65 protein-coding genes (2 of these 65 running past the window's edge) are annotated in these 53,526 nt (G+C 63.3%); 37 read left to right on the top strand and 28 right to left on the bottom strand.

Annotated features, from left to right (window positions below; translation table 11 throughout):
* The 3 genes from ACZK45_RS10790 to ACZK45_RS10780 form a co-directional block, all read left to right on the top strand.
* Positions 1-358 carry the 3' portion of a TetR/AcrR family transcriptional regulator gene (locus ACZK45_RS10790; protein ID WP_478445846.1) on the top strand. 212 nt of this gene lie to the left of the window's left edge, so 358 of the gene's 570 nt are visible here — the last part of the coding sequence; its start codon lies beyond the left edge, outside the window; its stop codon occupies positions 356-358.
* A gap of 61 nt (positions 359-419) precedes the next feature.
* Positions 420-896 carry a nuclear transport factor 2 family protein gene (locus tag ACZK45_RS10785; protein WP_478445845.1) on the top strand — a complete coding sequence of 159 codons (477 nt, stop codon included), beginning with the start codon at positions 420-422 and terminating at the stop codon, positions 894-896.
* Positions 897-1,168: 272 nt separating this feature from the next.
* Complete coding sequence (locus ACZK45_RS10780; RefSeq protein WP_125893217.1) at positions 1,169-2,089, top strand: MBL fold metallo-hydrolase; 921 nt, start codon at positions 1,169-1,171, stop codon at positions 2,087-2,089.
* 116 nt (positions 2,090-2,205) lie between these two features.
* Here the strand turns inward: ACZK45_RS10780 and ACZK45_RS10775 are convergent, their stop codons facing one another.
* The 3 genes from ACZK45_RS10775 to ACZK45_RS10765 form a co-directional block, all read right to left on the bottom strand.
* Entirely contained in the window at positions 2,206-3,087 is an 882-nt protein-coding gene (locus tag ACZK45_RS10775) for an RNA polymerase sigma-70 factor (protein ID WP_125893219.1), read from the bottom strand.
* 75 nt (positions 3,088-3,162) lie between these two features.
* Positions 3,163-3,567 carry a cupin domain-containing protein gene (locus ACZK45_RS10770; RefSeq protein WP_125893221.1) on the bottom strand — a complete coding sequence of 135 codons (405 nt, stop codon included), beginning with the start codon at positions 3,565-3,567 and terminating at the stop codon, positions 3,163-3,165.
* Between the two features lie 55 nt (positions 3,568-3,622).
* Entirely contained in the window at positions 3,623-4,102 is a 480-nt protein-coding gene (locus ACZK45_RS10765) for a carboxymuconolactone decarboxylase family protein (RefSeq protein ID WP_125893223.1), read from the bottom strand.
* Between the two features lie 89 nt (positions 4,103-4,191).
* Here ACZK45_RS10765 and ACZK45_RS10760 point away from each other — a divergent pair, with 89 nt between their 5' ends.
* The 6 genes from ACZK45_RS10760 (at position 4,192) to ACZK45_RS10735 (ending at position 7,844) form a co-directional block, all read left to right on the top strand.
* Entirely contained in the window at positions 4,192-4,500 is a 309-nt protein-coding gene (locus ACZK45_RS10760) for a sigma factor-like helix-turn-helix DNA-binding protein (RefSeq protein WP_071228235.1), read from the top strand.
* Entirely contained in the window at positions 4,497-5,528 is a 1,032-nt protein-coding gene (locus tag ACZK45_RS10755; protein WP_478445844.1) for a LysR family transcriptional regulator, read from the top strand. Before ACZK45_RS10760 ends, ACZK45_RS10755 begins: the two co-directional genes overlap by 4 nt.
* A 128-nt stretch (positions 5,529-5,656) precedes the next feature.
* Complete coding sequence (locus ACZK45_RS10750) at positions 5,657-6,424, top strand: SDR family oxidoreductase (RefSeq protein WP_478445843.1); 768 nt, start codon at positions 5,657-5,659, stop codon at positions 6,422-6,424.
* 21 nt (positions 6,425-6,445) lie between these two features.
* Positions 6,446-7,000 (top strand): Ohr family peroxiredoxin, encoded by a 555-nt coding sequence (locus ACZK45_RS10745; RefSeq protein ID WP_125893229.1) that lies wholly within the window; start codon positions 6,446-6,448, stop codon positions 6,998-7,000.
* On the top strand, positions 6,985-7,281 hold the full coding sequence (locus ACZK45_RS10740; protein ID WP_180837066.1) for a hypothetical protein: 297 nt from the start codon (positions 6,985-6,987) through the stop codon (positions 7,279-7,281). Before ACZK45_RS10745 ends, ACZK45_RS10740 begins: the two co-directional genes overlap by 16 nt.
* A gap of 113 nt (positions 7,282-7,394) precedes the next feature.
* Positions 7,395-7,844, top strand: coding sequence for a BLUF domain-containing protein (locus tag ACZK45_RS10735; protein ID WP_478445842.1), 450 nt, complete (start codon positions 7,395-7,397; stop codon positions 7,842-7,844).
* A 44-nt stretch (positions 7,845-7,888) separates the two neighbouring features.
* Here the strand turns inward: ACZK45_RS10735 and ACZK45_RS10730 are convergent, their stop codons facing one another.
* Positions 7,889-8,242 (bottom strand): response regulator, encoded by a 354-nt coding sequence (locus ACZK45_RS10730; RefSeq protein ID WP_087922597.1) that lies wholly within the window; start codon positions 8,240-8,242, stop codon positions 7,889-7,891.
* A 3-nt stretch (positions 8,243-8,245) separates the two neighbouring features.
* Positions 8,246-9,379, bottom strand: coding sequence for a two-component system sensor histidine kinase NtrB (locus ACZK45_RS10725; RefSeq protein ID WP_478445841.1), 1,134 nt, complete (start codon positions 9,377-9,379; stop codon positions 8,246-8,248).
* Positions 9,380-9,528: 149 nt separating this feature from the next.
* Between ACZK45_RS10725 and ACZK45_RS10720 the strand changes: the two genes are divergently transcribed.
* From ACZK45_RS10720 to ACZK45_RS10690, 7 genes are all read left to right on the top strand, one after another.
* Positions 9,529-9,873 carry a hypothetical protein gene (locus ACZK45_RS10720; protein ID WP_260467280.1) on the top strand — a complete coding sequence of 115 codons (345 nt, stop codon included), beginning with the start codon at positions 9,529-9,531 and terminating at the stop codon, positions 9,871-9,873.
* Between the two features lie 171 nt (positions 9,874-10,044).
* Positions 10,045-10,692 (top strand): aldehyde dehydrogenase iron-sulfur subunit PaoA, encoded by a 648-nt coding sequence (gene paoA / locus ACZK45_RS10715; RefSeq protein ID WP_125893236.1) that lies wholly within the window; start codon positions 10,045-10,047, stop codon positions 10,690-10,692.
* Positions 10,689-11,639 (top strand): FAD binding domain-containing protein, encoded by a 951-nt coding sequence (locus tag ACZK45_RS10710; protein WP_478445840.1) that lies wholly within the window; start codon positions 10,689-10,691, stop codon positions 11,637-11,639. Before paoA ends, ACZK45_RS10710 begins: the two co-directional genes overlap by 4 nt.
* On the top strand, positions 11,639-13,843 hold the full coding sequence (paoC, locus tag ACZK45_RS10705; protein ID WP_478445839.1) for an aldehyde oxidoreductase molybdenum-binding subunit PaoC: 2,205 nt from the start codon (positions 11,639-11,641) through the stop codon (positions 13,841-13,843). The genes ACZK45_RS10710 and paoC overlap by 1 nt, the downstream gene beginning before the upstream one ends.
* A gap of 9 nt (positions 13,844-13,852) precedes the next feature.
* On the top strand, positions 13,853-14,914 hold the full coding sequence (locus tag ACZK45_RS10700; RefSeq protein ID WP_478445838.1) for an XdhC family protein: 1,062 nt from the start codon (positions 13,853-13,855) through the stop codon (positions 14,912-14,914).
* Complete coding sequence (locus ACZK45_RS10695) at positions 14,890-15,513, top strand: nucleotidyltransferase family protein (protein ID WP_478445837.1); 624 nt, start codon at positions 14,890-14,892, stop codon at positions 15,511-15,513. Before ACZK45_RS10700 ends, ACZK45_RS10695 begins: the two co-directional genes overlap by 25 nt.
* 321 nt (positions 15,514-15,834) lie before the next feature.
* Entirely contained in the window at positions 15,835-16,566 is a 732-nt protein-coding gene (locus ACZK45_RS10690; RefSeq protein WP_478445836.1) for a hypothetical protein, read from the top strand.
* On the opposite strand, the gene ACZK45_RS10685 is transcribed toward ACZK45_RS10690, so the two are convergent.
* The 3 genes from ACZK45_RS10685 to ACZK45_RS10675 form a co-directional block, all read right to left on the bottom strand.
* Complete coding sequence (locus ACZK45_RS10685) at positions 16,503-17,054, bottom strand: hypothetical protein (protein WP_239669947.1); 552 nt, start codon at positions 17,052-17,054, stop codon at positions 16,503-16,505. The genes ACZK45_RS10690 and ACZK45_RS10685 overlap by 64 nt on opposite strands.
* Before the next feature lie 3 nt (positions 17,055-17,057).
* On the bottom strand, positions 17,058-17,414 hold the full coding sequence (locus tag ACZK45_RS10680; RefSeq protein ID WP_125893249.1) for a hypothetical protein: 357 nt from the start codon (positions 17,412-17,414) through the stop codon (positions 17,058-17,060).
* Positions 17,415-17,869: 455 nt separating this feature from the next.
* Positions 17,870-18,625 carry a tetratricopeptide repeat protein gene (locus ACZK45_RS10675; protein WP_478445835.1) on the bottom strand — a complete coding sequence of 252 codons (756 nt, stop codon included), beginning with the start codon at positions 18,623-18,625 and terminating at the stop codon, positions 17,870-17,872.
* Between the two features lie 624 nt (positions 18,626-19,249).
* On the opposite strand from ACZK45_RS10675, the gene ACZK45_RS10670 reads away from it, so the two are divergent.
* Positions 19,250-19,999 (top strand): AlbA family DNA-binding domain-containing protein, encoded by a 750-nt coding sequence (locus ACZK45_RS10670; protein ID WP_478445834.1) that lies wholly within the window; start codon positions 19,250-19,252, stop codon positions 19,997-19,999.
* Positions 20,000-20,047: 48 nt separating this feature from the next.
* Here ACZK45_RS10670 and ACZK45_RS10665 read toward each other — a convergent pair whose 3' ends face one another.
* On the bottom strand, positions 20,048-20,311 hold the full coding sequence (locus tag ACZK45_RS10665) for a Pycsar system effector family protein (protein WP_478445833.1): 264 nt from the start codon (positions 20,309-20,311) through the stop codon (positions 20,048-20,050).
* A gap of 78 nt (positions 20,312-20,389) precedes the next feature.
* Here ACZK45_RS10665 and ACZK45_RS10660 point away from each other — a divergent pair, with 78 nt between their 5' ends.
* Positions 20,390-20,911 carry a hypothetical protein gene (locus tag ACZK45_RS10660; RefSeq protein ID WP_478445832.1) on the top strand — a complete coding sequence of 174 codons (522 nt, stop codon included), beginning with the start codon at positions 20,390-20,392 and terminating at the stop codon, positions 20,909-20,911.
* Positions 20,908-21,324, top strand: a complete 417-nt coding sequence (locus tag ACZK45_RS10655; protein WP_478445831.1) for a hypothetical protein — start codon at positions 20,908-20,910, stop codon at positions 21,322-21,324. The genes ACZK45_RS10660 and ACZK45_RS10655 overlap by 4 nt, the downstream gene beginning before the upstream one ends.
* A 631-nt stretch (positions 21,325-21,955) precedes the next feature.
* On the opposite strand, the gene ACZK45_RS10650 is transcribed toward ACZK45_RS10655, so the two are convergent.
* The 6 genes from ACZK45_RS10650 to ACZK45_RS10625 form a co-directional block, all read right to left on the bottom strand.
* Positions 21,956-22,531 (bottom strand): TIR domain-containing protein, encoded by a 576-nt coding sequence (locus tag ACZK45_RS10650; RefSeq protein WP_478445882.1) that lies wholly within the window; start codon positions 22,529-22,531, stop codon positions 21,956-21,958.
* A 128-nt stretch (positions 22,532-22,659) separates the two neighbouring features.
* On the bottom strand, positions 22,660-23,142 hold the full coding sequence (locus ACZK45_RS10645) for a TIR domain-containing protein (RefSeq protein WP_478445830.1): 483 nt from the start codon (positions 23,140-23,142) through the stop codon (positions 22,660-22,662).
* A gap of 9 nt (positions 23,143-23,151) precedes the next feature.
* A complete protein-coding gene (locus ACZK45_RS10640; RefSeq protein WP_080398544.1) occupies positions 23,152-23,760 on the bottom strand; it encodes an SLOG domain-containing protein in 609 nt (202 codons plus the stop codon).
* Positions 23,757-24,665: a toll/interleukin-1 receptor domain-containing protein gene (locus ACZK45_RS10635; protein WP_478445829.1), complete on the bottom strand. Its 909-nt coding sequence runs from the start codon at positions 24,663-24,665 to the stop codon at positions 23,757-23,759. Before ACZK45_RS10635 ends, ACZK45_RS10640 begins: the two co-directional genes overlap by 4 nt.
* A 233-nt stretch (positions 24,666-24,898) precedes the next feature.
* Entirely contained in the window at positions 24,899-25,405 is a 507-nt protein-coding gene (locus tag ACZK45_RS10630; RefSeq protein WP_478445828.1) for a toll/interleukin-1 receptor domain-containing protein, read from the bottom strand.
* A 38-nt stretch (positions 25,406-25,443) separates the two neighbouring features.
* On the bottom strand, positions 25,444-26,910 hold the full coding sequence (locus ACZK45_RS10625) for an SIR2 family protein (RefSeq protein ID WP_478445827.1): 1,467 nt from the start codon (positions 26,908-26,910) through the stop codon (positions 25,444-25,446).
* 1,227 nt (positions 26,911-28,137) lie between these two features.
* Between ACZK45_RS10625 and ACZK45_RS10620 the strand changes: the two genes are divergently transcribed.
* Complete coding sequence (locus ACZK45_RS10620; RefSeq protein WP_478445826.1) at positions 28,138-28,899, top strand: hypothetical protein; 762 nt, start codon at positions 28,138-28,140, stop codon at positions 28,897-28,899.
* A gap of 200 nt (positions 28,900-29,099) precedes the next feature.
* Here ACZK45_RS10620 and ACZK45_RS10615 read toward each other — a convergent pair whose 3' ends face one another.
* From ACZK45_RS10615 to ACZK45_RS10605, 3 genes are all read right to left on the bottom strand, one after another.
* On the bottom strand, positions 29,100-29,429 hold the full coding sequence (locus ACZK45_RS10615; protein WP_478445825.1) for a YegP family protein: 330 nt from the start codon (positions 29,427-29,429) through the stop codon (positions 29,100-29,102).
* Between the two features lie 574 nt (positions 29,430-30,003).
* Positions 30,004-30,405, bottom strand: coding sequence for a DUF3693 domain-containing protein (locus tag ACZK45_RS10610; RefSeq protein ID WP_478445824.1), 402 nt, complete (start codon positions 30,403-30,405; stop codon positions 30,004-30,006).
* Between the two features lie 130 nt (positions 30,406-30,535).
* Positions 30,536-31,189 (bottom strand): hypothetical protein, encoded by a 654-nt coding sequence (locus ACZK45_RS10605; RefSeq protein ID WP_478445823.1) that lies wholly within the window; start codon positions 31,187-31,189, stop codon positions 30,536-30,538.
* An 83-nt stretch (positions 31,190-31,272) separates the two neighbouring features.
* On the opposite strand from ACZK45_RS10605, the gene ACZK45_RS10600 reads away from it, so the two are divergent.
* From ACZK45_RS10600 to ACZK45_RS10555, 10 genes are all read left to right on the top strand, one after another.
* Positions 31,273-31,551, top strand: coding sequence for a hypothetical protein (locus ACZK45_RS10600; RefSeq protein WP_478445822.1), 279 nt, complete (start codon positions 31,273-31,275; stop codon positions 31,549-31,551).
* The gene (locus tag ACZK45_RS10595) at positions 31,548-31,724 is read left to right on the top strand and encodes a hypothetical protein (protein ID WP_478445821.1); all 177 of its coding nucleotides are present in this window, start codon (positions 31,548-31,550) and stop codon (positions 31,722-31,724) included. Before ACZK45_RS10600 ends, ACZK45_RS10595 begins: the two co-directional genes overlap by 4 nt.
* Positions 31,714-32,820 (top strand): replication initiation factor domain-containing protein, encoded by a 1,107-nt coding sequence (locus ACZK45_RS10590; protein ID WP_478445820.1) that lies wholly within the window; start codon positions 31,714-31,716, stop codon positions 32,818-32,820. Before ACZK45_RS10595 ends, ACZK45_RS10590 begins: the two co-directional genes overlap by 11 nt.
* A gap of 6 nt (positions 32,821-32,826) precedes the next feature.
* Entirely contained in the window at positions 32,827-33,129 is a 303-nt protein-coding gene (locus ACZK45_RS10585; RefSeq protein WP_478445819.1) for a single-stranded DNA-binding protein, read from the top strand.
* Positions 33,130-33,132: 3 nt separating this feature from the next.
* A complete protein-coding gene (locus tag ACZK45_RS10580) occupies positions 33,133-33,384 on the top strand; it encodes a hypothetical protein (protein ID WP_478445818.1) in 252 nt (83 codons plus the stop codon).
* 35 nt (positions 33,385-33,419) lie between these two features.
* Entirely contained in the window at positions 33,420-33,560 is a 141-nt protein-coding gene (locus tag ACZK45_RS10575; protein ID WP_049422023.1) for a hypothetical protein, read from the top strand.
* A 59-nt stretch (positions 33,561-33,619) separates the two neighbouring features.
* Entirely contained in the window at positions 33,620-33,769 is a 150-nt protein-coding gene (locus ACZK45_RS10570) for a hypothetical protein (RefSeq protein WP_478445817.1), read from the top strand.
* A gap of 280 nt (positions 33,770-34,049) precedes the next feature.
* Positions 34,050-34,880 (top strand): hypothetical protein, encoded by an 831-nt coding sequence (locus ACZK45_RS10565; protein ID WP_478445816.1) that lies wholly within the window; start codon positions 34,050-34,052, stop codon positions 34,878-34,880.
* Positions 34,877-35,224, top strand: coding sequence for a minor coat protein (locus ACZK45_RS10560; protein ID WP_049422024.1), 348 nt, complete (start codon positions 34,877-34,879; stop codon positions 35,222-35,224). The genes ACZK45_RS10565 and ACZK45_RS10560 overlap by 4 nt, the downstream gene beginning before the upstream one ends.
* A 1-nt stretch (position 35,225) precedes the next feature.
* Positions 35,226-36,545, top strand: a complete 1,320-nt coding sequence (locus ACZK45_RS10555; RefSeq protein WP_478445815.1) for a zonular occludens toxin family protein — start codon at positions 35,226-35,228, stop codon at positions 36,543-36,545.
* A 517-nt stretch (positions 36,546-37,062) separates the two neighbouring features.
* Here ACZK45_RS10555 and ACZK45_RS10550 read toward each other — a convergent pair.
* Both ACZK45_RS10550 and ACZK45_RS10545 read right to left on the bottom strand, forming a co-directional pair.
* Positions 37,063-37,434, bottom strand: coding sequence for a DUF3653 domain-containing protein (locus ACZK45_RS10550; protein WP_478445814.1), 372 nt, complete (start codon positions 37,432-37,434; stop codon positions 37,063-37,065).
* Positions 37,435-37,645: 211 nt separating this feature from the next.
* On the bottom strand, positions 37,646-38,107 hold the full coding sequence (locus tag ACZK45_RS10545; RefSeq protein WP_478445813.1) for a DUF6265 family protein: 462 nt from the start codon (positions 38,105-38,107) through the stop codon (positions 37,646-37,648).
* Positions 38,108-38,122: 15 nt separating this feature from the next.
* Between ACZK45_RS10545 and ACZK45_RS10540 the strand changes: the two genes are divergently transcribed.
* Positions 38,123-39,046, top strand: coding sequence for a helix-turn-helix domain-containing protein (locus tag ACZK45_RS10540; protein ID WP_253143128.1), 924 nt, complete (start codon positions 38,123-38,125; stop codon positions 39,044-39,046).
* Between the two features lie 40 nt (positions 39,047-39,086).
* On the opposite strand, the gene ACZK45_RS10535 is transcribed toward ACZK45_RS10540, so the two are convergent.
* The 3 genes from ACZK45_RS10535 to ACZK45_RS10525 all read right to left on the bottom strand — a co-directional run bounded on the left by ACZK45_RS10535 (position 39,087) and on the right by ACZK45_RS10525 (position 41,533).
* Entirely contained in the window at positions 39,087-40,034 is a 948-nt protein-coding gene (locus ACZK45_RS10535) for a pirin family protein (RefSeq protein ID WP_253143127.1), read from the bottom strand.
* Between the two features lie 90 nt (positions 40,035-40,124).
* Positions 40,125-41,018, bottom strand: coding sequence for a LysR family transcriptional regulator (locus ACZK45_RS10530; RefSeq protein ID WP_253143126.1), 894 nt, complete (start codon positions 41,016-41,018; stop codon positions 40,125-40,127).
* Positions 41,019-41,107: 89 nt separating this feature from the next.
* Positions 41,108-41,533 (bottom strand): DoxX family protein, encoded by a 426-nt coding sequence (locus ACZK45_RS10525; RefSeq protein WP_125894057.1) that lies wholly within the window; start codon positions 41,531-41,533, stop codon positions 41,108-41,110.
* A gap of 302 nt (positions 41,534-41,835) precedes the next feature.
* On the opposite strand from ACZK45_RS10525, the gene ACZK45_RS10520 reads away from it, so the two are divergent.
* On the top strand, positions 41,836-42,444 hold the full coding sequence (locus tag ACZK45_RS10520; RefSeq protein ID WP_125894055.1) for an FMN-dependent NADH-azoreductase: 609 nt from the start codon (positions 41,836-41,838) through the stop codon (positions 42,442-42,444).
* Positions 42,445-42,533: 89 nt separating this feature from the next.
* Here the strand turns inward: ACZK45_RS10520 and ACZK45_RS10515 are convergent, their stop codons facing one another.
* Positions 42,534-43,013 (bottom strand): N-acetyltransferase family protein, encoded by a 480-nt coding sequence (locus ACZK45_RS10515; protein WP_478445812.1) that lies wholly within the window; start codon positions 43,011-43,013, stop codon positions 42,534-42,536.
* Between the two features lie 133 nt (positions 43,014-43,146).
* Between ACZK45_RS10515 and ACZK45_RS10510 the strand changes: the two genes are divergently transcribed.
* A complete protein-coding gene (locus tag ACZK45_RS10510) occupies positions 43,147-45,342 on the top strand; it encodes an AsmA family protein (protein ID WP_478445811.1) in 2,196 nt (731 codons plus the stop codon).
* 71 nt (positions 45,343-45,413) lie between these two features.
* A complete protein-coding gene (locus ACZK45_RS10505; RefSeq protein WP_478445810.1) occupies positions 45,414-45,899 on the top strand; it encodes a TspO/MBR family protein in 486 nt (161 codons plus the stop codon).
* Positions 45,900-45,915: 16 nt separating this feature from the next.
* Here the strand turns inward: ACZK45_RS10505 and ACZK45_RS10500 are convergent, their stop codons facing one another.
* A complete protein-coding gene (locus ACZK45_RS10500) occupies positions 45,916-46,209 on the bottom strand; it encodes a hypothetical protein (RefSeq protein ID WP_125894047.1) in 294 nt (97 codons plus the stop codon).
* 251 nt (positions 46,210-46,460) lie between these two features.
* On the opposite strand from ACZK45_RS10500, the gene ACZK45_RS10495 reads away from it, so the two are divergent.
* From ACZK45_RS10495 to ACZK45_RS10485, 3 genes are read left to right on the top strand one after another with little or no spacing between them, the layout of a single operon-like run.
* Positions 46,461-48,698, top strand: a complete 2,238-nt coding sequence (locus ACZK45_RS10495) for an ATP-binding protein (protein ID WP_478445809.1) — start codon at positions 46,461-46,463, stop codon at positions 48,696-48,698.
* Positions 48,695-49,162 carry a response regulator gene (locus ACZK45_RS10490; RefSeq protein ID WP_125894043.1) on the top strand — a complete coding sequence of 156 codons (468 nt, stop codon included), beginning with the start codon at positions 48,695-48,697 and terminating at the stop codon, positions 49,160-49,162. The genes ACZK45_RS10495 and ACZK45_RS10490 overlap by 4 nt, the downstream gene beginning before the upstream one ends.
* Positions 49,155-51,554: a response regulator gene (locus tag ACZK45_RS10485; RefSeq protein ID WP_125894041.1), complete on the top strand. Its 2,400-nt coding sequence runs from the start codon at positions 49,155-49,157 to the stop codon at positions 51,552-51,554. Before ACZK45_RS10490 ends, ACZK45_RS10485 begins: the two co-directional genes overlap by 8 nt.
* Before the next feature lie 2 nt (positions 51,555-51,556).
* On the opposite strand, the gene ACZK45_RS10480 is transcribed toward ACZK45_RS10485, so the two are convergent.
* The 3 genes in view from ACZK45_RS10480 to ACZK45_RS10470 are tightly spaced (at most 13 nt apart) and all read right to left on the bottom strand, a layout consistent with a single transcriptional unit that may run on beyond the window.
* Positions 51,557-52,249, bottom strand: a complete 693-nt coding sequence (locus tag ACZK45_RS10480) for a Rossmann-fold NAD(P)-binding domain-containing protein (protein ID WP_478445881.1) — start codon at positions 52,247-52,249, stop codon at positions 51,557-51,559.
* A 13-nt stretch (positions 52,250-52,262) separates the two neighbouring features.
* The gene (locus ACZK45_RS10475; RefSeq protein WP_253143122.1) at positions 52,263-52,937 is read right to left on the bottom strand and encodes a ChrR family anti-sigma-E factor; all 675 of its coding nucleotides are present in this window, start codon (positions 52,935-52,937) and stop codon (positions 52,263-52,265) included.
* Positions 52,934-53,526 carry the 3' portion of a sigma-70 family RNA polymerase sigma factor gene (locus tag ACZK45_RS10470; RefSeq protein ID WP_032127329.1) on the bottom strand. 31 nt of this gene lie beyond the right edge of the window, so the window shows 593 of its 624 coding nt (coding positions 32-624); its start codon lies beyond the right edge, outside the window — the gene reads right to left on this strand; it ends in the stop codon at positions 52,934-52,936. Before ACZK45_RS10470 ends, ACZK45_RS10475 begins: the two co-directional genes overlap by 4 nt.

The raw sequence follows: 53,526 nt of genomic DNA, 5'->3' as shown, positions 1-53,526 counted from the left end.
GCAGGAGTGCAACAAGGCCGACACCCCGGAAGCACGCATCCTGAGCATGTTCACCGTGCTCAAGGGCTGGTTCCAGTCCGACGGCTATCGCGGCTGTGCCTTCATCAACACCGCAGGCGAGGTCGGCGACCCCGACGATCCGATTCGCCACATCGCCAAACATCACAAGCAGAAGTTGCTGGATTACACGCTGGAACTCACCACGCAACTGCATATCCAGCAGCCGGAAGCACTGGCGCGGCAGCTGCTGGTTCTCATGGAAGGCGCCATCACCGTCTCGCGCGTGATGGGCGACTACACCGCCGCAGACACTGCAAGGAATGTTGCAGCAGTGTTGTTGGAGCAGGCCAGGCGCTGACGCCCGAGCCATCAAAACCCGTCGAAGCACCCCGTTCATCCACTTGATTGGAGGTCCCACCGTGTCCATTGAAGCACCCCGTCCGCCACTTCCCCCGTTCACCCGTGAATCGGCCATCGAGAAGGTTCGTCTTGCCGAAGACGGCTGGAACACCCGCGATGCCGACAAGGTTTCGCTGGCCTATTCGCTGGACACCCAGTGGCGCAATCGTGCCGAGTTCACCCATGGCCGCGAGGAAGCGCGGCAGTTCCTGGCCCGCAAGTGGAACAAGGAGCTTGAGTACCGGCTGATCAAGGAGCTATGGGCCTTCACCGACAATCGTATTGCCGTGCGCTACGCCTATGAGTGGCATGACGACTCCGGCAACTGGTTCCGTTCCTATGGAAACGAGAACTGGGAATTCGGTGCGGATGGCCTGATGCAACGCCGGTTCTCGAGCATCAACGACATGCCGATCAAGGAAAGCGACCGCAAGTTCCACTGGCCGCTGGGGCGCCGCCCCGATGATCATCCGGGGCTGTCTGATCTGGGTATGTGATTCGCATTGCTTCCCGGAATGCAACATCACGTCCCCCTCCACGGGCCTACCGCAGCAACGGTGTGCTGCCTAGCCTGATCGCACACGGCACACGCCGTGTTCCGGGCCCACCGCTTGCGCAGTGGCCCGTCTTCCCATGAACCCTGCAGCGTTGGCCTGCCAGGCATCCGTGCCCTGGCAACGCCACGCCCTGCGCCGTGGGAAAGCGCCCGGAATCGTTCGCGCCAGCCTTGCATCGCTGCCCGCCCAATGCCCCTACGTGGAGATCCCTCATGTTCAGTCTGGAAAACACCGCCGCGCCCATTGCCCCCGCCCTCGATGAACTGGTGCCCTCGCGCTACGCCCTCAAGGTGGGCGACGTCGAAGTGCTGGTGATCAGCGATGGCGTCCTGCCGTTGCCCACCCAGATGCTCGGCCACAACGTACCAGCCGCCGACCGTGCCGAATGGTTCGAAGAGATGTACCTGCCGCAGGATGCCTTCGACTGGGCATTAAACGTGATGGTGGTGCACAGCGGTGATCGCACCATCCTCATCGATGCCGGCCTGGGCATGGACCCGGACCTGCAGCTGCCGCGCGCCGGCCAGTTGATCCGCCGCCTCGGTGCCGCCGGCATCAACCTGGGCGAAATCACCGATGTGGTGATCACCCACATGCACATGGACCACGTCGGCGGGCTGCTGGTTGAAGGCGTGAAGAAACAGCTGCGCCCGGACCTGAAGATCCACGTGGCCGCGGCAGAGGTGGAGTTCTGGAAGTCGCCGGACTTCAGCCGCACCAACATGCCGCAGGGGTTCCCCGATGCGCTGCGCGCCACGGCCAAGCACTTCTGGGCCGAGTACAGCAGCTACGTGCACACCTTCCAGGATGAACAGCAGATCGCACCGGGCGTGACGGCCCGCCGAACCGGAGGGCATACCCCAGGCCACTGCGTGGTGCGCGTGGCGTCTGCCGGGCAGGCCCTGACCTTTGCCGGTGACGCGGTGTTCGCGGTCGGCTTCGACCAGCCGAACTGGCACAACGGCTTCGAGCATGACCCGGAGGAATCCGCGCGCGTCCGCATCGCCCTGCTGAAGGAACTGGCAGGCACCGGTGAAATGCTGGTGGCCACGCATCTTCCGTTCCCGTCAGTGGGCCGGGTGTCGCTGGAGGGCGAGACCTTCCGCTGGGTGCCGGTGTTCTGGGACTTCTGATCGGATCCTGCCGCCGCTGCGCAGGCAGACGTTCACGATCGGGGCGCATCGGCGCCCCGGTCGAATCCCGCAAGGATGAGGTCGACAATGGATGCCGTCCACGCGGGGCGCGGGATCTACTGGATGGAGGTGGGCAGTGCCAGCCGCTGCAGCTTGTGCGGGTTGCGCTGCACCAGGATCTGCGTGATCCGTTCGCCATCGGTCTCGAAGGCCATCGCCGCTTCCAGCTCGCCATCGAAATAGCGCAGCAGTCCCAGCCGTCCGTTGAGCATGGCCGGCACCATCCGCAGTTGCGCGCTGCGCCGCAGGTGCGGGGCATACAGCAGTTGGGCAATGCGTGCGCCCCCGACCATCGGTTTGGGGAAGCTGGTGACGATGCCGCCGCCGTCACCCACCAGCTCGGCCGACTCGGCCATCAGCGCCTTCATCGTGCGGAAGTCGCCACTGGATGCGGCCTCGGCGAAGCGGCGCAGCAGTTTCTGGTGCACGTCCTGCGGGACGTTGTAGCGCGGGCGCTCCTGCCTGAGCTGCAGGCGTGCGCGATGCACGATCTGCCGGCAGGCGGCTTCTGTCTTGTCCAGGGTGCGCGCGACCACCGCGTAGTCCTGATCGAACACATCGTGCAGCAGGAAGGCCGCACGCGCATCCGGTGCCAACCGTTCCAGCACGCTGAGGAAGGCGAGCGACAGATCGCTGGCGGTTTCCAGTACATATTCAGGGGTGCTGGTGTCATCGGTCAGCAGCGGCTCGGGCAACCACATGCCGACATAGTGTTCGCGCGTATGCCGTGCCAGGCGCAGGCCATCAATGGCGCGACGGGTGGTGGTGGCGACCAGCCAGGCTTCGGGATTCTCGATCCGTGACTGGTCGGCGCCATGCCAGCGCAGCCAGACGTCCTGCACCACGTCCTCGGCTTCGTGCGAAGACCCGAGCATGCGGTAGGCCACGCCGAACAGGCGCGGGCGGAGGCGGGAAAACAGCGCAGTGGAATCGTCCATGCCAGCGTAGACGGGACAGGTCCCCGGATTGTGACACCCGGGGACCTGTCGTTGGTGCCAGCGCCGGACGTGCGATCAGTGCGGCGGCAGAACCGCCGGCTTGCCGATGTCCTTGATCAGGAACACCACGAACTTCGCCGGCTCGGTAGCGCTGGCGTTGCGACCTACGGTGTGCAGATCGGCCGGGCCTTCATGGAAGGCCTCGCCCGGGCCGAGGGTGACTTCCTTGCCGCCGGCCACGCCCATCACGATCCGTCCTTCCAGGACGTAGACGAAGCCATGGGCATCGTGGCGGTGCACCGGATCGGCGCCACCCGGCGGGTATTCCACGGTAAGGATCAGCGCTTCCTTGCCGGGCTGCTCCGGCAGGGCCCGGGTCATCACCTCGTGCACCAGGGGCTCGGGCGCAGCAGGGGGCGGGGTGGCGGCAGCGCTGCACAGTGGCAGCAGCGCAAGCAGGGCCAGAACAGAACGACGCATGGCAGGTCTCCAGTGCGGTAGGGGAGGGCCGCTGCATGGGGCAGCGGCGGAACGATCAGGCCAGGTCGGCCTTGTCCAGGCCAAAGGCCGCGTCCAGGGTGCCGGGCGTAGTACGGAAGGCGACGTTGGCGCGGTTCCAGGCGTTGATCGCCATCACCGCATGGGTCAGGTCGACGATCTCCTGCTCGGACAGCTGGCCGCGCACGCGCGTGTACAGTTCGTCGGGCACACCCTGCGCCGGCAGCTGGGTCAGCACCTCGGTCCAGGCCAGGCAGGCGCGCTCGCGCGGGCTGAACAGCGTCGATTCACGCCATGCCGCCAGGTGATGCAGGCGCAGTGGGCGCTCGCCGCGCAGGGTGGCCTCCTTCACGTGCATGTCCAGGCAGAAGCCGCAGCCGTTGAGCTGCGATGCACGGATGTTGACCAGATCGATGATGGCCGCTTCGATCGAGGCGGTATGGGCGGCATGCGAGTACAGGCCGAGCTTCTTGAACAGTTCGGGGGATTGCGCGGCGTAATCCAGACGTGCGGTCATGGCGTGTTCCTGTAGCGAGTGAAGGACACAGCGAGGCTAGGCCTGCGCCCGCACTACCGGTAGGCCGGGGCCGGGCCGCATGCTGTTGCATGAAAAACACCAATGGCCTGTCACAGCGGCCGATGCTCGGCCGTCTGCCGGGCATGGACACCGCATCGCACCTGCGCACCGCATTCCGCCCTGCCAGCGAACAGGTCTGGCAGACCTTCCTGGCCGCACTGCGCGAATTGCCGCCCGATGCACGTGCGGTGCTGTTGCTGCACGACGTACTGGGCGCCGGGTTCGAGGACATCGTGCCCCTGCTGGGGCTCGACCTTTCCGCGTGCAGGCAACGCCTCGCGCTGGCGCGGAACCACCTGCACGCGCACCGTGCCCGCCTGGAGCCAGGCCGCCCATGAACACCGCACAGCCCAGCCCGGCCAGCGACGGCCACGATGCGCTCAATGCATCCTTCTCCACCAGCTACGCCGGCGTGCTGGCCTTCATCGCAGTGGCGGCCGAGGGCAGTTTCGCGCGCGCGGCCGACCGCCTTGGCATCGGCCGTTCGGCCGTCAGCCGCAGCGTGCAGAAGCTGGAAAGCCAGCTGGGCGTGCGGTTGTTCCTGCGCACCACGCGCTCGACCACGCTGACCCGTGAAGGCGAGCTGTTCCTGGAGGGCTGCAACCCGGGCGTGAACTGCATCCTGCAGGCGCTGGAGGAAATGCGCGACCTGCGCGAGGGCCCGCCGCGCGGGCACCTGCGCATCAGTGCCAGCCACGGCTTCGGCCGGCGGGTGATCGCCCCCTTGCTGGCCGCCTTCCGCGCCGAGTACCCGCAGGTCTCGGTAGAACTGCTGCTGGACGAGCAGGCCCCCGACCTGGCTGGTGACCGCATCGATGTGGCGTTCCGCGACGGCCTGCTGGAAGACAGCCAGGTGATCGCCAAGCAGCTGGTGCCGATGCAGCTGGTGGTGTGCGCGTCACCGGCGTACGTGCGGGCGCATGGTCTACCGTCGTCGGTGGATGCGCTGTCCACGCATGCCTGCATCGGGCGGCGCCTGCCGGGTGGGCGCATGCAGCCCTGGGAATTCCGGGTCGACGGCACCGATGTGCACCTGCAGCCGCCGGCCGCACTGGTGTTCAACGATGCCGACCTGGCCCTGCAGGCCGTCATCGACGGGCTGGGCATCGCCCAGCTGCCCAGCTATCAGATACGTGAAGCGCTGTGGGCGGGCAGGGTGGTGACCTGCCTGGATCGGCATGCGCCGCTCGATCGCGGCCACTACCTGTGCTACCTCAGCCGCCGCCAGCTTCCCAAGCGCGTGCGGGCCTTCATCGACTTCAGCACGCAGCGGGTGCGCGCGCTCGAACTGGATGTGATCTCGCACTGGGAAGCGCGCCAACAGGCCACGTCCATGAAGCCAGAGGCACAGCCCGCCTGGGCCTGAAGCATTGGTGCGTGCCGGGCAACAGTGCGCGCCCCAGCGCGGACCTACTGCCCCGCGCCCACGCTGCCTACGATTCCAGCATGCCCGGCCACAGCCGGTCGCCCCTTCTACATTCCAGGAGACACGTCATGAAATTCCTCGTCATCGGTGGTACCGGCCGCATCGGCAGCAAGGTGGTTGAGCGCCTGCGCACCGCCGGGCATGACATCGTGGTGGCCGCGCCCTCCACCGGCGTGGATGTGCTGACCGGTGAAGGCCTGGACGCCGCCATGGACGGGGTCGACGTGGTGGTGGACCTCGCCAACTCGCCCTTGTTCGAAGATGCGGCAGTGCTTTCGTTCTTCGAGACCGCTGGCCACAACGTCCTGACCGCCGCCGCCCGTGCCGGCGTACGCCACCACGTTGCGCTTTCCGTCGTAGGCACCGACAAGCTTGCGGCCAGCGGCTACTTCCGCGGCAAGATCGTCCAGGAGCGCCTGATCCGCGATTCGGGCCTGCCATACACCATCATCCATTCCACGCAGTTCTTCGAGTTCCTGCCGGGCATCATCCAGTCCGCCGGCAACGGGGAGACCCTGCACCTGCCGGCCGCCGACGTTCAGCCGATTGCCGCCGAGGATGTTGCCGAAGCGGTGGCACGCATCGCGCAGCAGCCACCCCGCAATGGCGTCGTGGAAATTGCGGGCCCCCAGCGCGCCGCGATGGCGGATCTGGCCAGGCAGTATCTGCAGCGGACCGGCGACCCGCGGCAGGTCGTGGCAGACGCCGAGGCCCTGTACTTCGGTGCGCCGCTGCAGATCGATACGCTGGTGCCGGTGGGGCAGGCGTGGCTGGGGCAGGTCGGCTTCGACGCCTGGCTGCAGCAGTCCGGCCTGTTGCAGCGGCAGCCCGCCTGAGCAGCCATCGATCACTTGCCAATGACCGAGCTGAAGCCACCTTCGCCCGCCATGCTGGACCGCTACCAGGGCGTCGACGTGCAGCCGCTGTACACCGGCCGCGTGCGGGTGAGCGGTGGCCAGGCCCAGCACGGGCGCGCGTCCGGCGTGGTGCGATCGGACGACGGTGCACTGGCGGTGGACCTGCGCCTGCCGCCGGAATTCGGCGGGCCCGGCGGTGGCTCCAATCCCGAGCAGCTATTGGCCGCAAGCTACGCCGGTTGCTTCCACGGCGCCATGGTACTGGTGGCCGCGCGTGCCGGCCTGCTGCTGCACAACCCCAGCGTCGAAGTGGCGGTGACCTTCGCCCGTGATCCGGCAGATGGGCTGTACCTGCTGTCTGCCGAGGTCGTGGTCCATCTTCCCGGCATGGATGCGAACCTGGCCTGCGAACTGGTGCGCAACACCGAACGCGTCTGCCCCTACGCCAAGATGTTCCATCGTGGCATCAGCGATGCCGTGCGTGTCCGGGTGGCCGCAGAACGTGGCGCAGCTCAGGCCTGCAGCGACGCGGGTGGCGCATGTCCCAGCACGTGATCGCATTCGACCAGGCGCGCGTTGCTGACAGCCTGCCGCTCACCACAGCCTGCGCAGGCAAGGAGCGTCCCTCCAGGCATGCCTTCCAGTTGAGGCACCTTCAGATGGGTGATGTGCCGGCACCGGTTGCATCGAATGCTGATCGCATTCACATGTTCCAGATGGCCCTGCTCGTCGCGGGCAGCGTCGAGGTCGAGAACGTAGAAGAAGCCTGTATCGGGCATTGCGGCATACCTGGAGATTTCGCGCATGGTGCACTGCGCATCGCCTCCATCTTGTGATGACGGCCCATATTCAGCGTCATGCGAAACTGAACTGTTGTGTATTTCTTCGACACCTCACATTGACACACGCCCCTTGCTGCTAGGGTCGTGTCTCATCAAGGAGGTGCACAATGCCCATCAGGGCGGTGGTATATGCAAGCGGTGCCGGCAAGGGCATCGCGGGCGACAGGCTGGGCTTGCCCAGCGGCAAGCTGGACTGGATCGTGGACGACGCAGCCCGCTTCAATCGCAATGCCGGGGTTACCGGCGTGCTCCTGTTCGATGGCGAGCGCTTCCTGCAGTATCTGGAGGGGCCGGAGGACGGACTGTCGGTAGCGTACTCACGTGTGCTGGGCGCCAGCAGCCACAATGGCATCGTTGAGCTGCAACGGGGCAGGGTGGGACAACGCCGCTTGCCTTTCTGGCCGATGAAGTGGCTGCCTGTTGAGCCGCAGGAACTGCGGCGGCTGGCACACGCCGACTGGACCCGCTTCAATCAGCGAGACGACGCGGGCAATGCCAACGCAACCGCCATGGATCGCCTGGTGGGGCTTGTAGAGCCTTACGCCATCGCTGCTTGAGGCGCCTTTTCTCTGCTCCCACCTGTACAACCGGGAGCCGCAGTTCAGAACTGGCTCTTGATCGCAGCAATCAGCTGCGTGAAGCGATAGGGCTTGGAAAGGAACTGGACGTTGTCCGGCAATACAGGCAGCTGCGAGCGGCTATAGCCCGATGCCAGCAGGATACGGGCGTCGGGTTGGACGGCGGCGGCTTCCGAGGCCACATCCAGGCCAGACACGCCTTCTGGCATGCTGTAATCAGTCACGACAATAGAGAACCGAGCGCTGCCGCGCAGGCATTGGATCGCTTCGACGCCATTGCGGGCGGTGGTCACCGCGAAGCCCTGGGCGGCAAGTGCATCCACAACGATCTCGCGAAGATCATCCTCGTCGTCGACAAATAGTACTGAAAGAGGCATTGGCTACTCGGCGACAGGGTAGTAGAGGGCGACAGAGGTTCCTGAGCCAGGCGTGCTGTCTACGCGGATGAAACCGCCCGATTGGCTGGTGAAGCCGAAGACCTGGCTGAGTCCCAACCCGCTGCCGCGTCCGACGGTTTTCGTGGTGAAGAAAGGCTCGAATATTCGTGCCTGATCGTCCGGCGCAATCCCTTCGCCGTTGTCTACCACGGTTATGCAGAGGAACCTGCCTGGTTCCTGGTGTGGGTCATCAGGATGACGTTCTGTCTGTAAACGCACTGTAATCTTGATGCATCCGCCGCTCGGCATTGCGTCACGGCTATTGCACACCAGATTGAGGATGGCGGAGTCCAGCTGGCCACGGTCGAGGTTGACGGACGGAAGATCGCCCGCAACGTCGAGCTCGACTGCAACCGCATCGCCGGCGGAACGTTGCAGCATGGCGTGCATGTCACGTATCGCTTTGCCGGCATCGAAACGTTCCGGTGCCAGTTCATGGCCACGCCCAAACGTCAGCAACTGCCGAGTCAGCAGGGCGCCTCGCTCTACCGATCTCAGGGCCGTGCGGATGTACTTGTCAGACACCTCGCCATGAGGCTGCGCGGAGATCAGATCCAGGCAGTTGGTGACGACGCTGAGCAGGTTGTTGAAGTCATGGGCAAGGCCCAGTGTCAGCTTGCCGATGGCCTCCATCTTCTGCGCCTGCAACAGCTCATGTTGTGCACTTCTCAGCTGCTCCTGGGCAAGGTAGCGCTCGGTTACATCCCGCGTGATCTTCGCGAAGCCGACGAGTACGCCATCCACCCTTACCGGGTCGATGACTACGCTGGCATGAAAGCGTGAGCCGTCCTTTCGAAGCCGCCAGCCTTCGCCCGCGTAGCGGCCTTCATTCGCGGCGATGGCCAGGTTGCGTGCGGGAACGTCGGTCGCAATATCTTCGGGCGTATAGAACCTGGCGTAGTTGGTGCCGACCACCTCATCCTTTCGATAGCCCTTGATGCGCTCTCCGCCGGGGTTCCAGGTGCGGATGACCCCGCGAGGGTCGAGCATGTAGATCGCGTAATCAGTGACGGAATTGACCAGAAGTCCAAATTGCTGCGACTCGTCGCCCAGATCGCCCGTGGGATGTGGAGTCATGGAGCGCCTTCCTTCGGGCCGATCAAGCTATGCTTCTGTTTGTTAGCTGTTTGTGAAAGTGAAGGTGGGCCTCCCATGTCGACGGATGGTCATTCAAGCCGCCTGCCACGCACCAGGGCGGCAGCGGCGGTCAGCCCCGCAGCGTCGACATGCCGTCGCACCGCATTGAAGACATTCACGGCATGGCGGATCGCGTGCGCCGCAATGGCTATGCCGACTCGCAGCTGGATACTCTCCAGCAGCGGCTGCAGCAGGCTTCACAGGCCCGTGCGCAGGAATCCGCCGGCGGCGAAGTGTTGTACTCCGGCGGTGCCAACCTCAGCGACGAGCAGATCGCCAAGCTTCCGTTCGACCTGTATCGGCAGGGCTATGAGTACTGGATGAGAATCTGGGCGCGGTGGATTTGGTGTTGGATGGAGCCGAACTGGCACGCATCAGTGAGCGGGTGGCGAAGATCAGTGTCAGTGGCGCACGTTTGCCAGAGGCGGCGTTGAAGATGACCTGCCAGTAGGCTCGGCCGACGATGCCGGCACACCCTGGACAGGCTTCACAGATCTGTACTGCCCAAGCGGGCATAGTGCCCCTTGGGTAGTCTGAGCGCGTCCATCCAGCCACGGGGTTTCCCCGAACGCCAGGAGGTCACTGTGCCAAGTTGGGACGAAGGAGTGAAGTTGACGCGTCGCCAGGTGATCGCCGGCGGCGCCACGACCATGGCGATGTCCGCCGCACCGGGGGCATCATCGTTTGCCGCCGAACTGGCGGCGTCCCCACCGCCCAGGCCGCCGGTCATCAGCACGGTGGCGTTGACCGTCAACGGCACGCATCGTGAGCTCGAGCTGGACACGCGGACCACGCTGCTCGACGCCCTGCGCGAACATCTGAAACTGACCGGCACCAAGAAGGGCTGCGACCACGGTCAATGCGGTGCCTGTACCGTGCTGGTCAACGGCGAGCGCATCAATGCCTGCCTCAGCCTGGCGGTGCAGCACCAGGGCGATACCATCACTACCATCGAAGGCCTCGGAACCCCTGATGACCTGCATCCGATGCAGGCCGCCTTCATCAAGCATGACGGCTACCAGTGCGGGTACTGCACGCCGGGGCAGATCTGTTCGGCGGTGGCGGTACTGGACGAGATCAAGCGCGGCGTCCCCAGCCATGCGCAGGCCGATGTCAGCGCACGGCCCCAGGCCACCAACATGGAGATGCGCGAACGCATGAGCGGCAACCTCTGCCGCTGCGGCGCGTATTCCAACATTGCCGAGGCGATGCAAGAGGTCGCTGGCGTTACCTCTGGAAGGGAGCGCTCATGAAAGTCTTCAGTTACGAGCGCGCGAAGTCTCCTGCCGAGGCCGCCAAGGCCGTCGCCGGCACCGAGGGCGCGAAGTTCCTGGCGGGAGGAACCAACCTGCTCGACCTGATGAAGCTGGAGGTCGAGACACCCGCGCACCTGGTCGATGTACAGGACATCGGCCTGGACAGGATCGAACCTACAGACGACGGCGGCCTGCGCATCGGCACGCTGGTCACCAATACCGCGCTGGCCTCGCATGAGCGCGTGCGCCGCGACTACGGTGTGCTGACCCGCGCGATCGTGGCAGGCGCGTCCGGTCAGCTGCGCAACAAGGCCACCACCGGCGGCAACCTGCTGCAGCGCACCCGCTGCCCGTACTTCTACGACCCCCATCTGCCCTGCAACAAGCGCCTGCCCGGATCAGGCTGCGGCGCGCTCGAAGGGTTCTCCCGGCAGATGGGCGTGATCGGCACCTCGGACAGTTGCATCGCGACCTATCCGGGCGACATGGCGGTGGCCTTGCGTGTGCTGGACGCCTCGATCCAGACCGTCAAGGGCGATGGCAGCACGCGCAGCATTCCGATTGCCGATTTCCATCGTTCCCCGGGCGACACGCCACAGCAGGACAACGTGCTGCAGCGCGGTGAGCTGATCACCCACGTCACGCTGCCGGAACCGCTGGGCGGCCGGCACGTGTACCACAAGGTACGTGACCGCGCGTCCTATGCGTTCGCACTGGTGTCGGTCGCCGCGGTCGTGCAGCGTGACGGCTCGGCGCGGTTCGCCTTCGGTGGGGTCGCGCCGAAGCCGTGGCGCATCGAGGCTGCCGAACCCCTGCTGCGCGACAGCGTCAAGGCCGCGACCCGGCAGGTGTTCGCCGGTGCCCGTCCAACGCAGGAGAACGCGTTCAAGATCGCGCTCGCCGAGCGCACCCTCGCCGCTGTGCTGGCGGAAGGAGAGCGCTGATGCCCCTCGAATTCAACGCCCCCGCCGGTGACAACCTGTTCGACAAGGCCAAGGTTGTCGGCAAGTCGACGCCCCGCATTGATGGCCCACGCAAGACCACCGGCACCGCCCCGTATGCCTACGAGCGCCATGACGTCGCGCCAAACCAGGCCTACGGCTACATCGTCGGCGCGGGCATCGGCAAGGGGCGCATCATTTCGATGGATGCCTCCCGTGCACGTGCCGCCCCCGGCGTACTGGCGGTGATCACCGCACCGGAGACCAAACCGGTCGGCACATCCAACTGGAACAATGCGCCACTGTTCGGCGGGCCCGAGGTCGCCCATTACCACCAGGCCATTGCCTGCGTGGTGGCCGAGACCTTCGAGCAGGCCCGCGCCGCCGCGGCGTTGATCCGCACCCGCTACGAGCGGGGCAAGGGCCGCTTTGATTTCCCCGCACTCGCGCCGTCCGCGCCGCTGGCCAAGGCGCGCGACGGCAAGCCCGACCGGCAGGCGCTCGGCGATTTCGACAGCGCCTACGCAGGCGCCGCGGTCAAGCTCGACGAGACCTACCACACCGCCGACGAAAGTCATTCGATGATGGAGCCGCACGCCACCATCGCCGCATGGGAAGGCGACAAGCTCACCCTGTGGACCTCGAACCAGATGATCGACTGGGCCAAGCAGGGCATTGCCGCGATCCTCGGTATCGATTCTGGCAATGTGCGCGTGGACTCGCCCTATATCGGCGGCGGCTTCGGCGGTAAGCTGTTCATCCGCGCCGATGCAGTGCTGGCCGCACTGGCCGCCAAGCAGGTCGGGCGGCCGGTGAAGATCGCGCTGCAACGCCCGTTGATGCCCAACAACACCACGCACCGGCACGCGACCATCCAACGCGTCCGGATCGGTTGCGCGAAAGACGGCAGGATCTCCGCCATCGCCCATGAGAACTGGTCGGGCAACATCAACGGCGAGGACGGCGAGAACGGCACCCTGCAGACGCCCAAGCTCTATGCAGGCGCCAACCGCCTGGTGGCCAACTACATCGCCACGCTCGACATGCCCGAAGGCAATGCAATGCGCGCGCCGGGCGAAGCGCCGGGCCACATGGCGCTGGAAGTGGCGATGGACGAAATGGCCGAGAAGCTGGGCCTCGACCCGATCGCGTTCCGCGTCCTCAACGAGCCCGAGGTCGTGCCCGGCGATCCGTCCAAGAAGTTCTCCGACCGCAACCTGGTGCGCTGCCTGCGCGAGGGCGCGGAACGCTTCAACTGGAACAAGCGCAACGCCAAGCCGGCGCAGGTACGGGAAGGGCACTGGCTGGTCGGCATGGGCGTGTCCGCGGGCTATCGCGGCGCACCGACGATGAAGTCGGCGGCGCGGGTTCGTCTTGACGGCCAGGGTGGGGTGATCGTGGAAACCGACATGACCGACATCGGCACCGGCTCCTACACGATCATCGCGCAGACGGCGGCCGAGACCATGGGCGTGCCGCTGGACCGGGTCCAGGTCACCCTCGGCGACTCGCGTCATCCCGCCTCCGCCGGTTCCGGCGGCCAGTGGGGCGCGGCAAGCTCCACCGCAGGCGTGTACGCGGCGTGCGTCAGCCTGCGCCGCAAGGTGGGCGAGAAGCTCGGGTTCGACGGCGATACGGCAAACTTCGCCAATGGCCGTATCCAGGCGGGTGGGCGGACCATCGACCTGGCCGAAACGGGGACACTGTCGGCAGAGGACGGCATTGCCTTCGGCAACTTCAAGCAGGGCTACGACGTCGGCACCTATGCAGCGCATTTCTGCGAGGTCGCCGTGCATGCCTACACGGGAGAGACGCGCATCCGCAGGATGCTTGCCGTATGCGATGGCGGCAGGATCCTCAATCCGCTGTCCGCACGCAGCCAGGTCATCGGCGGGATGGTGATGGGCGCAGGCGCGACCCTGATGGAGGAGCTGGTGGTCGACAAGCGGCTTGGCTTGTTCATCAACCACGACCTGGCGGGATACGAGGTTCCCGTGCACGCCGATATTCCACACCAGCAGGTGGTCTTCCTCGACACGCTGGATCCGGTGATCTCGCCGATGAAGGCCAAGGGCGTGGGCGAGTTGGGCATCTGCGGGGTCGGGGCCGCGATCGCCAATGCGGTCTACAACGCCACCGGTGTGCGCGTGCGCAACTATCCCATCACCCTGGACAAGCTGTTGCCCGGCTTGCCCGACGTGGGCTGACCCTTGCGCATGGACCGACCCGTGGCCTCACCCGCCCTGGAGGCCTCTGCGGAAGAGGGAGTGGACCCCAGGGATGCTGCCGGGCACCTGTCCGCAGCGCCGGGCTTTCTCACCGAAGGCAACCCGCGCGGCGTGCTCGAGACGGCCTTGACGCGCGTGCGCGCGGGGGAGCACGCCGTGCTTGCGCTGGTGCTGGAAACCGATGGCTCCACCTACGCCGGTGCCGGCGACATGGTGCTGTTCTGCAACGGCAGCCAGGTCGGCTGGCTCAGTGGCGGATGCCTGGAGCCCGAGCTCGCGCGCCGCGCGGAGCAGGTGAGCGCGGCAGGGCAGGTCGATTGGATCGAGATCGACACCCGCAGTGACGATGACCTGTTGAGTGGGTCCGCGCTCGGCTGCCGCGGCCGGCTTCGGATTGCGCTCCTGCCGTTGCGTGCCATGTCCGGCATCGACGACGTGATCGAGGCGTGGTTGCGCGAGGGTGTGTCACTCCAGCGCGACCTTCGCACGTCGGGGCAGATCGTTTTCCGCGCCGGCCATCGCGAGCAGGCATGGCAGCTGAGCCCGATGGACGGGGCGCAGCCGCTTGCAGAAGCAGCGTGGCGTTTGCCGTTGCCCCGGCTTCCGCGGGCCCTGGTGTTGGGGGGCGGTCCCGAAACGCCCTTCCTGGTTCCGTTGCTGCGGGGACTGGGATGGCGGGTCAGCGTGGCCGAACGACGAGCGCGCTGGTGCTCAGCGGGGCAGGGCGCGGATGCACAGCTCCAGGTGAGCCCGGCCGAGGCCCTCCGTGCCATCGCGTGCGACGCGGTACTGGTGATGCACCACGACTTCGAGCTGGACCGCGAGGCGCTGGTGGCCCTGGCCGATACCGAGCTTGCCTTCATTGGACTTCTGGGTCCGCGGCGAAGGCGTGAGGATCTGTTCAAGCTGCTGACACAGGATCAGCGCAACCACCTGTCTTCCAGACTTCGATCGCCGATCGGCCTGAACATCGGAGGGCGGGGACCGGAGGCAATTTCGCTCAGCATCGCGGCGCAGCTGCAGCAATGGCGAAGCACCGCCGGCACGTGACCGCCGCGCATGCAGTCGTCGTGCTTGCTGCGGGCGGGAGCACCCGGCTTGGCCAGCCCAAGCAGCTTCTGACCCGACAGGGCGAGACCCTTGTACATCGCGTAGTGCGGTTGGCCTTGGAGCTCGCGCCTTCGCAGGTGTTGGTGGTGGTGGGCGGGAACGCACAGGCCGTGACATCCAGTATTTCCGGACTGGATGCGACTCCGGTAACCAACCACCACTGGGCAAGCGGCCTGGCCAGCAGCCTGCAGGTTGCAGGCACACACCTGCTGCCCGCGGTGACCGCCGTGATGGTCGTGGCATGCGACCAGCCCGCGATCGAACACTCCCATCTGCAGGCGTTGCTTTCGGGTGCCCGCGCTTCGGCGTCAGGGTGCGCTGGCACCCGTCATGGAGAAGCGCTCGGCATTCCCGCAGTAGTGCCGCATGCATGGTTCAATCAGGTGGGTGCAAGCGGTGACCGCGGCTTCGGCGCGCGCTTGAGGCAGCTTCCCATCGACGCCGTGCATGCTCTTCAAGCGCCGGAGCTGGGCCTGGATATCGACACGCCAGAAGATCTCGCGCGTGCGCGCCTTGCGGGCTGGATCGATGTTGAGTGAGTCGCACGCTCGAGCGCTTGCGCAATGACGTTGCCGCCAACCTCGGCGTGCTGGCGGCTGCCGCTGGTGTTGCACTGACCGGGAGCGGCTGGTCGGACATCGGAGCGGGTGCAGTGATTGCGCTGTGGTTCCTCCGATCTGCGCTGAACGTGATGGGCCAGGCGTGGCCGGCGTGGCGTGCAGCGGTGAAGTCGTCAGGCGAGCGGGGTACAGGTGGAACGCCGCCTACCTTTCCAATACCCGCTTCCGGACCTGCTCAGATAGCTCCGGCTCGGCTAGCATGATGCCGCCGGCATCCGCGCCGGCGGGGCAGGGGACGCAATGGACATGCAGGCAGGGGGCGGAGTCGATTCGCCGGACCAGACGAAGCAGCAGGAACTGACCTTCCATTGGCTTTACCAGCGGGTACAAGGGCTGGCTGAGCACAGCATCTACCCCAAGGCCGGCCGGCTGGAGAGGTGGTCGTTGCGCGTGGGCGCCGTGGCGGCCGCCATCGGCATTCTCGGCAGCCAGCTGCCTGATCGATGGCTTCCGCTTACGGCCGCGCTGCTTCTGGTCAGGGTGTGCCTGGCGGTGGAGATCGGAGGCTTTGTCATCGGCGGATTTCTCGCGGCCCGCCGCGGAATCCGCCAGTTCGTGCAGCCACGGCTGTCGCACGCGCAGGAAATGGACGGCGAGTTTGCCCAGTGGCAAGCGGTGATCGCCGAGCTTCGAGGATTCCCCAGGGTCGAGCGTGAGCGCCGCCTCAAGTACGTCACCCACCTGCGCACAAGCATGATCGAGCGCATGGGGCTGATCTACGGCGGCCTGCAACGCCTCGGTCCATTTCCGCTGCTGATCGCTCTCTACCTGCAGTTCCGGCAGTGGAAATGGGGCGACTGGAGCAGCGCCTTTGACGTCGACCAGCTGGGCGCATTCCTCATCTATGCGCTCGTACTGCTCTACATCACAGGATGGCTGTTGACCGGGTTGCGCACGCGCCTGGACACCTACGTCGCCCTGCTGGAAGGCTCCACCCACGAACCCGAGCCCACGCCGCCCACCGCCCCGTAGAGTCGAGCTTGATCGACTACGACCAACCCCTCACATCGCGCACCCCCAGCCACATCACCCGCCATCGCCAACAACACCCGATCCATCAGAACAGGTTCCGGCACGCCAACCAGCACCTGTTCCATGTAGTCCAAGGGCTCCAACTGCCGCTGCAGCAATGCCCGCAACGCCAGAACGTCGGGTGCCCGCTGCACCGCATCCAGCGATACCCGCATCGTCAGATGCGGCGGCCGCCGCTCCAGCCACAGCACCGGAACGCCTTTGCAGTGAATCTGCAACGACGCACCCCGCTGCGTCTCGACAAACTGCAAGCCCTGCCTTTGCCGGGCCTCCACGAACGCCATCGCCTGCCGGCGCAGCTGCGAAAAGCGATCATCCGCGATGCTCTGGAATGCCAGCCGCTCGGGCACGGCCGGCGATAGCCAAAGGACGGGCGCCGCCACGGCCGCTACGAGGCATAGCGCGGTGGCCGCCCAGCGCCAGCCCACCTCTCAGGTCTCCGGCCGCACCCGCGTACTGGCGTGCGCGGTAAGCCCCAACCCGGCCATGATCAGCCCTTCCATGACGCGCGGGCCGACGTATTGCTCCAACTCGCCGTTCTCGCGGGCACGCTGTGCGGCCAACAGGATTTCCAGCACCACACGAAGGCCGGCCAAGGAGCAATCGGTGTCTGCCAGAGCAATGCGCCGCCCAGGCATCTGATGGCGCTCAGGCCAGGGCTGGCCATCGGACGCGGCGCCGGAGCCGATGCTGTGCAGCAGGGCGATGAGCGTGTTCGGATCCAGCGCAGGACCGTTGGCAGGCGCGTCGTGGATCGGGTGCGGGGCAGGGGAGTGGGGCTGGTTCATGGCTGGGCTCCTTGCGTGCGTGCAGAAGCCGCCACCGATAAAGGTGGCGGACGGTGCGTGGTTCGAAACCCGGTGTTCGCTGAACCGGCAGGCACAAGGCCTCCACGCACCGCCCGCCATAACCGGCCGACGGATTGCCAGCCGGCACCACACAGGGTGATGCCGGCTGGCAAGCGTTTACTTCAGCGAACTACCGGGGTTTCGAATCCCGGCCACCTGTTTTCGGTGGCACGGAAAGGAATACGCCCGGCTGTGCGCGATGCCAATGCAGTAAGGCCGATGCCGTCACCACTTTCAACATTTTCAGAATCGTTGCATGCGGCGTAATGAGGCGGGATCCATGCCCTGTAAGGCTATCGGCGATGTCGATGGTGCAGTCCTGCGCGCTGTCGGCATCCGCCCGGCGAGGCCGTGAACGAGGCGGATGCGACAGGGTTGCCAAAGGCCGCCAAGCGTCAGCGGCCCTTCAACGCGGCCTTGGTCCGCTCCAGCCATGCGGCATTGTGGCTGCGCGCATGGCGCGACCAATGCTGGGCATCGTCGATGATGCTGGCGAACAGGCTGCGGGCCTGCTCACGGTCGGCAGGCTGCGGTTGCGCCATCAGCCACTCGGCGTAGAGGCAGCGGGCCGCCGCATCGTTTCCGCATTCCACAGCGCGCTCGAACGCGGCGCGGGCGTCGGGCGACTGGGCAGCAGCCAGTGCCTGCGCGTAAAGCAGGGTCTGTTCCGGCTTGCGGCGCACGTCCGGATGGCGGGCAAACAGGTCGTCCAACGTCTCGACTGCAAGCGCGGCGTGCCCGGACTCGAGGCGAGCACGCGCCAGGCCGGTCAGGATGTAGGGGTCGTCGCCCAGTGGCGAGCTTGCGGCCTGCTCAAGCAGGGTTCTGGCTTCCTCCGCCTGGCCGGCATCCAGCAGCGTCATGCCAAGACGAACCCGGTTCTGCACGGTGGGCGTTCGCGACAGATCAGCACGTGCGTTGCGCAGGTCCTGACCCGGGTTCATGAGCTGCTTGGCGGAGCGGATTGCCTGCCGCGCGCCGCGCGAGTTGCGGGCTTCCGGGAAGTAGATCGCCAGGAAGTAGACGACGCTGCCAAGCAGCGGGAACGAGAAGAGCAGGATGAGCCAGTAGAGGCTCTGGCCCGAGCGGATGGCGTGCACCGCGAAGTAGATGGCTGCCAGTACGTGCAGTCCGATTCCGATATAGGGCATGTGTGCCGCCTCGTCCTTGTGGGGGCTGGCACTATAGTGGGGTAGGGGTGGGGCGCCAATGGACCGGGGAGTAATCGGGCCGGATGCGTCACGGCGATTGGGTTGAACCCTGTGGAGCGTAGTGCTGCATGAGATCCCGGCCCCTCGGGGTCAGAACAATCAAATAAATCATGGTGATTCGTGGGAACGATTAAGATAGAGCGCGCGGAGAAGACCTATGAGGCTGAGTATTCTGTTGACCAAGGCCTCATCACTGTCTATGGGGAGCACGGCCAAGAATCCACTCAAATCGGAGGGCTTAGCGAGCAGCAGGTAGCAAGATTTCTGCTCAATAGCCTTATTCGTAAGGGACAAATCGACCCTGACGATCCGGGTACGGCCTAACAGTAGATTCAAGCTAAGGCAACCGGTGACGGTCTCCATGGTCGTCACCCACTGAAGAGCCGAACGATATCCAATTCTCGTCACCGGCAGGGGGACGGACACAGTCCTGTCGCAGCGACTGAGAGGCGGAAGCCCTAGTCTCAGAGCCGAAGTCACTTGCGCGAGGGTGGCATAATGAGCCTGCAGATCGCCTTGACCAAGCAGGCCGGATACTCGGTTCGCACCGCGAGTTCACCCTAGATGACGATTCTAAAAGAACAACACGAAACCTTTGCCCGGTTCTTTACGGCGCCAACCCGTGAGGCGCTGCGTGACCTGCTTCGTCGCAACATCGGCGAGACCGACTATCTGGACTTCAAGGCCGATTGGCCAGCGCTGCCAAAGCTTGCCCGCCATATCTTGGCCTTGGCGAATTCTGGTGGCGGCGCGCTCGTCGTGGGCGTCTCGCAACAGGCCGACGGCAATCTGTTTCCGAGTGGCTTGCCGATCCTCAAGGACAAGGCACAGCTGATCCCGCCGCTCAGCAGCTATCTGCCCAAGTCGCTTGAGTATGAGATTCTTGATTTTTCCTTCAGTGCGGCAGAGTACGAAACATTGGTGGGCAAGTCGTTCCAAGTGCTACTGGTGGAAGAGAAGCCCAAACTCCTGCCGTTCCTAGCCTTGAGAGAAGGGGAGGGACTGCGGACTAGCGTGGTCTACGTGCGCGATGGCACGACGTCCACAGAAGCTGGCCAATATCAGCTGCAGACGGTGCTCAACCGACGCATCGAGTCGGGTTACTCCAGCCAGCCTAGCCTAGACCTCGACAAGCATTTGGCTCAGTTGCGTGTCCTAGATGAGCATCGGGACACGAACGACAGCTGGGTGAAGCAGCTCAGTCGCGATGAGCAAAGCCGCTTCGACGATACAGAGTCGGACGACTACAAAGAGTTCATCGAAGACGCATACCAGGCGAAGAAGCAGGCCCTTTGGCGATTGCTGGGTCTTTAGGGCGCGTTCAACAGAAGTAAAGAGGGAGCCTGGCTAAAGCGTCCCTTCCTACTTTGGAGGGAGCGGCAATAGGGTAATGAGTGCCATCCAAGGTGCAATGACTAGGCTAGTGGTAAGGTAGGATCGCTTCAAAGACCTGAACTTTGAAGACAATATCTTGGAATTTCTCCAGCACTGGCTGAGCACATCGCGCTCGAATGCATCCGCCTCTCTGGTTTCATAAGCGCGCAAGAAATCTGACTCTGTCAGCCTGTCGATTCGCTGAAAGAATATGAGCGAATCGGACCGGTGCGATCTGCCGCTCCAGCGCAATCACCCGCCGGCGGGGCAGGGCAGCGGTACCGCCGCAGATCCTGCTCGCTGCACCAGACGCGCAAAGGTAACCGCTCCATGATGAGCAACGCCCGGTTGAACCGAATCCCCAGCATCGAACTGCAGCTCTTCAAATGGATTTCGCTGGTCGAGGCTGACGAGATCCCCGACTGTGTTGAGCTCAAGCGCGCGGGCACCCGCATCTGGATCAAGCACTCGCGACAGGTGCTGGCCGGATTTGGTGATGACGTCCCCGTGCTGACCCTGAGCAGTATCCAGCTCAACCCGCGCCTCAAAGGCCGGGGTTGGCTGACCGAATTCGTAGAGCTGTGCGATACCTTGATTCCGTGGCCGGCCCTGTTCGTGGAGCGCGTGCAGAATCCCAGGCTGCCCACGTTCCTCAGACGCAAAGGGTTTATCGAGCTGCAGCACGCCAACTTTTATCGCCCGTCCAAGGCCTGGCGAGCGCGCCACGATTGGTCGCCTGACCAAGCCCTGGCCGCACAGCAGCAGGCTGACCGAGCACACGTACGGCCCCTATGGGAGAACCCAGACGCCACCGCCCACTTCATCGCACGACAGAAGGAGAAACCCCGATGACACCCACCATTTCCAGACGCGCGCACGCAGCCGACATGACCATGCTCGTGCTCTTCATCGCGCTGTTTCCGGTCATGTCAGCGCTGCATGCCCGGAATTCCAGCGAGCTCTATCACGTTCTGGCCGGCGTGCTGCTCGGCGGGATCGCCGCGCTCAGCCAAGCCTTGCTCCACGATGGCTTCGTGCGCTGGCGCCATGCCGGAGTGGCGGGCATTGAACGGTCCCGTTCACTGCGGGTGCTGCTGGTGGGGATGGTGTATCCCGTGCTCGGGCTGGTCAGTGGCGTGATTGCACTGTTTGGTACCGCACCCAACGTCGGCCTGCACTACGCAATCGCTTTTGCGGCGGCCGGAGCGCTGATGGGCTGGCGCGCGAAGGCGGCGCTGGCGCACAAACGAGCGCTGGGGCTGTGACCACGGGCGCCGACGATGCGCGCCCACCGTACCATGCAGCGGCCATTCTCCACCGGTGGCCACTGCAACCAGCGCGACCAGAGCGCAGAGGGCGTTACGTTGCCAGGTCCAGGCGGCGTTGCTGCTTGGCCGGCACACTACCGCAGCAAAGCGGCTGCGTAAGCAGCATCCAGTCAGACCGAGTGGCCGAAGAGAGGCGCTAGGAATGAATCAACCGTCTGCCAGCTTCTTTCTCTTCTTTGCAGTCTCAATCACTGCGTTCACGCGCACCTCAACTTGGTCGTGCGGAATCGGGGTAGAACCCTTCCCAGCCCGCTATGGCACCCGTGAAGCAAGCGCAAGCAACTACCGTGGCGTCGACTGTGGGGCAGGGAAGAGCCCTAACCAGACAACAAAGAAGAAGGGCCGCCCCATCTTTGGTACGGCCCTTTGCGTTGCTCAGCTCAGGGGGATCAAGTAGCGAGGGCTGACGTAACGCGCAGGCGTAAAATCAGCACTCACCCAGGGCGAAGTTCGCCGGTTGGTGCATGAGAGCAGCCGCCCTGCATCAGGTGCAAGCATCAGTCGCAGACCATGAAGCTGAAGTAGGGCGGCGCTTTCAAACACAGAGTCGATTCAAACAAGCCGCCGCTTAGACGTCACAGGAGATTTTGTAATCATCGATGGACTTCTGGATCTCATAGGCTTGATCCAGATGCTTGCCGTAGTCCGCGTAGAAGTCGCTCCACCTCACAAATTTGATATAGCTGTGATTGCCGCGATAGCTCTTCCCGCCCGAGTGGTTATCGCAGGATGCCATCTCCGGCTTCCTGGCATTGAAGACATTGCGACCGATGATGGAGAAGGTCTTACTCGTCCGCCATGTAACAGACGCACAGTGAGGGCAGTTCTTTTCCTCAAAGAAGTAGTTGTAGCTACCGGTGGTGTCCGGAAGAACGATGCCCAGCATCGCATTGGGACCACTCTGCCGATCGTTTCGAGTCTTCTTCCGCAGCGAATAGCTGATCTCCCAGGGCATCCACTGGTCCTTTTCTGGCTTGGTGGAATCGTGCATCCCCGGCGAAACCATGACCAAGGTCATGGTGCTATCGTAGATTCGATCACGCAGCTTGGAGGCAATGGTCTCCTCGGCGAAGGCGACGAGACTCTCCCCATCGTCCTCGCCCTTGTTGATGTGATCGGCCTGCTCCAGTTTTGCCTGCAGCATATCCACGTAGTGACGAACCGTTGTCCCAAGAAGGTGGCCTCTAACAGGCTGAACCTGACTATCTGCGTATTTATACGAAACGAAGATCTTTCGACCCATAAATCCCCCTGTGCATGGTAATGACTGTACTAACGGGCGTTAACGGCACGCTCGATCCAGTTCTGAAGATTTGCGGAGATGCTGCCGTAGACCGCTTGGCTGTCTTGGCCTGGCGGGTCGTAGAGAGGCACAATCGTGCTTAGCGGCTGTCCACCGATTTGAACGGTATCGAACGGATTTGCGCCGCGATCTGATGGAAGGCGATTGGCGTTGAGCAGGCGATGGATGCGGATGCCAAAGACCCCCATGCCCTTTCGCCATGATTGTTCGATCTCGTACTGCACCCACCGCCGCTGAGCGGTTTCGGCGCCAACCAGAACCACGGTGCAACTTCGGCCGTCCAGCTGTCCGTTGATCCAGCGCGTGATGGCCGAGTCGCCGCCACGCTTGATCGTTTCCCAATCGTTGTCATTGGCGGAGATGTTTCCTTCAACCGCACCGATCTTTCGAACCATTGCCGCTCGCCAAGCATCGGGCTGGTAATGGAAGCTGTAGAAAACTCTGCGAGCCATTGATATCTCCTATGGACGTATCGGACGGCGCGGATGACCCGATGGATGATCATCGCCATCTTCGGGGGAAAAATTCCTAAACAACGCAGCAAAATCCAGATCCCCGCGACCAGGAGATCCTGGCTGTGCACAAGCCAGATCCAAGGCCGCGCCGCCAGTGGCGGCCACGGCCAACACTTTGGCTGTTGGATGAAATCGGCGCAGCAAGGCGCGTTCCACTTCAACTCCATCCATGCCACCAATGAAGACCGCCTCCTCTATGCCCGGCCTCGACAGCATGGACTCGCGCATCAGCGCCAAGCTGGCATCTCGATCATCTGCTACAACAGCAGTGAACTCGACGTTATTGAAGTGTTCGTTTTCGATAGGGAAGATATCTTCGAAGAATCGGGTCTGATAGAGCACGACTTTGTCTGCGTAGCTGACGCCCATGTCTTCACAGATGGCCCAAATCATTGGCGTAATGGAAGGGTGGCCTCCCCAAACGATCCGGCGATGACGTATCGTGGCGATGAGCAGTTCACGAACAGCAACTTGAATCAAAAATGGATTGGCCGATTCGTGGTAGTGCCCCCGCCCAGGTACCGGAACGCTGGCGGAGAGAAAGAGCTCCTTCATGCGTGATCCTCCCAGTCGGCGAGCACCCAGGCCGCCTCTGACGCCTTGATCCAGCGAACACCCCGAACGTAGCCACCGAGCCAATCCAGATGAGTTTGCCAAGCCGGCAGCAGGCCGACGGAGTCGTAGACGACCGCCGCACTCTTGCCCAGGCAATTGATGCTGGCCTCGTGAAGTGAGGAGGAGGTGGGCACTCCTACGCTCGGATAGGCAACCAGCCCCCTTCCATCAGCCAACTGAAGATGCAATGCACCAGATTGGCCGGCACCGAGGAACTGCCCACCGATCTTCCGAATGTCATCGCGCACCTTGCTAACCAAGTTCAGGTGACGGACCGCGATGCTCTCGCTGCGGGCTCGTTCCAGATGCTGGCATATCCTCTCAACGGCCTCATTGGCCAGCCGGCCAGATTCATCAATTTCCTCAGGCACCAGCTCGGCTCGACTGGAGGTCATGGTGCGGCGATCGGGGGTGGAGTCTGGCCATTGCACGCGAAGGACCACAATACTTTTGGCTAGTGCTCGCCCAAGTTCTGCGTTGGTCCACCTGCTTTCGAAGTATCCTGGCGTATCGAGCATCACCAGTACGTCGGAGTCGCACAGCCGATGCCAGAGCATCGCCTGAAAGTCTACGGCAGGCGGCACGCCGTGCGTATCCAGAAAGACATCATATTGCCGTGCTGAGAATGCATCGAAGAGCTGAAGAGCAGCCAGTCGCGCATCATTTCTTCGATAGCTCAAGAACACTCTGCGCTGACGTGGAAGGAGGCCAGCGCACTCAAGCAGGGCTGTTGCGATCCGATCGATATGATCGGCCGACCAGGCCAGTGCGTTAATGCCACGCAAGTTCTCCGGCAACTGATGGGCGACGCGATTTAGATCACTCACTACTGGAACGACGGACACCGATATCGGCACCGAAGGACGGACAGGCGCGGTGGTCTCACTCCCAAAATATAGAGCGGCCGATGCTCGCGATTGAGCCGGCTGGAACTCAAACTCATGCACGGTCCAGCCCACCTCCCGGCCGAGCTGCAATCCAAACGGCTCGAGCGCTTGACTTACACAAGCCTCCAGCTGTCCCAACTGTTCAGCACACGGGTAGCCAAGTACAGCAAGTTCGTATGTCGCCGGGTCACTCACAGTGATCGCACTGCCGTGCCATAGCTAGACCCCGGATTGAACACTTGCACGTGGCCCAGGGAATTGCTGTCCAATCGCTTGTACAGACCTACATACTCGTTGCCATGTTCACGGCCGTGCTCCACGGTGGGCACAACAAGAATGCGGTCATTCGACTTCTTTCCGTCGGCGTACCCCAGCTCCCACGGGCACCAGCGAGATGCCATTGCATTCTCAGTTGCCAGGAAAATGAAGTAGTCGAGTTGCACTATCTTTTCGCGAATCTTGCGAGCAGTTTCTGGGTTTGGTGTGCTCGGCATGGAGCTGTCGGCCCAGTCAACGTAGACCGACCAACCGCTATCGTGCAGCATCCGCACGAAACCCTTCACCAGCTCTTGATCCTTGTGGCTATGGCATAGAAACACAGTTCGTATCCCGCGGCTGCGCGCCTCCATTGAGGTACTGGCCAGGGCAACACTGCTGCGATAAGAGGCTTGGCGAAGCGAACTGACTGGAATTGCCATTGCGGTCTTCCTTGATGATGAAGGATCTATTGCGATTTCTAGAAAGTCTGCCGCCTCAGTTCATCGATCATGCTTGTCAAAGCACGAATCAGGTCTTCAGGCGCAGCAGCCTCCCGTCCCAAGGTCTTGAAATTTCGCGCGAAGGCGGGACTTGCGTTGGGATAGAACTCGTCGAACCGAGCAGCTGCCTGGACCCAGAGTTCTTTGGCAACGCCGCCAGTTGCGCCGACCGGAATGACAATCAGGCCATCCTGTCGTGCGATGTCGAATTCCTCGCGCATGCCTTTGGCTTCCACGACCTTCTTGCCTTCCAGCTTCGTGCCGAATGCGAAAATGGCTATTCCGCATTTGGCCAGAATCTTTTCGCGATGCTGGCGAAATAGAGGGCGCCTGGTCCGGGAATCGGCCGACACCGGGAATGGACTGGCTTGTAGCTGCTTCTCCCGGTACCGACCCGGATTGCCAAGGATGGTCTCAAGGGCCCCGCTCACAATCGAGGTGCCCACGCCCAAGCCGAATCCTGTGACCACATTCAAACGCTTGCGGATCAGAGCTGCACTCAATCCGGAAAGAAATTGGTGCGCACGCGCCGGATCCCACGGCGCAGGGAAGGTATGAGCCGCACCGGAGACAAACACCGTGCGCTGTCGATATCTCGATTCAATTGCACTCAGGAGTAGAGGAACCTCGTTGTAGTCATCAATCATCAAGGACTGTATGCCGATTCGGCTCAAGTCCTTGATGAGGTACTCCTGCTGTCGCTTCCGGTACTCAAAGTTCTCCAGCTTCTCCCGAGCAGCACGCTGCAGTTTGCAGAGCACGCAGTAGTGGTTCTTCGGCTTCTTGCGTAACGTCACTCGTACGCGACTGAGCACATAGTCGATGTTCGGATCGGTAAAGCTGAAGCCAAGGAACAGCATCGTGGTCTGGACCAGATCGCCGCTGAGGGCGGTTACGAAATGCTCGTGCTCACGGAAGTAGCCTTCGTAGTCATCCTTGGTCAGGATGGCTGATTCGGGATGCTCTACATCCCCATGCATCTTGTAGACGATCGCGTCGTGCCCCGGCTTGCTTAGTTTCATCTGTTCGACAGAGAACTTGACGTCGGGACGGCGCTGCTCCTGGACCAGAGCCGTTTCAATAAGCCGGTCGTAATTTGTGGTCCAGTAGTGTCCAATAGGCAAACGCGCCAGCACGTGATGCGAGGTCGTCAGCTGCTGATCTTCGGTGAATTCAGCGAGGATCTTCTGATTCAGGACGCTGCGATTGTTACGCTCGTTGAGGTGATACTGAGCCAGCGCAACCAAGTTCGTTTCACGGTCCACATCCAAGCCCAGTTCCGCAGCAACTTCCTTGAGCAGACCTTTCCAATTCACGAACCCGGCGGCCACCGACATCCCGGCACCGACGAACACGGAGGCCTTGCCGTTAACCAGCTCATCGACATATCGCTCGATGAAGGCCCCGATCTCTGGGGAGAAAGCGCGCTTCGCCTTCCTAGCCATTACCGTTACTCCCTGTGACGGATTTCTCACGAACGTTAATGAAAGGATGTTACGCCGCGGCACTGCCCTCTTTCAAGAGGGCCTTTAGAGCCCCAAGCGGAACAACCCGACCTGGGCCGAGTTCGCTCCGCGAGCGGGTAGGGCGCCTCAACATCACGCCACGCCACGCCAGGGTATGGAGCCGGCTACTTGTTCTCTACAAACTCGCTAAGGAAGCTATCGGGCACGGACCATCTCCATACAGGTAGTGCTCGGCATACCGCAAAGCCTGATGTAGGTGATTTGCCGCCAGCGCTTGCGGCAACTGTTGGGGGTCATCAATCATCACGACGGCTCCAGTTCGATCTAACCAGCAAGCGCCCCCAAGCATCCTTGCAAAGGCTGGATTTGGATCCGGGCGAGTGGACAAGACCAGTTGTCGCCATAGCCGCGCCGCAACCGTCTGCGCAGCGTAGACGCCCCGACGCATGGGGCAAATCTCAAAAGTGTCTCGTTACACTTCTCGTTCAATCCACACACGTGGACCCAGTAGCTCACCGTGCCAGCCCCCTTCATGCTGCGTGATCTGAGAGACGCCGCGCAGCCGTTGATGCGTCCAACAGGACCACTTGTTAGCGGTCACTGACTGAACTAGGATCAATCTGCGCTAGTAAGCACCAAGATGGATCGCTGAGGGAAGGCAGCCAAGTGTTGAATCCGACAAAAGAGTGTCGGAGGTACAGGCTTCGCGGTAAAGGCAACCTTTGGAATCACCTGTGCTTTCTCGTTCGGGGGAGCAATCGACCTCTCCATGATGATGAACGTTTCAACTCTAATCATGGGAGTAATTGCGATGAACCTGAGCAATTTTAGTGCTGTTCGCGTTTGGTGTGGAGCAACGTTACTGTGGAGGCCTGGTCGGCTTAGCTCCCCCGAATGAGGGTAAGGCAGGTGAGGAAACTGGATTGTTAGCGGGGAGTAGCGAGGGAGGTTCGATTCCTCCCCTCCACACCATATTGCAGGTGCGCGCTCAGAGCACGACACCCATCATTTACCCCCTTTGGCCTAAAGCGGCGGCGAGGCCGATTGGACATTGGCTCTCATATCATGCCCTCAGGAACGTGTCGTCTTTGCCAGCGTGAAGCAGAACTACAACTTAGCCATGTGGTCCCGGCGTTTGTCTTTCGCTGGATGCGGGAATCGTCCGGCAATAGCTTCCTACGAAGCACGCAGTCACCGAACCTTCGTGTGCAAGATGGCCCCCAGAAGCACTGGCTCTGCCTCGATTGCGAGGCACGACTAGGCCGGGCCGAGACCGCCTTTGCAACAGAGCTTTTTCACCCATATCTTGAAGAATCCGGGCGAAGGTTTCCGTATGGCCCGTGGTTGCTTAGGTTCTGCGTATCTATCTCTTGGCGAAATCTTGCAATCCAATTAGAGAATCTCGATCCACAGAAGCTGGACGAGCAAGAGTGGACCATCGTCAACCAAGCCGAATTCGCTTGGCGCCAGTTTCTTCTTGAGGAGACACCAAACCCAGGTAAGTTCCGTCAATTCGTGCTACCGATGGATCGAATCGAGGGAAGCGCCAGCGCACTTCCTTCGAACATGAATCGATATCTTATGCGGTCCATTGATCTTGATTTCTGCCATGATGATCAAGCCATCTTCACATATACCAAGCTTGGCCGATTCGTGATTGTCGGATTTGTACACGAGCCCGAGGCCAGCCGCTGGAACGGCGGAAAGGTCAATGCAAACAGAGGCGCAATTGAGCCCAGGGACTACACTGTCCCAGCTCCCTTCTGGCGGTATCTGATGAATAGAGCTTCGAATTCACAGCAGGCTATGCAAGGGGTCTCACCGAAACAGGCAGCGAAGATAGAGCAGGCATTTCGTGCCAATGCCGATCAAATTGTGGGTAGTGATTTTTTCAATGCCATGCAAGCAGATGTCGAAATGTTCGGCTCAGCGGCATTTACGCGCCAGGTCGGCGATAGCGAACGTTAGAGCACCGCAATGTCGTCTATACAAAGAATGATCGTGAGCCAGCATGCCAACGGCGCGTACACCTTGCAGTTGTAGGCGGTGAATGCGCTCTCGGCGCGTAACAGAGAACTCATCCGTATCCTTGGCCGGTGGGTTTGGCAGGCACCCGAGGACAGGGCGGGGGTACCGAGAATGGGAGCGGCACGCTCCCCATTCTGAAATCAAGCCTGATCGTCAACTGGCGCAGTTGGCCCGTTGTTCTTAACAGCCTGGATTCCTGCCTCGCGGGTTTGGGTGGAAGAGTAGGTCTCACTGGTACCAATGCGCTCGCCATTAGCGGCCTTGAGGTTGAACATCGGTTGGCCGTTGGCCGCGTTCTTGCGCTCATAGCGCGAGTCGTCAGGAGAGTTCGTCTTGATTGAAGCAATTCCAGTCAGTGCCCCTTGCTTGGAGGCGTACAACTCACTGGTGAGGATGATCTCGTTGTTGCCGGCCTTAAGGACAAAGCGGTACTGCGCTCCCGAACGACTCAGAACATATCGAGCTGCCATACTAGTTCCCCTAGCTGCGCCTGGATTGGCCAAGCGAATCTGTCAGAGAAAATCCTGAGTGTCTATCAGGGAAAGCCGCGCCTCGACGAAAGATCGGCAGCATCCGGTAAAAACCCAAGCCACATCGACACTTACACAGCCCTGACAAACACAAGATGCGTTATACGAAGTAATATATTGATTTAATTGATATTTTTAAAGTCCACATTACACGATGCCACTCCGAGGTGCCAGCCTAGCCCGGCGACGCCTGATTAGTTGTGCGGGCTACATGGCTGCATTCCCGCCGGCCCCATGGTGGTACTGCGTCATGCGGAGCCACGACGGTACTGAGCATCAACGGCCGCAACTATCGGAACGCCGGCTGCGGCGCCTTGCGCGCTCGTCGTAACGCTTGTTTTGCCGATAGGCGACAAGAAGCGCACCAACGGTTGTCGCTACCGCCGACAACACGACAAGTTCTTGTCTGTACAGAAAACCACGGGGTGACTCTTGGGGCGCTTCGGCAAAAATGGGGCCGACTTTTGAAGCAGTCGAGGCGAATGTCTGCTGCAGCGGGGGCGATTGCTCAACGTCAATCAGTTGCCATGCGGCTGCAGTCGACCGATACGGCATTTCGCATAATGTATACAGCGTGCACGCTCTCAAATCCTGAGACTGCTGCCTGAGCCCGGTGGGGCAGGGCGAAACCAACAGCCAGGCACAGCGCCATTGCCGTGGCGGCGAGCTTCCGCCAGACGGCCTTCTCCTCGCGGCTGACGGCACGCGCCTCTCCAACTATGCCCAGGACTCGGGCAAGCGGGAGGCCGGTAAGCCCCGCCAAAGTTGCGCACATCACCGTGTCAGGCAGCGAATAGCCTGATTTCCAGTTGGCGATCGTTCCGCGAGATACGCCGAGCTGCCGCGCGAATTCCGCGTCACTACTGACGTTCAGCGCTTTCCGTGCCGCGTCGATGAGGTCTGTAACCGTCTGCATCGTTCAACCCTGTTGACACCCTCGTTCAACCCCTTTATACATTGCTCCGCGTTCAACGGCGTTGAGCGCCCCGCCGCCGGCACCCCAAGGCCGCCGGCGGGTTCCCTTGGGGCGGCACTTGGGGGAGGGGTTACGGATGATCGGCCAGCTCGAAGAACGCGAGGCAACCAGCCTCAATCTCATCGGCGTATTTCTTCATCGCCTCGATGATGTGGAGATCGACATCGTTCGAAAGATCGTTGTCGTGATTCTTTGCCCGCGCGTTAACAGAGTCCGAAAGCATCTCAACCAAATCTCGAATGTACTCCAGATTATTATTGATGCTCTTGATGCCCATGACACCGTCCATGGGTATAGCGGCCATCACGTCCGAACCAATCTTCACGGCCTGCGCATCCCGTTCAATTCGGACAATCAGACGACGAATGCGCCCCATCGTGCGCTTAGATGCATCGTCAGCAATGAACGCAGCGAGTGGATCTGCGAGGCTGTACGCGTTCGCAAGCTCAGTGGACGCCAGGGCTCGCAGCGATATGACCTCATCTTGGCGACGCTTGTTCGCCAGATCGAGCTCCTGCTCATTGCGCTTGTGTGCCGTATAGGCCACCCAACCTGCTGCAATGCCGATAACCCACGTACCTACTGCGGCCACCCAGTCGGCCGCATTCCCCTTTTCGAGGCACGCGAATGGAGCATCTCCCCCGGTCACGATGGATATACCAAGTCCAACGCCCATGAGAAGCGCAATTACAGCAACGAATGTTGCCAAGCCTTCGGAAATCATCGTTTCTCGCCGACGCACCCACAATCGCCACAACCAGCTCATACACCCCCCTGTCACCTTTACTCCGTGCTGGGGATTCTGTCATGACCGAGCCCCTTCTTGCCTTCTCTCTGCTGGGGGCCATCGTGGCCATCTCCATCGGCTGCGCTCGCATCGTTTCGTGGCTTCTGGACCGGCGTGACTATGCCGCCGACCAGCGCGCCAAGGAAGCGACCTTCGTAGCCCAGGCACGCGCCGAACTGGCCGCAACCGGCTGGACCCCGAATCACGAAACGCTCTATCAGGCCGAAATCGCCGCCACCAAGCGCGGCGATCTGCTCGCCGCAGCCCGATTTGCCGAAGAGCAGGAGCGCGCCGCATGAGCAGGTTTCCCTCATTCGCCGAACTGGCGGAGTTCGATATGGGTCTTGCGGCGTGCGCCGCGCTCATCGCCGTTTGGCTGGGAGGGGCATTGCTCTCCATCGTGATCGAACAGGCATGGCTGGGGCTTCGTCGCCTGTGGAAGCTCGGTAAGGACCGCTCCAATGGCCGGTGATCGCGCGGTGCTGGCCGGGTCGGGACTCCCCTCGTCTAACAGGGGAGTCAGTGAATTCAGGAACGCCGATGGAACCCTGACGGTCGGCATTGACTGGTTCTCCGCTTCCATCGATCTGCGCGCAGCGCTGGATGAACTTGCATTCCGTGATGGCGACAGTTTCGAAGAAGTCCGCCAGTGGATCGAGTTCTCCCCGGAGAACGCGCGCATCGCGGCCCTGCAGGTGTTCTGCTGGTTCTTCGCTGGGCTTGGCCTTGAACTGGATGAAACAGCGGGTGGCGGTCGCTTCTACACGTGGCGTATCAAGATCATCGACGCGGCCAAGAAGTTCGTCGGCATGATCGAACTCGGTGGGGAAGAGTGCCGCCGCGCGGATGGCACCTATACCGCCCGCATCGAGCTAACGGGTGATGGATGCAAGGCGGTAGGCGCAGCGCGCTGCGGCCATGCGCAGCGGTGGCTGGAGCTTCGAGCGAAGCTCGAAAGCTGCGCCGGAAGAATCACCCGTGTCGATGTTTGCGCTGATGACCTGGTGGGCGACTACCCATTGCGTATGGCTCAGAAGTGGTACGCCAATGGCGACTTCGACAATCGTGGCCAGCGCCCCAAGGCGCAGCTGGTGGACGACTACGACAGCGGTGACGGCAAGACGTTCTATGTCGGCGGCAAGAAGTCGGAAAAGCAGCTGCGCGTCTACGAGAAGGGCAGGGAACAGGGCGATAAGAGTTCGCCATGGGTGCGCTATGAGGCGCAGTTCCGCAACTCCAACCGCACGGAACTGCCGCTCGACATCCTTCGTGATCCGGCGTCCTACCTGCTGGGTGCCTACCCGGTCCTGTCCTTTCTGCGCAGCGTTGCCACGCGCATCGAGATCACGAAAGCCGCTGTTGAAGCGACGTGGAAGAGCGTCCGTCGCCACATCCGTCGCCAGTACGGCGCGGCCCTCAATTTCATCGCCAAGAACTGCCCGGACGATCAGTCCCTGCGGTCGGTAATCGAATCCTGCACTTCGCCATCGCTGCCGAAGTGGGTCACAGGCGACACAGCAGCGCACTGGCCCGAAATCGCGGCCGTACAGCCAACCCAAAAGGGGTAACAACACATGAGCATCAAGGTCACCGTCCTCAAGAGCGATGTTGAAGAGCGCAAGGGCAGCTTCAAGAACGATGCAGGTGAAATGGTTGAATTCACCACGCGCAAGCAGAAGGCCAAGCTGGAAGCTGGCGGCTTCGCGTACCCGCTCGATGTGCGCTTGGACAACGGCCAGACCGGCTACCCGGAGGGGGAGTACGAGCTCGACGTCGATTCGATGATTCAGGTCAACAAGGGCGTCATCAACCTGAGCAAGTACACCGCGCTGCGCCCGCTGCCGAAGACTGCGCCGCGCGTAGCCGGGCAGGCCTAAGTCATGAGCCTCTGCGTTGCTTTAGGGGAGAGCGGAACGCTGATCCCAACCGGTCAGCCCGTCGATCAGTGCACGGGGTATGTGTTGATGAGCAGCGCAGAGGCTTCCTCCGTCGCCATGTTCGCCGAGGCGTTCAAGGTGCCGGACAAAGACGTACTCGCAGGATGGGCGTCGGGGCCGTTCATTCTGATCATGACCTTGTATTTGGCTGCGCACATCGGTGGCCGTGTTGCAGCTGTGTTCGATAAATCGTAGGCCGCCATCAACTCAATCAATGAAAGGGGATTTACATGGATTTCGAATCGATTCTGACCGGCCTGTCGGTCGCTGCCGCGCTGACCGCCATCGGTGGTGGTCTGGCCCTGATCGCCGTGGTCGGCTTCTCCCTGTGGGGCGGCCGCAAGGTGGCGGGCCTGTTCGGTAAGTCGTAAGCCGAGCAGTGATGGGGTAGGGGAGGCCATGCCTCCCCTTTCTATTTCAGGGGAGCGATATGGACTATCAGATGATCATCAGCGGGCTCGAGGTCGGCATGGTGGTTCTTGCGGTGCTGGGCGGCTGCGCCGTCATTGCGCAGTTGAAGTTCGGCCTCTGGGCAGGCCCGAAGGTGGCACGGCTGTTCTTGATGCGAGGCCGCAAATGATCCTCTGCCTGTTTGCCGGATTCATCAGCGCCTTGTGTGGAATCGCCGTGTGCATGGGAATGGATCGGTGACGGCTCAGCGGCTCGGATTCAAGTTCACAGGCATTGGCATGCTTCTCGCGGCTGCGAACTTGCTCGCACTCGGCCTGGGCACGGCGTCAGCGCAGAACCTTTCGCTTTGCACACGCTTGGGCGACAAGTGCGATGAGGGTATGGCGTTCGCCTCGGCAGCTGCATACGCAGCATTCAAGACTCAGGCCCCGAATAGGCAGGCTTGTGTCGTGCGTCAGTCCGGTTCGTCGTTCTTGGCTGGCTGGACGAATCCTGGGAATGTTTGCGGCTCCAGCAACGTGGCAGAGGGCCAGTACTACAACTTCGTATCGCTATGCACTGCCCGCGCTGAGGAATTCGGCTGGCAGGGTGGAGAAACTGCGGCCAGCGTGAACGCGTGTCACAACGGCTGCATGTATACCAGCTCGCTTGATCCAAAGGGTACTGCCGGTGTCTCGTTCATGCCGACAGGTGGAACCTGCACCGAGTCCGATGCGCCGGCACCTACACCTGCAGGTGATGGTGGCGAGGAAGGGGGCGGCGATGGCGGCGGCACAGATCCGGGTGGCGGCGATGGTGGAGGCGACAACGGGGGCGGTGATGGCGATGGCGGCGGCACCAATCCGGGCGGCGGTGACGGAGGCGAGGGAGGCGGCGAGGGCGGCGGCGACGGCGACGGCGACGGGGATGAGGATGGGGATGGGGATGGCGGTGGTACTGGTCCGGGGCCAGGTCCCGGCGAGGGCGATGGTGATGGCCCCGGCCAGCCGGGGGGCGATGGGGACGCGCTGTACAAGCCGGAAGGCAAGACCGTCGAGAAGCTATACGACGACTTCGCCGAGCGCGTCAGCAAGGCCCCGATCATTGACGCTACCAAGAGCTTCTTTGAGATCAGTGTCAGCGCCTCCTGTCCGATGTTCACGTTCCCGGCCACGCCGTATTGGGACGCCATGACGTTTGACTTCCTGTGCAAGCCTGAGATCGTCGCCATCCTTCAACTGCTGGGCTGGCTGCTGCTCGCGTTCGCTGCCTTCCACGCAATCAAGATCGCGCTCACATGATCAACCTAATCGCATTCGTGACGATGCAGGCCGGATGGCTCAACGATCTGACCGAGTACATCCGCAGGCAGGTGGAACGCCTGTGGACCGCCATCGTTGAGTTCTTCCGTGATCTTGTGCTGTATGCGATCGAACAAGTCCTGGACTTGGCCGCACATGCACTGGAAAAGCTGCCGGTGCCCGAATTCATGACCGAGTACAAGCTCGGCACCCTGTTCGCAAACGCCGGGCCGACCATCGCGTGGTTCGTCAACATCTTCAAGATTCCCGAGTGCATGACCGTGGTGTCGCTCGGGATCGTGTTCTTCATCACCCGGAAAATTCTGACCTTGGGGAAGTGGTGACATGCTAGTTTTCAACGAGGGCGTGCCGCGCGCAGGCAAGAGCTATGACGCTGTCAAGAATCACATTCTGCCCACGCTCAAGAAGGGGCGCCGAGTATTTGCGCGCCTCAATGGTCTGCACCACGAACGCATCGCCGAATACCTGAACATGCCCGTGGACGAGGTCCACAAGCTGCTGACGCTGGTGGAGACCAAGGACGTTGCAACCACGTTCGTCTGCTCCAGGCATCCAGAGACCGGCCAGTGGTGCATCCCCGATGAGTTCAAAGATGCGCTGGTGGTGATCGATGAGGTGCACGAGTTCTACGTTGCACAGCGCAACCAGCTGCCGGAAGAAGTGGAGAATTTCTTCGCTCTGATCGGCCAGAACGGCGGCGATGTGCTGATCATGACGCAGTGGATCAACCGCGTGCATCAGGCGGTAAGGGCACGTATCGAGCGCAAGAACGTCTTCCAGAAGCTCACCGCCGTGGGCCTGAAATCCCGCTACCGCGTGACGTACTACCACACCACTAGCCCGGGTAAATTCGAGGTCGTTGGTGGTAAGACGCTCAAGTACGATCCGGCCATCTATCCGCTGTATCACGGCTATGCGGTCGGAGCCGAGAATGCTGAGGTGTATGAGGAGGGCGGCACCAATATCTGGAAGCAGCTTGCCCCCAAGATCGCCATTGCTGCCGTGGGCCTTGTGGTTGGCATCTGGGCGTTCGGCGGCTACTTCATCAGGATGATGGGCGACGATGAGCCGGAAACTGCTGTAGAAGCTCCGGCAGGCGCCAAGGCAACGCAGGGGCAGGGCGCCCATAAGCCCATCAGCACCGGTGCTGTGCCGGCCGCGGCCGTTGCAGTGCCCGCCGCCGATCCATTGGCCGGGATGACCGTCGAGCAGCGCTATGTGGCCGCCATGACGCAGGCGAATCGGATTCGGCTGGCCTTTACCGCTCAGTTCGGAGACCGTTCGGTTGGCATGGTCGAGTGGGTCGACGGCTCAGGGAACACGGTCGATCAGTTGACCTTTGATGCACTGATTGCGATGGGCTACCGGCTCCGGGTTGCCGTCTACGGAGTTCGCCTCACGGCGGGTTCGTTTGAGACGGTTGCAACGGCGTGGCCGAGGGAAGCACCCCGGCGCGAAGAAGAGCCAACGTTGTACCGCCTGGACAGTGACCGTGCTGCCGCTGATTCTGCGAGCGTAGCGAGTGGAAGCGGCGGCGGCGCGGGCGCGGTCATGGCGGCGAGCAGTGGAGGCACAATCGTGCGCGTAGGAGAGCGCCCCATGGGCACGTTCCCGGAATCCAAGCCCTACCCGCCGAGCTTCTGACGTGATGCGTCACGTTTATCGAGTACCATTCCCTACAGACAAGGGGGGAATATGGATATTCGACTTGGGGCGATGTGCGTACTGTTGGCCGTTGCCACCTCAGCTTCAGCGCAGCAAATACATTCGGCGAGAGGCCCCGCGCCAAAGCCAATCCCAGCAGCCCCGAAGGCCGCGCACAATTCGATGGCAAAGACCACGACGCCATTCAACTGCGAGCAGTATCGTTGGCCGAATCATCCTCACCCAGGCATGAAGCTGTACTGCGACGGTCTTGAGGCTAGCACTCTCCAGGACGAAGCACGTCGCGCTGGCCGTCCCGGGCCATCCGGTAGCGTCGTGTCGCTGCCGTCACTCGGGAGCGATGCGGCTAAGCGCTCGGGATTCGCCTGCATTGGCGGGCAAGCGTTCCGGAAGCTTCGAAATGGTTGGGAGCAGGTCTCTGCGCCTGCCGGTGGCTGGCAACGCTGCCGCGAGCAGTGATTTCGGGGTGTAGGGGCGGCGCCCCTACGGAAGCGCCTCACACGCGCTGGCGGGGCCTTGGCCCACGGCTCAGATAGACCACATTGGAGGGTTCGGCGTCGGAGCCCGGTCCACATCCGGCCAACCGCCGTTCTCGGCGAATTCTGAGGACTTCGGCAAGGTAGATCACGCCGGATTTCGCCGTGGCGGATCCCTTGGAGACCGGAGCGGTTCGTTCGGCCAAGTCTGTGCGAGCCTCGGCCATCATCAGCCGCCATTCCCGAGCAATGTTGCAGGTCAGAGACCACCAGGCCATGTCGCAAGGTTCCAGCTGGTGACCTTCAGGGGTGAACATATGCCCAGCTTGGAAGCCGAAACCGGCCCAAGGGCCGGTTAGGTCAGTTCGGTCATACGGATCGATCTCGATCATGCTGCAAGCTCATCCTTGTCGGGGGAGCCAACAGGGAGGCAAGAGCCAAGCCAGAGGCGGAGCCATTGCCAAGCCGAGCCCACGAACCGGATCATGCCCGATACAGCATTTCGCATAATGTATATTATGTTACAGGCAAGATCGCTACCCAAGAAGCCAGAGCCTCACCAGTCCTCAGATCCCTGACTTCACTCCTGGCCAGCGTTCCCACTCAATCCCCGCAGCGTTGATAGTCAAACGGAATCCGCAGGATCTTCCCGTCATCACCCGGACCGGAGATGCTCGCCTTCAGCGCAATGCCATCACGCCGGTACTCGATGCGCTTCGGGAAGTCATTCTGCGGGTTCTCGAACACGACCCAGTTCGCGCCATGGTCTGCAATGACGAACGTGGTTGGCGCCACGCCATTGGGCTGCACATGCAGGCCAGCCGCTTTGCCCGCCGGCACCAGGCGCATGTACTCGAATGACTCCATATCGCCGTGGCTCAGCGTCCGTGACATCCCAAGTAAGGCCCCGCCGGCCTCGGGCAGCCAGACCTCATCAAGCCTGCGCTCCTCGGTACCGCCGCACCAATGCCCGGCCAGCCAGTCGAACTCGGCCGGTGCGGCCATAGCCGCGCCACTTCCCAACGCCAGGCCAGCGCCCAGCACCGCCACCTTCGACTTCAACATGTCCTGACCTCCTGGATGGGTTGGCTGCAGGCTAGCGGCACGGACACCGAGGGCGCTTGTAAAAACGCGCAGGATGGCGTCCGATGCCGCATGGACTACTGCGAGCACCCTGCCCCCGACGACCTCCGCCGTCACGTCCAGTGCATCTGGTGGCTGCAGGACGACGCACCCGGGAATGACGTGCAGGTTATCTATCCCGATGGCCGTTGCGAGCTGCTGGCCGAAGTGGGCGTGCCGCTGCAGCTGCATGGCACAGATGGCCGTATCCGTTCCGATCTACCGTTCTGTTTCGCGGCACAGCAGTCAGGGCCAATCCGTTTGCAGGCCGCTGGTGCGGTGTTCTGCATCGGTGTGCGGCTGCAGCCGGCCGCGAGCGCCTTGATCGCCGGTGCCCGCTTGCCCGGCCTTCGTGACCAGGCCCCGGACCTTTACACGCTGGATGCTTCCTTTGCCGAAACGTTCAGTGCCGCCGCACGCGCCAGTGCGGCCACCAACACGCCCGAGCCTCTCTGGCAGGTCCTGCGGGATCGTTGTTCCAGCTTCGTCCTGGACGAACGTGTCGAACAGGCGGTTGCGCAGCTGGATGCGATGCAGGGCGATCTGCGCATTGCCGAACTGACGCGGCGGCTTGGCATGTCCCTGCGCGGCCTGCAATCCCGCTTTCTGGCCGCGGTGGGCATGCCCCCGAAGGAGTACGCTCGTGTGCGCCGTCTGCAGGCGATTCTGCACACCCTGGATGGAGAAGCCACCAGCATTGCCACTGCAGCCGCACGTCACGGCTACAGCGACCAGGCCCATGCCACGCATGATCTTGTCCGCTGGACCGGGGTAACGCCCGGCCGGCTGGTGAATGCCCTGCGTGGCGATCGTGGCAGCGACGATGCACTGCGGCTGGCAGCCGCCTTCGTGCGCGGAAGCAGTAGCGGCCACTCAGGATAGCTGGGCCCCGCCCTCCTGCCCTGCTCCAGAGCCGACTCCATCAGCCAGCGCTTCCCGCCGTCCGGATCTGCTTCCCCAGCTCCCGGATCCGCGCCTCACCCGCCTTCAGCGCCTGCGGGCTGGTATGGACCGAGTAGTAGCCTGTTGCCAGCGGATACGAATGCTGTGCTGCGGTACCGAACACGAACTCGGTGTCCTCGCGGGCGAAGAACGCGACCTCGTGGCCGCCTTCCTCGAAGACCACCAGTTCACCTGCACCGATCGCTTCGGGCACACGCAGCGAGCCCACGCTCACGGCGGCCCAGGCTACGTCATGTCCCGGCGGCGGTTGGAACCGCCACGATTCTCCCGCCCGCAGTTTCACCGAAAAGTAGTTGATCGGTGCCGGGGCATCGATGGGGCTGCGGGCCGTGCCGTACGCTCCCAGCAATACGGTCACCGGGCCTTCGCTGAGGATCTGCTCGGGGCCGATGTAGCGGCTGAAAGGTGCAGCCAGCTCCAATGCAGGTGGCAACGCGAGCCACAACTGGAAACCGCGCAGGCGATCAGAATCACCGAATCCGCCACCGTGCCACGCGCCACTGCCGGCCTGCATCCACTCCATCCAGCCGGCCTCGATACTGCCCTGGCGGCCCTGGTCGTCTTCATAGTCGACGGCCCCTTCCAGCAGCCAGGTGAGCGTGGCGATGCCCGAGTGCGGATGCAGGCCAAGCGCAGGGGCTTCGGCGCGCGAAAGATCGCGCGCGTCGATGAGATCGAGGAAGACGAACGGCTTGAGACGTTCGCCCAGGTCGGAAGGACTCACCAGCCGGGTGATGGGTCCGTGGCTGCGGCCGCGGGTGCGATGCACGATGCGGCGCACGGAGGCGACCGGAGACATCGCGGTGGATTCGGAGGGGTGGACGGCAAGCATGGCGTGGTCTCCTTGGAAGCGGGTTTCGAACGTCGCGACGACGTCGTACGCCCAAGGTAGGCACTGAGCACTCATGGCAGTAGCCCGCCAGTTCGGATTTCATTCCTCCATCGTTGGAGCAATGGCTGCCACGCGAGGAGGCGGCAGCGCCTCCCGCTCAGGTGCTTACCAGTTGCCCAGCATCAGATGGGTCGTGGCGAAGTCGACAAACGCGCTGGCGGCGCGTGGCAACTGCCGCCGGCTCTGGTAGACCACGAACAACTCCAGCCCATCAATACGGTAGTCGGGCAGGACCTGGACCAGCGTCCCTTCCCGCAACGGCTGCGCCACCATCGCCTCGGTCAGCAGCGCGATGCCCATGCCGGCCACGCAGGCCTTGGTCAAGGCCAAGGCCGAGTTGGCGCTGAATCGCCCTCGCACTTCGACGTCGGCGGGGCCATCCGGCCCCATCAAGCGCCACTGCGTGCGCCCTGAGCCCGAGGGCACGGCGATACAGTCGTGCGTGGACAGCTCCTCCAATGAGCTGGGCGCTCCCCGTGCCCCCAGGTAGGCCGGGCTGGCCACCAACACTGCACGGTTGTTGCCCACCCGGCGCGCGATCAGTGTTGGCCCGGTGACTGCACCTGCGCGAATCGCAACATCGATGCCGTCAGCGACCAGGTCGGCGCGCGCGTCATTGAGCACGAACTCCAGGCGGACCCGTGGATGGGCCTGCAGGAATGACTGCACCCACTCCAGCTGGAACCAGTTGAAGAAGTCCACCGGCGCGGCGACGCGCACCTTGCCCACCGGCACTTCGCTTCCCTCGGAAAGCTCCAGGGTGGCGTCCGCCAGCGCCTCGATCTGCTCCACGCTGCGTGCGTACAGGCCCTCACCGGCATCGGTCAGGGTCAACTTGCGGGTGGAACGATGCAGCAGCCGGACACCCAGCTGCTCTTCCAGCTGCTGGATGCGCCGGCTGGCAGTATTGGAGGGCATGCCGATCCGGCGCGCGGCCTCGGCGAAGCTGCCGGCTTTGGCCACCTGTACGAACAGGGCCACATCATTGAGATCGATCACCCGTGGTCTCCATGCAGACGACCTCCGGTACGGAGGTCCCTGCATTGTGTTGCAAATGGTGTCGCGGCGCTCGGCGCAGCGCCCTGCCCTCATCGGGCCTTGCGCGCATCCAGGCTGAACCGGCCTGCGCCGTTGGCGGCCAGCATCAGGAATGCACCGGCAATGGAGACATTCTTGAGGAACATGATCATCTGCGTCTGATCAGCAACGTTGTTGTGGAACAGGAAGGCGGTAGCCAGGGTGAAGCCGGCAAGCAACATGGCGACCAGCCGGGTCTGCCAACCCGCTGCGATCGCTAGCGCTCCGCCGACCTCTGCAAGGATCACCAGCGGCAGCATCAGCGCGGGGACACCGACCGAGGCCATGTACCCCGCCGTGGCCTCGTAGGCGCTCAGCTTGCCGAATCCCGACAGCAGGAACAGTGCGACCAGCAGGAGGCGGCCGAGCAGTTCGACTGCGCCCTGCAGGCGGGTGGAGGACGAGGCACCAAAGGTGGTTGTGGAATAAGTGGACATGTCTGCATTTCCTGGAGGCGTGTTGAAACAAGAGGGACGGTGGCAGCGGCAGGAACGACGACATCATCATTGCCAGTGGGACGCACTCTAGGCGCCCCTTCCACCGCCCACTAGCCGCCCCAGGGGGAATTCACCCGTCCATTCATGGACGAATCCACCCACAGCGGGATTGCCCCCATCCGTGGACGAATGAAATCCGCTGCAATCGGCTAGTGGGGCCCAATGCCCCGAAATAGAGTGCAGCCGTGGCCCATGGCAGTGCGTTCGCCGGGCCCGTCCTACCCTCCACTACGAGAACCGCCATGAAGCTCCTGCACATTGATTCCAGCATCCTGGGCCAGCAGTCGGTCAGCCGCCAGCTCACCGCCCAGCTCATCGAAGCTGCCCGCAAGCAGCATGGCGACGTGAACGTGACCTACCGCGACCTCGCCCTGGCACCGGTCGACCACCTTGCTCCGCCCCACCTTGCCGCTGCCCAGGGCGCCCCCATCGAAGCCGATGCCTTGCAGCAGGACGTGGCGCTCGGTGCCGACGATCTGGATGCCTTCCTGCAGGCCGATGTCGTCGTCATCGGGGCACCGATGTACAACTTCAGCATTCCCAGCCAGCTCAAGGCCTGGATCGACCGCATTGCGATTGTCGACAAGACCTTCCGTTACACCGCACAGGGGCCGGAAGGCCTGGCGGGCGGCAAGCGGGTGCTTATCGCCTCCACCCGCGGCGGCATGTACGCCGGTGATGTGCCGGGTGCGGCCATGGACCATCACGAAACCTACCTGACCAGCCTGTTCGGCTTCCTCGGCGTCACCGACCTGCAGTTCATCCGGGCCGAAGGTCTGGCAATGGGCGACGATGCGCGCGCACAGGCACTGCGGCACGCCCAGCAGGACATCGAGCGCGTCTTCGCCTGATAGCTGTGCCGTCGGCGATACACATCGCCACGGCATTTCAATCCCATTCCGCCCGACGCACCGAAGCCGATGGACAGCGATATCGCTGTCTACAGGAACCGGTGCATCACATATACATCAACCAACCCCAGCGACCGATGCCGGAACGCCGCCGGTAGCGTCCCGACCACGGCAAAGCCCAGCTTCCGGTACAGCTCAACCGCTGGCGCATTGGAACTGACCACGTAGTTGAACTGCATGGCCAGGAAGCCTTCCGATCTGGCTCGATCAAGACTGTGCTCCACCAGCGCCCGGCCAATGCCGCGACCTTGCACCCGGGGATCGACCACATAGGTAGCGCTGGCCACGTGCGCGCCCAGGTCTGGATAGTTGGCACCCATCTTGTACATTCCGGCCACGCGCCCTTCCAGAACGGCCACAAAGGCCGCCTGCACTCCGAACCAATGGCTCCGAAAGGTCCCGGCCTCGAAGGTGCCGGCGAACGGAAGCGCATCTTCCGTCGCAATGGCGGCCTGGAAGATCACCCACATGGTCTCGATGTCGTCCGCGCTGGCGGGCCGGATTTCCATGCGGTTCCTCGCGGAGTGGCGTGATGCACAAGGCGGACACTAGCAGAATCCAGCAAGCGCCCCGCACGCGCTTCACGCGCCACCGCCATCGGTTCCGCAATAGTTGAGTGAATTCCAGCCGTTGGAACAGTACATGCCACCTATTCCCGCGCGCATCCCGCTCCGGCTCCGCCGATGGCGCGTCGCTGGCTACATCCTGCTTGGCGTGTACGTTCTCTACCTGCTGGCCGGCAACATCTTCCTCAACACCCCGCTGTTCGGCCAGGTAACCAACCGCAAGCCGCACAAGTTCGTGATGACGACCGGCCCGGCCATCACGCTGCTGCCGGGCCACGTCATTGCCTGGAACGTGCATATGCGCGGTCACGTCAACCATACCGTCTACGTACTGCACGCCGAGCGTGCCAGCGCCCGCTTGGCAGTCCTGCCCCTGTTCCGCCGCGAAGTGCGGGTTCCGCGATTGCAGGCCACTGGCGTGTCGGCCGAGATCAGTCGCGTCGAGGACGCCATTCCGTCACCGCCGCGTAGCGACCAAGGCTGGACCCTGCGTTTCGACGCCATCCACAGCGACAGCATCCGCAGTGCCCGGCTCGGCAAGCTGCTGATCATCGGCAAGGGCCAGGGTACGGTCGGGTTCCTCAAGCAGCTGCGCGGCGGCCCGTCCGAACTGTTCGATTCCGAAGTCTCGTTCAGCAAGGGAGACACCAGCTATGACGGCGTGCAGCTGCTGGGCGACATGGATCTGACCGCGCGCTTCAGCTATCCGCGCCACTATCGCGACCAGGCGCCCGGCCTGGCCAAGTTGAAGCTGCTGCATGCGCAACTTGAAGTGGATGCGCGCAGCCAGGGCCTGCGCATGGATACGGACGCGCAGACGCCCCGCATCTCCAGTTCGCCGGTTCCCGGTCGCCTGCAACTGGCGGTCCACCTGTTGGACGGCCAGTTGCAACCTGGTGACCACGCGCTCTGGCAGGTTCCGCTCTACCTCGGCGACGGCGCACCCGATCGCGGCGTGCTGGCCCTGCAGCTCAACGTGGCCAACGACCTGCGCCTGCAGGCCCGCCTGCCGCCACGCCCGGATTCGGCCGCTGGCATCGATGCCGACCTGCACATCACCGGGCGCGAGATTCCCTTCCAGCACCCTGCCCAGCTGCTGGAACGCAGCTCCGGCACTGTGCGCGGCGAATGGACCTTCACCTCGCTCAACTGGATCCCTGCCCTGTTCGTACGCAAACCGTGGCTGCAGCTGGATGGCGGCGGCACCCTGAAAGCAGATCTGCGCCTGCGCAATGGCGAACTGATCGAAGGCAGTACCGTGGACATCCCTTCGGCTGCCGCCGTGGCCGAGGTCGCTGGCGTGCGGCTAGCCGGCACGGCCAGTGCGCATGGCGAGCTGAAGGCCGGCAGCCCCACTCAGGCACAGTTGGCGATCCGGCTGCCCCGCTTCACCGCTCGCCCAAGCGATGCGAAGGATGTACGCCTGTTCGACGGTCGCGACCTGGCCGTGGACCTCACCGGCGATGGCCGCCTGCAGGAACTTCGCAAGGGCGTTCGTGCGCGGTTGCGCTTCAGCCAAGCGACCATCCCGGACCTGGCCGCCTACAACCGCTACCTTGGCTCTCAACAGGTGCGCCTGCTGCGTGGCTCCGGCAGCCTCAGCGGCGACGCCACGCTCGACACCGATGGCCGCGTCGGCCATGGCACCGCGCGGCTGCTAGGTCGCAATGCCAGCGCCAAGGTGGCGGGCCTAGACATGGGCGGCGATGTCGACGTGAACGCGACGCTTCGCCGCGGGGACTTCAACCAGCGCCATTTCGATCTGTCCGGCACCACCGTGGAGCTGCGCAATGTGCAGGTGGCCGGCACCGATTCCAGCAGCGCGTGGAAAGGCCGCGCCGTGTTCAAGCGGGGCCGCATCGACGCGCAGTCCCCGTTCCAGGTGGACGCTATCACCGATCTGACCCTGAGCGATGCACGCCCCTTGCTGGCCGTGTTCGCCAAGCGCACCGACTACCCGCGCTGGACGCTGTCCCTGCTCGACTCCGGCCAGGTCGATGCACAGGCCACGCTGCGTTGGCGCCCGGGTCATCTGCTGATCGACGGCTTGCAGGCCGAGAATGATCGCCTGTCGGTACGTGCGCGGCTGGATCTGCTGGAGCAGCGCAAGCGTGGCGATCTCTATCTGCGCTGGGGGCTGCTGGGCGCCGGCATCGAGCTTGATGGCGAGCAGCGCCAGTGGCATCTGGCCAAGGCGCGTGAATGGTTCGATCAGCGCCCTTCGCTGTTGCCGGCTGCCGAAGGTGGAAGCGCCGCGGGTTCTTCAGACTGATCGCCCCGGGCTGCATCCATTTGCTGCTTCCGTTCGTATGAGCGGGTAAACACAGGATGGAGCGGCACGGAGTGAAGCGGCGTTCACAGGCTATGGGACTTCTGGGATGGAGTGTGGTCACTTTTGCGGCGGCGGCGGTCGGCGCATGGGCATCGACATCCGCCGCCAGCTTCTACGCCACTCTCGCCCTTCCCGCCTGGGCACCGCCTGCCAGCGTGTTTGGCCCGGTGTGGAGCCTGCTCTACGCAATGATGGCCATTGCGGCGTGGCTGGTCTGGCGCGAACGCGGCTGGCGCAACGCGCAACCGGCCCTGGTGCTCTATCTGGTGCAGCTGGCCGTCAATGCCCTCTGGAGCTGGCTGTTCTTCGGCTGGAAGCTGGGAGCGCTGGCCTTCGTCGACATCCTGGTACTGATCACGCTGGTCTGCGCAACGATCGTTGCCTTCGCACGCATCCATCGCGGTGCGGCGGTGATGCTGCTGCCTTACCTGGCCTGGATATCGTTTGCCTCGGCGCTGAACTTCGCGGTGTGGCGCGCCAATCCCGGGGTGCTGTGAGCCAGTATCAGTGCTCTCAGGCCTGTGCGACGCGCTGCGGCTTCCATGCACGCAGCAATGCCGGCTTGAACGCCTGCTGGCCACAACCCGTGGGGCATCGCACCACCCGCGCGGCGGTGTGGCTGACCAGTCCCTGCCCCTCTTCCGCCTTGAACACCGTCTCGCAGCACAGGCAGCGCGCAACCAGCGAGTACAGGTGGAGCAGGCGCCCACTGGCCGGATCCTGCAGGGCATCCACATCCAGCAGCTCAAACTGGCAGCTGTCGGCAAGCATGCGGTATGGCGTTGAAGGCAAGGTCTGCAGGTTCACGGGCGTGGTCACTCAGGAATGTGCGTTCACCCTAGGCAAGTCGGTGTCGAGCGCGCGTGCAGCGCACATGTACCTTTCGCGAAACATGCAAGTGCTGTTGGAATGGTCAGATGAAGAATTCAGGTTTGAATGAAACGCTCTTCACGCGAACGTGCTGGTAGGCGAATGCACGATTTTGCTTCACCATCCATGCATGCCGGATGCGACGCTGGGCCTTTCCAGCCATCCACGAATCATGAGTCCCGCCCTTGATGCCTTCTGCTGAGTCCACGCACGACACCGCCCAGTCCCGTTGTGCGCGCGAACCGATTCATACGCCCGGTGCCATCCAGCCATATGGGGTGCTTCTGGTAGTGGAGCCTCAGTCACTGCGGGTGCGTGAGCGCGCCATCAGCCAGCCGGGGTTGCTGAAGCAGTTCGGCGAACCGTTGATGCAGCACGTCAGCGAGGTACTGGGCGGCGTGCTGGCCCCCTTCCAGGCGCTGTTCCAGCAGGCCACGGTGGGCAGCAGCGCCCATGTAGGCGCTGTGCACCTGGACGGCCACGGGCGGCATCAGCTGCTGGTGCATCGCTCCGCCAGCGATCTGCTGATCGAGCTGGAGGCACCGGTTCCCGGCCAACCGGGTTCGCTGGAAGAACTGTATCCGTCGATCCGCGAACTGATGACCGGCATCGAATCGGCTACCACCGTGGAAGATCTGTGCCAGCTGGCGGCCGCGCACATGCGTCGGCTGACCGGCTTCGACCGCACTCTGGTCTACCAGTTCGATGCCGGCTGGAACGGCATCGTGGTCGCCGAGGATGGCAACGGCAAGTTGCCGTCCTACCTGGACCTGCGCTTCCCCGAGTCGGACATTCCGGCCCAGGCCCGCGAGCTGTATCGGCGCAACCGGGTGCGACTGATCGCGGACAACAACTACACCCCTGCCCCGCTGATGCGCAGCGAGGAGCACCGCGACGCGCCGGCCACCGACCTGAGCCTGGCCGTGCTACGCAGCGTTTCGCCCGTGCACCTGCAGTACATGCGCAACATGGGCACCGGCGCGTCGATGTCGGTGTCGCTGGTGCATGAGGGCCAGCTGTGGGGCCTGGTGTCCTGCCACACGATGCAGCCGCGCCGCCTGCCCTATCACGTGCGCACCGCCTGTGAATTCATGGACCAGATCCTGTCGCTGCAAATCGCGCTGAAGGAGCGTGCACGCGCCATCGAAGAACGCGTGGCGCGCCGCTCGGTGCTGGTCAAGCTGCTGGCACGCATCGCCGGCGACGAGGATTTCATGGCTGCGCTGCGCCACGATGAAGCCAGCCTGCTGTCGCTGACCGGTGCCGCAGGCGCCGCCATTGTGCACAAGGGCGACTGCATGCGTGTGGGCCAGTGCCCGCCCGCGACCGACGTGCTGGCCCTGGCCGATTGGCTGGCCGCACAGCAGGCCGGGCAGGAAACGTACTGCAGTGACCATCTGGCAGCCGACTGGGCGCCCGGCGCGCGCCTGTCCGACGTGGCGAGCGGCGTACTGGCGGTGTCCATTTCGCAGCTGCACGACAGCTATCTGATGTGGTTCCGCCCGGAAGTGGTGCACACCGTGCGCTGGGGGGGCGACCCACGCAAAGCGGCGGCGCCCGGCGTGGCACTGTCCCCGCGCAGTTCATTCGAAGCATGGAAAGAGACCGTGCAGCAGCGCAGCCTGCCGTGGAACGACGCCGACCGCGATGCCGCGCACGAGATGCGCACGGCCATCGTCGACATCGTGCTGCGCAAGGCCGAGGAAATGGCTGAGCTCAACGAGCAGCTGGTCCGCAGCAACAAGGAACTCGAAGCGTTTTCCTACTCCGTAAGCCATGACCTGCGCGCGCCATTCCGCCATATCGTCGGTTACTCGGAACTGCTGGGCAGCTCGGCCGGCGAACGCCTCAACGATACCGAGCGCCGCTTCCTGGATACGATCGTGGAGTCGGCCAAATCTGCCGGAACGTTGGTGGACGACCTGCTGAGCTTTTCGCAGATGGGCCGCTCTACGCTGGGCCGGGCGCGGCTGGATATGGCCGCGCTGGCCGAGGATGTGCGCCGGAGCCTGGTCCTGGACTACAGCGGCCGCGACGTGCAGTGGACGCTTGCGCCGTTGCCGGAGGTCGAAGCCGACCCGACGATGCTGCGCCTGGTCTGGCAGAACCTGCTGGCCAACGCGATCAAGTTCACCCGCGAGCGCGAGCAGGCGGTCATCGAGGTCGGTCACCAGCGAAACGACGACGAAGACCACTTCTTCGTGCGCGACAACGGCTGTGGCTTCGACATGCGCTACGTGGACAAGCTGTTCGGCGTATTCCAGCGCCTGCACCACGTCGAGGAATTCGAAGGCACCGGCATTGGCCTGGCCAACGTGCGCCGCATCGTCGGCCGCCACGGCGGCAGGACCTGGGCCGAGGGCGAACCTGGCAAGGGCGCCACGATCCACTTCACCCTACCCCGTTCCACAGGAGATCACCCATGAGGGACCTGCGGCCGATCCTCTTGGTAGAGGACAGCCCCAAGGATGCAGAGCTGACGCTGGCGGCGCTGTCGCGTTGCCAGTTGCTGAACGATGTCATCCATGTACGTGACGGCGCCGAAGCGCTGGATTACCTGCGCTGCGAAGGCAAGTTCGCCGGCGCCATGCACGGCGGCCCGGTGGTGGTGCTGCTGGACCTGAAGCTGCCCAAGGTGAACGGCCTGGAAGTGCTGGAACAGGTGCGTGGTGACGCACAGCTGAGCAGCACCCCGGTGGTGATGCTGACCTCTTCGCGCGAAGAACAGGATCTCGTGCGCAGTTACGAACTGGGCGTGAACGCATTCGTGGTCAAGCCAGTGGACTTCAAGGAGTTCTTCGACGCCATCCAAGGGCTGGGCATGTTCTGGGGCATCACCAACCAGCCCCCGCCGCATCGGCCCAACGGCTCGGGGCAGCACAATGCGTGATGGATCGCGCCGCAGCGAGCGCCTGCGCATCCTCATGCTGGAGGACAGCGCGCTTGATGCGGAGCTGATCAGCGCACAGCTGCAGCGTGCCGGCCTCGATTTCGAGGCCGAGCGCCTGTGGACCCGCAATGCCTTCATCGAGGCAATTGAGAATCGCGCCTTCGATGTGATCCTGGCCGATCATGTGCTGCCCGGATTCGACGGCGACGCTGCACTGGCGCTGGCGCGCGAGCGGATTCCGCAGACGCCCTTCATCTTCGTCTCCGGCACGCTTACCGAGGAGTTGGCCGTGCAGGCGCTGACCCGCGGCGCGCGCGACTACGTGGTCAAGCAGCGCCTGCAGCGCCTGCCGGATGCGATCCGTCGTGCGCGGCAGGAGGCCCATGAACGCACCCAGCTTGTGCAGGCGCAGGCCGCACTGAACGACAGCCAGGCGCAGTTGCAGCAGGTAACCAATGCCGTCCCTGCGCTGATCGCCCAGCTCGACACGGCGCATCGCTACCGCTTCGCGAACAAGGCGTTCCTGGACTGGCACGGCGTCAGCCTGGCCGAACTGCTGGGTCGCGCGGCACGGGATGTCAGCGGCATTTCCGCCTTCGAGCACGCCCTGCCCAGCCTGGAGCGGGTACTGCAGGGCGAGCGCACCAGCTTCCAGGTCGAACTGGTCCACCGCAGCGGCGAATCACGATTCGTGCAGATGGACTGCGTACCGGAACATGCGGCCGATGGCAGCGTGGTCGGCTACATCTGCATGGGCAGCGATGTTTCACTGTTGAAGCAGGCCGAACTGGCGCTGCGCGAGGACAACCAGGTTCTCGAGCGACAGGTGCAGGCACGCACCGCCGAGTTGCGGGCCAGCAAGCGGCGCCTGCAGGCGATCTTCGAATCCAGCTTCCAGCATCAGGTGCTGCTGGATCTGTCCGGACGCGTGGTTGATGCCAATGACGCGTCACTGGCCGCGGTGCTTGCGGACAAGAAGGACACTGTTGGCGCGCGCTTCGGCGAATCGCTCTGGTTTGCCACAACCGATGGCATCAGTGCGCTGATCGACCAGGCCGTCGCCGCAGCCGTACAGGGCCGCAGTTCGCTGCATGCACTGGAACTGGAACTCCCGACCGGGCGGCGCAGCTTCGACTTCTCGTTCCGCCCGCTGCTGGATACCGAAGGCGTGGTCACCGCCGTGGTCTCCGAGGCGGTGGAAACCACCGCGCGGCTACAAGCAGAACACGCGCTTCGCCAGTCACAGAAGATCGAGGCGGTCGGCCAGCTCACCGGCGGCATCGCCCATGATTTCAACAACATCCTGACGGTCATCTCCGGCAACGTCGAGCACGCCATGCTGCTCAACGAACGCGCCGGAGAACCCGGGGCAATGGTCAGCCGTGCACTGGACAATGCACTGAAAGGCGTCGGCCGTGCCGCCAGCCTGACCCAGCGCCTGCTGGCGTTTGCCCGTCGCCAGCCGCTGCACAGCCAGGCCGCCAACCTCAACGAACGCCTGCTGGACATGCACGACATGCTGCAGCGTGCACTGGGTGAGCTGGTGCAGCTGGAGATCCGCAACGCCGAGGACATCTGGTGCGTGGAGATCGACATCAGCCAGCTGGAGGCCTCCGTACTGAACCTGGCGGTCAATGCCCGCGATGCGATGCCGCATGGCGGCCGGCTGGTGATCGAAGTCGACAACAGCCACCTCGACCACGACTACGCCGCCCTGTTTCCCGATGCAACGCCAGGCGAGTACGTGATGTTGCGGGTGCGCGACAATGGCCACGGCATGGACGCAGCGACCCTGGCGCGCGTGTTCGAGCCGTTCTTCACCACCAAGCAGGTTGGCCGCGGCACCGGGCTTGGCCTGTCCATGGTGCATGGCTTCGTCAAGCAGTCCGGTGGCCACGTGCTGATCGACTCGGTGGAAGGCGGCGGTACCAGCATCACCATGATGTTCCCGCGCTCTCCGCTGTCCCTGCCCTGCGAAGCACGCACCCCACAGACCGGCCTGGCGGGTTACTCACCGCGCGAGGAAACCATTCTGGTGGCCGAGGACAATGACGATGTCCGCGCCCACACGGTGGATGCGCTGCGGCTGCTCGGCTACCGCGTGCTGGAAGCCCACGACGGACCCTCCGCACTGCGGCTGCTGGAACGCCCCGACACCAAGGTGGATCTGCTGTTCTCGGACGTGGTGATGCCCGGCATGTCGGGCTGGGAACTGGTGCACGAAGTACGTGAACGCTGGCCGGAAGTCGCCGTCCTGTTCACGTCGGGCTATCCACGCGACCACGACCAGGTGGGCAGCCAGGGACGCGCCGTTTCATTGCTGCCAAAGCCGTTTACCCGCAGTGATCTTGCAGCGGCGGTGCGCACCGCGCTGGAGGCGACGCCGCACTGAGGTCAGGACGCCGGATCGCGCATGCCAGCGGCGATCCGGTTGATGTCCGCGCACTCCACCGTGGCCGGCGGATGCTCCCTGGCGGCCAGCGCAATCATCGCCTGGCCCAGGGCCAGATTGCTGGTCATCAACGAAGGCGCAATCGCACCGGCCAGCTTCATCAACGGCGCGCCGCCCCAGTACAAGGGCTTCAACAGGGCATGACGGGTGCCGGTTCCCGCGACCGGGCTGACGCCACCCGGGCGCAGCATCACCGAGCGCACCGGCAGGGCCTGCAAAGCAACTTCGGTCTCGCCCTTGACCCTCAGCGGCATCAGCCGGCTCTGAGGGTCTGCACCCGCACCGGATACATACAGAAAGCATCCCTCGGGATTCGCGGCCGCCCAGGCACGGGCCACCGCCAGCGTGGTGTCCACGGTAACGCGTCGGTACTCGGCCTCGGCGGTGCCGACCGGTGGCGCACCGGCGCAGTAGAGGCATGCATCGAACCCGGCGAGCTCCTCCACCCGCTCCTGGATACGCAGAAAGTCCGGGACAATCAGTTCGCTGCCGGTGCCGCTCAGACTGCCGGGGTGACGGACCAGCGCGGTCAGGCGGGAGACCTGTTGTGAGCGCTGGCAGGCCAGCACCACACCCTGCCCGACCAGGCCTGCGGCACCGGTCAACAGAATCCGCAATGCACCCGTCCCGACCATCATCGCACCCGCCTCAGAGTTTCACGAAACGCTGGATCTTCCGCGCCAGCCAACCGCTGAACACCAACGGCGCATCCAACGCAGACACGCAGATGCACGGCACACCCGGCGCGGTCACCGGCTGGTGCTCCACCTCCTCGTCCAGATCCGCAACGTCACCCGGCGCGAACAGCCCCAGCGCGTCGTTGTAGGAACCGCGCAGGATCTGGGTCAGCTCGCTGCGGCCATGGCTGTGCATGGGCAGGCACTTGCCGGGGGCGATCTTCAGCATGATCAGCGAGGGCATCTGCTCGGCCCGGATGCAGTGCACCCCCGGCGCCATCCAACGCCAGCGCAGGTCACCCAGCGAGGTGCCAAAGTAGGGATGCAGTGACGCCGGCAGATGATCGGGATCAGCCTCGGGCCGATCCTTCGGCATAGGGCGCAGGGATTCCGCCATGGCCATCGGCGTTTCCGTGGCCAGCTGCATCAGCATGGCCTCGCGCAACTGTTCGCGCCGCGTGTCGGTTGCAGGCGGCTGGGTCTGCTCCAGCAGCACCGAACCGATCGCCTCAGCATCGCGCAGGCGCTGACGGCAATGCGGGCACTGCTCCAGATGGGCACCGGCCACGATGCTCAACGGCGCCGGCAGCGCACCGGCGGCATAGCTCATCAGCGTGGATTCGTGCAGGTGGTGGTGCGGATTCACAGCACACCTCCCACTTTCGCCTGCAGTTGCAGGAAGGCACGGCGCAGGTGCGATTTGACCGTCCCCAGCGGCATACCCAGCGCTTCGGCGATTTCGCTGTGGCTCTTGGCTTCGAAATAGGACATCCGCACCAGCCGTGCCTGCACCGCAGGCAGCTCGTTGATGCGCTGGCGCAGACGCGCCTGGTCGGCGAACTGCTCGGCGCTGCTGCGCTCGATCACATCCAGCGTCGCCGCGTCCTCCACTGCCGCCTGCACCTGCATCCAGCTGCGCTCACGGCGCACTCGATCGATATGCAGGTTGCGGGCGATGCGATACAGCCACGTACTCAGCGCCCCCTGTGCCGGATCGAAATCGGCGGCCCGCAGCCATAGGCGCAACAGGCATTCCTGCGCCAGCTCCTCGGCTACGGCATCGGGTGCGCCCAGGCCGCGCAGGTACACGCACAGCCGCGGCATGAAGTAGTCGTAGATCCGCATGAAACACTCGCGGTCGCGCAGCCGCGCCACGCCGTCCATGTCACCGGCCCAGTTCGTCGGCTCGCTGCTCGGCTGCTGGGAACTGGACACGGTGCGTGCGGTATCGAAGT

The sequence above is a fragment of the Stenotrophomonas sp. 63632_Sma genome (assembly GCF_056482875.1).
Note: the sequence above shows the minus strand (reverse complement) of the source record. Positions and strands in the feature narration are given on the sequence as shown.

What these genes read in the sequence shown, in the direction of transcription:
- ACZK45_RS10645 (WP_478445830.1), bottom strand. Translation starts at nt 23,142, where the DNA reads ATGGCTCGCAGAGTTTTCTACAGCTTCCATTACCAGCCCGATGCTTGG.
- ACZK45_RS10760 (WP_071228235.1), top strand. Translation starts at nt 4,192, where the DNA reads ATGAAAAACACCAATGGCCTGTCACAGCGGCCGATGCTCGGCCGTCTG.
- ACZK45_RS10690 (WP_478445836.1), top strand. Translation starts at nt 15,835, where the DNA reads ATGGACATGCAGGCAGGGGGCGGAGTCGATTCGCCGGACCAGACGAAG.
- ACZK45_RS10670 (WP_478445834.1), top strand. Translation starts at nt 19,250, where the DNA reads ATGACGATTCTAAAAGAACAACACGAAACCTTTGCCCGGTTCTTTACG.
- ACZK45_RS10610 (WP_478445824.1), bottom strand. Translation starts at nt 30,405, where the DNA reads ATGCAGACGGTTACAGACCTCATCGACGCGGCACGGAAAGCGCTGAAC.
- ACZK45_RS10525 (WP_125894057.1), bottom strand. Translation starts at nt 41,533, where the DNA reads ATGTCCACTTATTCCACAACCACCTTTGGTGCCTCGTCCTCCACCCGC.
- ACZK45_RS10520 (WP_125894055.1), top strand. Translation starts at nt 41,836, where the DNA reads ATGAAGCTCCTGCACATTGATTCCAGCATCCTGGGCCAGCAGTCGGTC.
- ACZK45_RS10540 (WP_253143128.1), top strand. Translation starts at nt 38,123, where the DNA reads ATGGGTTGGCTGCAGGCTAGCGGCACGGACACCGAGGGCGCTTGTAAA.
- ACZK45_RS10580 (WP_478445818.1), top strand. Translation starts at nt 33,133, where the DNA reads ATGAGCCTCTGCGTTGCTTTAGGGGAGAGCGGAACGCTGATCCCAACC.
- ACZK45_RS10590 (WP_478445820.1), top strand. Translation starts at nt 31,714, where the DNA reads ATGGCCGGTGATCGCGCGGTGCTGGCCGGGTCGGGACTCCCCTCGTCT.
- ACZK45_RS10585 (WP_478445819.1), top strand. Translation starts at nt 32,827, where the DNA reads ATGAGCATCAAGGTCACCGTCCTCAAGAGCGATGTTGAAGAGCGCAAG.
- ACZK45_RS10545 (WP_478445813.1), bottom strand. Translation starts at nt 38,107, where the DNA reads ATGTTGAAGTCGAAGGTGGCGGTGCTGGGCGCTGGCCTGGCGTTGGGA.
- ACZK45_RS10640 (WP_080398544.1), bottom strand. Translation starts at nt 23,760, where the DNA reads ATGAAGGAGCTCTTTCTCTCCGCCAGCGTTCCGGTACCTGGGCGGGGG.
- ACZK45_RS10615 (WP_478445825.1), bottom strand. Translation starts at nt 29,429, where the DNA reads ATGGCAGCTCGATATGTTCTGAGTCGTTCGGGAGCGCAGTACCGCTTT.
- ACZK45_RS10750 (WP_478445843.1), top strand. Translation starts at nt 5,657, where the DNA reads ATGAAATTCCTCGTCATCGGTGGTACCGGCCGCATCGGCAGCAAGGTG.
- ACZK45_RS10630 (WP_478445828.1), bottom strand. Translation starts at nt 25,405, where the DNA reads ATGGCAATTCCAGTCAGTTCGCTTCGCCAAGCCTCTTATCGCAGCAGT.
- ACZK45_RS10695 (WP_478445837.1), top strand. Translation starts at nt 14,890, where the DNA reads ATGGCGAAGCACCGCCGGCACGTGACCGCCGCGCATGCAGTCGTCGTG.
- ACZK45_RS10510 (WP_478445811.1), top strand. Translation starts at nt 43,147, where the DNA reads ATGCCACCTATTCCCGCGCGCATCCCGCTCCGGCTCCGCCGATGGCGC.
- ACZK45_RS10680 (WP_125893249.1), bottom strand. Translation starts at nt 17,414, where the DNA reads ATGAACCAGCCCCACTCCCCTGCCCCGCACCCGATCCACGACGCGCCT.
- ACZK45_RS10735 (WP_478445842.1), top strand. Translation starts at nt 7,395, where the DNA reads ATGCCCATCAGGGCGGTGGTATATGCAAGCGGTGCCGGCAAGGGCATC.
- ACZK45_RS10485 (WP_125894041.1), top strand. Translation starts at nt 49,155, where the DNA reads ATGCGTGATGGATCGCGCCGCAGCGAGCGCCTGCGCATCCTCATGCTG.
- ACZK45_RS10755 (WP_478445844.1), top strand. Translation starts at nt 4,497, where the DNA reads ATGAACACCGCACAGCCCAGCCCGGCCAGCGACGGCCACGATGCGCTC.
- ACZK45_RS10700 (WP_478445838.1), top strand. Translation starts at nt 13,853, where the DNA reads ATGGACCGACCCGTGGCCTCACCCGCCCTGGAGGCCTCTGCGGAAGAG.
- ACZK45_RS10480 (WP_478445881.1), bottom strand. Translation starts at nt 52,249, where the DNA reads ATGGTCGGGACGGGTGCATTGCGGATTCTGTTGACCGGTGCCGCAGGC.
- ACZK45_RS10600 (WP_478445822.1), top strand. Translation starts at nt 31,273, where the DNA reads ATGACCGAGCCCCTTCTTGCCTTCTCTCTGCTGGGGGCCATCGTGGCC.
- ACZK45_RS10555 (WP_478445815.1), top strand. Translation starts at nt 35,226, where the DNA reads ATGCTAGTTTTCAACGAGGGCGTGCCGCGCGCAGGCAAGAGCTATGAC.
- ACZK45_RS10765 (WP_125893223.1), bottom strand. Translation starts at nt 4,102, where the DNA reads ATGACCGCACGTCTGGATTACGCCGCGCAATCCCCCGAACTGTTCAAG.
- ACZK45_RS10730 (WP_087922597.1), bottom strand. Translation starts at nt 8,242, where the DNA reads ATGCCTCTTTCAGTACTATTTGTCGACGACGAGGATGATCTTCGCGAG.
- ACZK45_RS10605 (WP_478445823.1), bottom strand. Translation starts at nt 31,189, where the DNA reads ATGATTTCCGAAGGCTTGGCAACATTCGTTGCTGTAATTGCGCTTCTC.
- ACZK45_RS10560 (WP_049422024.1), top strand. Translation starts at nt 34,877, where the DNA reads ATGATCAACCTAATCGCATTCGTGACGATGCAGGCCGGATGGCTCAAC.
- ACZK45_RS10660 (WP_478445832.1), top strand. Translation starts at nt 20,390, where the DNA reads ATGATGAGCAACGCCCGGTTGAACCGAATCCCCAGCATCGAACTGCAG.
- ACZK45_RS10745 (WP_125893229.1), top strand. Translation starts at nt 6,446, where the DNA reads ATGACCGAGCTGAAGCCACCTTCGCCCGCCATGCTGGACCGCTACCAG.
- ACZK45_RS10655 (WP_478445831.1), top strand. Translation starts at nt 20,908, where the DNA reads ATGACACCCACCATTTCCAGACGCGCGCACGCAGCCGACATGACCATG.
- ACZK45_RS10775 (WP_125893219.1), bottom strand. Translation starts at nt 3,087, where the DNA reads ATGGACGATTCCACTGCGCTGTTTTCCCGCCTCCGCCCGCGCCTGTTC.
- ACZK45_RS10710 (WP_478445840.1), top strand. Translation starts at nt 10,689, where the DNA reads ATGAAAGTCTTCAGTTACGAGCGCGCGAAGTCTCCTGCCGAGGCCGCC.
- ACZK45_RS10550 (WP_478445814.1), bottom strand. Translation starts at nt 37,434, where the DNA reads ATGATCGAGATCGATCCGTATGACCGAACTGACCTAACCGGCCCTTGG.
- ACZK45_RS10495 (WP_478445809.1), top strand. Translation starts at nt 46,461, where the DNA reads ATGCCTTCTGCTGAGTCCACGCACGACACCGCCCAGTCCCGTTGTGCG.
- ACZK45_RS10535 (WP_253143127.1), bottom strand. Translation starts at nt 40,034, where the DNA reads ATGAGTGCTCAGTGCCTACCTTGGGCGTACGACGTCGTCGCGACGTTC.
- ACZK45_RS10490 (WP_125894043.1), top strand. Translation starts at nt 48,695, where the DNA reads ATGAGGGACCTGCGGCCGATCCTCTTGGTAGAGGACAGCCCCAAGGAT.
- ACZK45_RS10720 (WP_260467280.1), top strand. Translation starts at nt 9,529, where the DNA reads ATGCCGTCGCACCGCATTGAAGACATTCACGGCATGGCGGATCGCGTG.
- paoC (WP_478445839.1), top strand. Translation starts at nt 11,639, where the DNA reads ATGCCCCTCGAATTCAACGCCCCCGCCGGTGACAACCTGTTCGACAAG.
- ACZK45_RS10575 (WP_049422023.1), top strand. Translation starts at nt 33,420, where the DNA reads ATGGATTTCGAATCGATTCTGACCGGCCTGTCGGTCGCTGCCGCGCTG.
- ACZK45_RS10725 (WP_478445841.1), bottom strand. Translation starts at nt 9,379, where the DNA reads ATGACTCCACATCCCACGGGCGATCTGGGCGACGAGTCGCAGCAATTT.
- ACZK45_RS10675 (WP_478445835.1), bottom strand. Translation starts at nt 18,625, where the DNA reads ATGCCCTATATCGGAATCGGACTGCACGTACTGGCAGCCATCTACTTC.
- ACZK45_RS10595 (WP_478445821.1), top strand. Translation starts at nt 31,548, where the DNA reads ATGAGCAGGTTTCCCTCATTCGCCGAACTGGCGGAGTTCGATATGGGT.
- ACZK45_RS10570 (WP_478445817.1), top strand. Translation starts at nt 33,620, where the DNA reads ATGGACTATCAGATGATCATCAGCGGGCTCGAGGTCGGCATGGTGGTT.
- ACZK45_RS10650 (WP_478445882.1), bottom strand. Translation starts at nt 22,531, where the DNA reads ATGCTGCAGGCAAAACTGGAGCAGGCCGATCACATCAACAAGGGCGAG.
- ACZK45_RS10740 (WP_180837066.1), top strand. Translation starts at nt 6,985, where the DNA reads ATGTCCCAGCACGTGATCGCATTCGACCAGGCGCGCGTTGCTGACAGC.
- ACZK45_RS10780 (WP_125893217.1), top strand. Translation starts at nt 1,169, where the DNA reads ATGTTCAGTCTGGAAAACACCGCCGCGCCCATTGCCCCCGCCCTCGAT.
- ACZK45_RS10515 (WP_478445812.1), bottom strand. Translation starts at nt 43,013, where the DNA reads ATGGAAATCCGGCCCGCCAGCGCGGACGACATCGAGACCATGTGGGTG.
- ACZK45_RS10625 (WP_478445827.1), bottom strand. Translation starts at nt 26,910, where the DNA reads ATGGCTAGGAAGGCGAAGCGCGCTTTCTCCCCAGAGATCGGGGCCTTC.
- ACZK45_RS10770 (WP_125893221.1), bottom strand. Translation starts at nt 3,567, where the DNA reads ATGCGTCGTTCTGTTCTGGCCCTGCTTGCGCTGCTGCCACTGTGCAGC.